The organism is Pannonibacter sp., from assembly GCF_051860505.1.
Classification (GTDB): Bacteria; Pseudomonadota; Alphaproteobacteria; order Rhizobiales; family Stappiaceae; genus Pannonibacter.
The window spans coordinates 171,668-227,372 of record NZ_JBHYDX010000003.1 but is presented as its reverse complement, the minus strand read 5'-3'; the positions used below and the strand labels follow the sequence as shown (position 1 = coordinate 227,372).

The window sequence follows — 55,705 nt, the reverse complement described above, 5'->3', positions numbered from 1 at the left end:
ACCACGAAAGAGATCAACAGCCAGAACAGCTGCGAGACAAAATGGGTCGGATCGAACGGCGGAAAACCGGCCCCATGCTCTGCGGCGGGAATATCCACGACATGGGTTCCCGCGGTATTTTGGGCTTGTCCTGCCATTATCGCCTCCAATTATCGAATCGGCGGCGCGATTGCGCCGCCGTCGATCGTTCTGTTTCCAAATCGCCAGCGGGCGAAGGATCAGACTGCGAACAGGAGCAGCAGGGCGATCAGCAAGCAGAAGATGCCCAGAGCTTCGGTAACGGCGAAGCCGAACACCAGGCGGCCAAACTGGCCATCAGCTGCCGACGGGTTGCGCAGTGCGCCCGACAGGTAGTTCGAGAAGATGTTGCCGAGAGCGAGGGCCACGAGGCCCATGCCCAGAGCTGCGATACCAGCTGCAATGAACTTTGCGGCTTCTGCTTCCATGACAAATACTCCTAGTTGACTGTTGTCAGCTTGCTCATGCGGCCTGCGGCCACGTGATCGGGTGAGCTTAGTGGGACGGGTGGAGCGCGTCGTTGAGATACATGCAGGTGAGCAGCGTGAACACGTAGGCCTGCAGGAAAGCGACGAGGAATTCCAACGCCGTCAACGCCACCGTCATTCCGAGAGGAAGGACGGCACCGAAGATTCCGGCCGTACCCGCAGCACTGAGCGTGACTACGAACCCGGCAAACACCTTCAGGGTGATGTGACCAGCCAGCATGTTCGCAAACAGACGAACGGAAAGGCTGATCGGGCGAGACAGGAAAGAGATGATTTCGATCGGCGCAACGATCGGCACAAGCGCGGAAGGCACGCCAGCCGGCACGAAGAGATGCAGGAAATGCAGCCCGTGCTTCGCAAAGCCGTAGATCGTTACCGTCAGAATGACCAGCATCGCAAGCGCGAAGGTCACGATGATCTGACTGGTGATCGTGTAGAAGTAGGGGAACATGCCGAGCAGGTTCGCGATCAGAACGAACATGAACAGCGAGAACACCATCGGGAAGAAGCGCATGCCCTCGTTACCGGCACCGGTCCGGAGCATGCCCGCCACGAACTCATAGCTGAGTTCCGACATCGACTGCCAGCGGCTCGGGATCAGGCCGCGGCTGGAAGATGAGAAAATCAGGAATACCGAGGCCGTAACGACCGTCAGCACCATGAACAAGGACGCATTGGTGAAAGACAGGTCTACACCACCGACTTCGATTGGCACGAGAGTCTTGATGTGGAACTGATGGATCGGATCGTTCGCCACCGGTCTACCTTCGCCGTTAATCGTTCATGAGCACTGTCTGCGCGCGCTCATAATCATCGCGCTGTGAACGCGTCAAGTCACTTGTCGCCCGAATCCGGACCAAACCCACGGCTTTCGCCTTTTTTCTGCACGTCGACACGCTGGCCAGGCCGTCTCTGCTCCGCGACCACTCCGGCCGAGCGCAGCACATTCAGCACACCAGCAACGAATCCCAGGAGAAGAAAGACGATCAACCCGAATGGTGACGTCCCGACCCAGTGATCCAGCAGCCAGCCCATCATCGCACCGACCGCGATACCCGCTATGAACTCCGATGAGAGTTTCATAGCCTGGGCAATCCCGGCCCCCGTGCTGCTCGACTGCCTGGCCTCAGCGCGTTGTTCGCTGCGGCGATGCTCATCGAGCTTCTGGGTCAGCTTGTCCCGTCGCGCAGACAGGTCGGCCTCAGAAGGATCCCGTCCGGAGCCATTGTCTCCACCCGGCTGTGACGACTGGTTCATACGTGCCCCATATCCAGCCCTGGTTTCGACGGCTCCCGAGCCCCCTCAAGCCGCGCGCACAATAGTCGGCACCCGGCAGCCTGTCAAGAACACCGAGATTTTATCTAAACATCTGAAATTCTGAAAGATTTGGCAATTGTGACCGGCATGGACATGCGCTGGCACAGGGAGATTGCCGACGGATTTCCCGCCGTGAGCACGTGTTATACCGCATCGCGGAATCGTTCCGCGGTTTCCAGGTCCACGGAGACCAGCTGCGACACGCCGCGCTCGGCCATCGTGACGCCGAACAGCCGGTTCATCCGGGCCATGGTGATCGGGTTATGGGTGATGACGACAAAGCGCGTTTCGGTACGCCGGGCCATCTCGTCCAGAAGGTCGCAGTAGCGCTCCACGTTGGCGTCATCCAGCGGCGCATCGACTTCATCCAGCACGCAGATCGGGGCCGGGTTGGTCAGGAACACGGCAAAGATCAGCGCCATCGCGGTCAGGGCCTGCTCGCCGCCGGACAGCAGCGTCATCGTCTGCGGCTTTTTGCCCGGGGGGCGCGCGACGATTTCCAGCCCGGCGTCCAGCGGATCGTCACTGTCGACAAGCTGCAGTTCAGCCGTGCCGCCGCCAAACAAGTGGGTGAACAGGCGCTGGAAGTGGCCGTTGACCACCTCGAAGGACGCCAGCAGCCGCTCGCGTGCCTCGCGGTTGATGTTGGAAATGCCGGTGCGCAAGCGCCGGATCGCCTCGACCAGATCATCCCGTTCGCCGGCAAGGGTGGAGCGCTGACCATCGATCTCGGTCAGTTCATCCTCAGCGCGCAGGTTGACGCCGCCAAGGCGCTCGCGTTCGGCTTTCAGCCGGTCCAGTTTGCGCTCAAGGGCCTCGAGATCAGGCAGCGGCGCGCCGTCCGCCATTCCGGCCAGGCCGGGCAACTGGTCGAGCGGCACCCCGAGCGCTTCGTCAATGCGGGCAACAATTTCCTGGACCCGCTGGCGCGCCGCCTCGAGGCGCTCTTCGGCCCGGATATGCGCCTCACGCGCCCTGGCCAGCGCGTCCTGCGCCTCGCGCGCCAGCCGGTCAACACCGGCCTGAGCCGATTCGGCACGCAGCAACTCGTCATCGGCGGCGCGGCGCACCTCCTCGGCCTTGGACAAGGCGGTCAGGACCTCGCGGCGGCGCAGTTCGATGTCTTCCGGGGCCTCGATCAGTTCCTGCCGTTCCTCCTCGGCCTCCTCGCGGCGCTGGCGCAGGGTCTCGATCTGGCTGGCGGCATTGCGGGCGCGGGACTTCCAGCTTTCCGTTTCGCGGGCGATGGCCTCCAGACGGCGGTCACGCAGCTGCTTTTCGCGTGCCAGACCGTCGGCCAGAACACGGGCCTCGGAAAGCGCTGCACGGGCTGAGGCAATCTCCCCCTGAAGCGACTGGATCGTCTCGATGTGCTCGTCGGCATCGGGCAGCAGTTCCAGCCGCTCGACCGCCTCGGCATGGCGCTCGCGTGCCTCCTCGGCCTCTTCGGCAAGACGGCGGGCCAGATCCTCAGCCCCCTGCAGGCGCAGGGCAAGCTGCGAGACGGCACGCTCTGCGGCCAGCAGCGTTTCACGGGCTTCGGCGGCGGCGCGCTGCCGGTCCCGCAAGCGCTGGCGCGCCTCCTGCTCGGCGTCACCCGCCTGGCGGACAAGGCGCCCGGCATTTTCCAGCGTGCTGCGGGCAGCAGCGGTCTTGTCGCGGGCGACACGGATGTCTTCACCGAGCGCTGCAAGGCGGTTCTTCTGGGCGAGGCGCTGTGCGGCCGGTGTCGGCGCATCGGCAGCCACCTGCAGCCCGTCCCAGCGCCACAAATGCCCTTCACGGGTCACCAGCCGCTGACCGGGTTTCAGGCCGTGAGCCAGATCGGCACCGCTGGCCGCATCCACGAGGCCGATCTGGGCCAGCCGGCGCGCCAGCGCTGCAGGGGCCTCCACGTGGCGGGACAAGGCCACCGTTCCATCCGGCAGGGCTGGATCACCCGCTGCGATGGCCGCTCCGGTCCAGCGCACGGGGGCGGAAGCATCCAGCGAGGCTTCAAGGTCATCGCCGAGCGCGGCGCCCAGCGCGGTTTCGAGACCGGGCTCCACCGTCAGCGCATCGACAACTGGGGTAAAGGCCCCGGCGAAGGTTGACAGCACGCTTTCGAGTGTGCGGGCTTCGGTCTCAAGCCGCGACTGCAACCGTTCGGCCTCGGCAAGCGGAACGCGGGCATTCTGTTCGGCCTCACGCGCAGAGGCCGTCCGCAATTCGGCAATTTCGGCCGCCTCCTCGGCGGCCATGACAGCGGCCTCGGCCTCCTCCAGTTTCTCGGAGCACTCCGCCACCCCATCGGCGGCATCCATTTCGGCGCGCAGGGCCTCGCGGACACGTGCGGCATCGGCGGCTTGCGAGCCAAGGCGCTCCGCACGCTGGCGGGTTTCTTCGGCGCTGCGCTGGAACTGCTGCCGCTGGGCGGCCAGTTCCGCTGCGGCGCGGGTGGCCACGGTCAGCTTGTCTTCCAGCACTACGACCGCTTCGCTCGCACTCGCGACCCGTTCCGCGGCAAGCTCCGCCCGTTCCATCGCGGTTTCGTTTTCCTCGACCAGTTCGGCCCGTTCCTCGGCAAGGCGCTCCAGCACCTCGTCATTCTCGGCAACAAGCTGCTCTTCGCGGGCGATGTCGCCAACGAGCTGTCCGAGACGGCGATCGAGATCGACGAGCCTCTCGCGCACGCGGCGGTCCTCGGCGTCGAGTTCATTGCGGGCAATGACCAGCCGCTGCAGCGCCGCGCCGGCCCTGGCCGCCGTATCGCGGATCTCGGGCAGGCGATGCGCGGCGATGGCTTGCGTCTTGGCCGCCTCCGTCTGGGCTTCAGCCGCCTTCACCACTTCGGCCCGGCCGGCGGAATAAAGCCGTTCGGCCTCCTCGAGACCGGCGCGGGCTTCAGTCACGCGCAGGAACAGGATCCCCGCTTCGGCCGCACGGATTTCGGACGACAGATTCCGGTAACGGGCAGCCTGGCGTGACTGACGGCGCAGGTTGTCGATCTGTGCATCGATCTGGACCAGCACATCCTCGAGGCGTTCCAGGTTCTGCTCGGCCGCGCGCAGCCGGATCTCGGCCTCGTTGCGGCGGCTGTGCAGACCGGAAATGCCGGCGGCCTCTTCCAGGATCTGGCGCCGCGAGGTCGGCTTGGCGGAGATCAACTCACCGATCTGGCCCTGGCGCACCATGGCCGGAGAGCGGGCACCCGTCGAGGCATCAGCAAAGAGCAGCTGGACGTCGCGGGCACGCACATCCTTGGCATTGATGCGATAGACCGAGCCGGCCTCGCGCTCGATGCGGCGGCTGACTTCCAGAAGATCGGCATCATTGAACCCGGCAGGAGCACGTCGTTCGCTGTTTTCCAGGAAGAGCGTGACTTCCGCCGTATTGCGGGCGGGGCGGTTGAGCGAGCCGGAGAAGATGACGTCGTCCATGCCGGACGCACGCATGTTCTTGTAGGAGTTCTCTCCCATGACCCAGCGCAGGGCCTCGACGAGATTGGACTTGCCGCAGCCGTTGGGCCCGACGACACCGGTGAGCCCGTCACCGATGACGAATTCCATCGGCTCGACAAAGGACTTGAAGCCGACGACGCGCAACTTGGTGAATTTCACAGCTGCCCCTCCCGCTGAAGCCAGGCGGGGACGATCCGGCGGGCACAGGCCCGCCGGTCAAGGCACTCAGAGGTATTTGTCGATGATCTTCGACATTTCCTCAAAACTGAGAGCTCCGGTTGCTTTTTCACCGTTGATGAAGAACGTCGGCGTGGAGTCCACCTTGAACTCGTTGCCAGCCTTGTCGCGCACTGCGTTGACTCCGTCCAGCAGGGACTGGTTTGTCAAGCAGGCTTCGAAGGACTCCTGTGTGAATCCGAGCTGCTTGGAGAAGTTCAGCATCGCGTTGTAGGGATCATTGGTGAAGGCCCAGGCGCGCTGGTCGGCGAAGAGGGCGTCCATCACGTCGAAATATTTGTCTTCCGGGGCGCAGCGGGCGAGCATGAACCCTGCGGCGGCAACCGGATCAAGCGGGAACTCGCGGAAGATCATGCGGGCCTTCCCGGTGTCAATGTACTGTTTCTTGATTTCCGGAAGGACACCCTTGTGGAAATTAGCGCAGTGGCCACAGGTCAGCGAAGCGTATTCGATGATGGTCACCGGCGCATCTTCGTTGCCGATGAACTTCTCGCCCAGCGGCGAGGCCTCCATCAGCTTGGCGACGTCAACAGTCTCGGCCAGGGCGACAAGCGGGAAGGCGGTCGTCAGCGCGGAGCCAAGTCCGAGGGCCATGGTGCTGGCCAGAAGCTTTCTGCGGGTCAAATTCACGGGCGTGGTCCTGCCTTGCCAAGATGAAGATCTGCTGTGCTGTGTGCCCGCTTGTCGCGAACCCGTCAACCGAACAGGGCAATTGTGGCGGCAGTAGGAAGGTGAATGTCGTGCGCGGTGAAAGCCAGCCGCTCCGGCGAGCGCAGAGCGCTATCGCCTCAGTTGCTTGACGTCCGGTTGCGGGCGATCACCTGCGATCCGAGTTTTTCCAAGGCTTTGCGCAGGCCCTCATGTTCGACGCCCTCAAGACGGGCATCAAGCTCGCGCTGCTCGGCCTCGGTCAGGTCGCGCACCTGAGGCCGGCGTTTGCGCACTGGAACGCTCACGGGTTTTTGAACGATGCGGATCCGGCCGACGGCTGCCCAGCCGAAGTAGCCGTTGATGCGGGCGAGGATTTGCGGCATCTCGTGGGTCAGAAGCAGGGCCGTTGCGCCATCGGTGTTGACCACCAGCGTCGCCGAATCCGTCACGGTCTCGCCGTCCCGATCGACAGGACGCGGCCAGAGAAGTCGCTCGGGCCTGACCCGCTCGCCATAGCGTTCCCCGACAATGTCCGGCCAGGACGCAACCAGATCCGCCGTGGCAAAGCCACGCTTGCGGAAGGCCGGTTGCATCGCCTTGCCGATCAGGTCCGCGAGCGGTCTGGAACCACCGCGTGCGGGCCCCTTGCTGTCCCAACTCATCGTCACCATCCGCTGCCGCACTCACCCGCGGCGCCGGCCCCGGCATCCTGTCATGCCTGACCCAAGGGTCACGGGCCTTTAGGACAAAATCAAGACGGCATTGAGCGGCGCGCTGCATCCACAGGCTGAAGCGGGTTTATCCCCAGCCTGTCCCGAGGACAACATGCGGATTGCTTGATTTCGCGAGGCACAGCGCCACCCTTGCCGGCATGACGCGAACCACCCCTGCCCGCCCGCCCGCCGTCGACCTGACGGATGCCCTGCTTGCCTGGTATGACCGCCACGCCCGCGACCTGCCCTGGCGTATCCCGCCGCATGAGCGCAAGGTCGGCGTGGTGCCTGACCCTTACCGGGTCTGGCTGTCGGAGATCATGTTGCAGCAGACCACTGTTGCCGCAGTGAAAGACTATTTCATTGCCTTCACCGCGAAGTGGCCAAAGGTCGAGAACCTCGCCGCCGCCGAGACCGACGACGTGATGCGGGCGTGGGCCGGGCTTGGCTACTATTCCCGAGCCCGTAACCTGAAGGCCTGCGCCGAGACAGTGGCGCGAAACTACGGCGGCCGGTTTCCCGAGACGGAAGAAGGGCTGAAGGCCCTTCCCGGCATCGGGCCCTACACGGCGGCAGCGATTGCCGCCATCGCCTTCGACCAGCCCGCTGCCGTGGTGGACGGCAATGTCGAGCGGGTGATGAGCCGGCTGCGGCTGATCGAGACGCCGCTGCCTGCTGCCAAGCCCGAGATCAAGGCGGCGATGGGCGAACTGACGCCGCAGAGCCGGCCTGGCGATTTTGCCCAGGCGGTGATGGATCTTGGCGCGACGATCTGCACGCCGAAACGGCCAGCCTGTGCGCTGTGTCCCTGGATTGAGCCGTGTACCGCTCGGATCGCTGGCGTGGCCGAAACCCTGCCGCGCAAGGCGGCAAAGGCGGCCAAGCCGACACGGTTGGGGGCAGCCTTTGTTCTGCGCCGCCCAGGCGATGGCGCGGTGGCCCTGCGCAAGCGCCCGCCCAAGGGTTTGCTGGGCGGCATGGCGGAAGTGCCGGGCAGCGAATGGGCCGTTGATTTCGACGTTGCCTCCGCCCTGACGCAAGCGCCCGTCACAGCGAACTGGCGCAAGCGCAGCGGCAGCGTCGGCCACACATTCACGCATTTCCACCTGGAAGTGACGGTGTTCACGGCGGAACTCGGCGCTGGCGACCTTCCCGAGGGCTGGTGGTGGTCGACGCCAGAGACGCTTGACGGCGAAGCCTTGCCGACCGTCATGCGCAAGGTCATCGCACACGGGCTGGGCTGACCGCCATGCCGATGATCAGAATGCCGGTGGACGGCGGTGGATGACCTTGGATTTGACCAGGGAGGTGCTGGTGGCGGCCCTGTCCGAAATGCGGTCGAGAATCGCGTCGATGTCGCCGATGGAGCGCACGAACAGGCGGGCGACGAAGCAGTCATCGCCAGTGATCTTGTCGCATTCAATCACTTCCGGCGTCTCCTGGATCATCTGCTGAACCAGATGCAGCTGCCCCGGCAGGGGCCGGATGCGCACTACGGCCTCCAGCGTGTAACCGAGCGCGGCAGGGTCGATGTCGACCGTATAGCCCCGCAGCACGCCGCGCTGCTCGAGCCGGCGCAGACGGTCAGCGGTGGCCGGTCCGCTGAGCCCGGCGACCTCCGCCAGCTGTTTCAGCGGCAAGCGCGCATCGCCAGCCAAGGCCTCCAGAATGTTCCGGTCGATTTCGTCCATGTGCCACCTCCATTGCCAATCAGAGTGATGACCTTCAAATCGAAGGTCAAGAGGCGATTCTGCCTTCCATGGCAATGGGACAGGACAGAGCCGATTGCATAGACTGCCGGCAGCATCGATGATGGAGCAAGGACATGCAGGACCAGACACGCGGCACGATCCAGATGGTGGCAGCGATGGTGATTTCAGGAACCATCGGCTGGTTCGTCGTCATGGCCGGAGAGCCTGTGCTGACGGTGGTGTTCTGGCGCTGTGTTTTTGGCGCCGGCGCGCTTTTCCTTCTGTGCGCCCTGCTTGGATTGCTGCGTATTCGCCTGACGAGGAAGCAACTGTTGATGGCCGGGCTGAGCGGCGTCGCGCTGGTGCTCAACTGGCTGCTGCTGTTCGGCAGCTACAGCCGCGCCTCGGTTTCGGTGGCAACGGTCGTCTACAACACGCAGCCCTTCATGCTGCTGGGCTTCGGCGCGCTGTTCTTCGGCGAGCGGATCACGGCGGCAAAGCTCGGCTGGCTCGGCCTCGCCTTTGCCGGCGTTGTGGCCATCGTGCTGAACAAGCCGGACGCGAGCTACGTCTCCGATGACTATCTGCCGGGGATTGCCATGGCACTGCTGGCCGCTCTCGGCTGGGCCACCGCCGCGATCACCACCAAGGCGCTGAAGGGTGTGCCGCCACAGCTGATCGCGCTGATCCATGTGAGCGTCGGCAGCGTCATGCTGGCTCCCTTCGTCCTGGCCAATGGCCTGCCGGCAACGCCCGAGACCTGGACCGTGCTGGCCAGCATGGGGCTGATCCACACCGGGCTGATGTATGCCTTGCTCTATTCGGCGATCCAGAGCCTGCCAACGGCGCAGCAAGGTGCACTCGCCTTTGTCTATCCGGTCGTGACCATTCTGGTGGATGTCTTTGCGATGGGCACCCGCCTGCAGCCGGTGCAGGGGCTGGGCATGGCCGTGATCCTGCTTTCCGCCGCCGGCATGACACTTGGCTGGGGACAACGCCGGGCACTTGGCAAGGGCGTAACCGGTTGAGCTCGAAGAGCGATTGTATTTGGCCCGTCAGGGGCAAGATGGGCAGGCAACCAGTCGAGGTTCCTGCCCCGAAGCACCCACATGCTGCAGGCTCTGCCTTCACCCTCTGAGGGGGCGCGGATCATCGCGCTGACCGGGAGCGAAAGCCTGCACGCGGGCGGCGCTGGCGATCGACTTCGGCAGCGCGAAATGGTCTGCACCGCGCCTCATTGGCATGGCGACACTGGTTACGGGTTTCATGTTGCGCCGGGTAACGCAGATCCCCTTCGGCTATCGCTCCTCATTGACCTGCTGGTGCCAAGGTCCGTCCTTCGGCTGAAGGACGGACCTGGTGTTGCTCTCATGACCAGTCCCTCCGCCGAAGGAGGCACACCTGGCATTCGGGCCGTTACTCGGCCGGAGCGAGCGTCGGCGTGCCGCTTGGGAGAGCAAGATGGCGGCTGTTCAGGCGAACGACCAGCCAGATTGACAGGGCCTGGAAGGCCAGGGCCACTGCAGTGAACATCCAGTAGGCCGCCGAAAACTTCGAAATCAGATCCACCTCGACCAGCCCCTTGTTGATGTAGAACTGCAGGAGCACCGACAGGGCAACCGCCGGGCAGACGAGGGCATAGGACCCAACCGACTTCGCCTGGCCGGTGATGAAGCGGCCGATGTAGCCCTGACGCCGCAGCACGGTGAGCCCCAGAAGACCGAACAGCACCTGCACCGCGAGCAGCCAGGTTAGCAGGGTGAAACTGTCGGCGGCCCCGGCATGGACTTCGAACTGGCCATGCAGACCATGCGCCTGCCGCATCAGGGCTATCCCGGCGACTGTGGCGAAGGGAATGACCACCAGCAGGCTCGGAGCGGCTTCGTCGTTTGCGCCGTTTTCCAGCATCGACCGGAAGCCAAGCACGATACCCACAGCGCCCACGAGGATGGCCGCAGCGAGGAAGAAGGTTGAGGCCGTGTAGCTGACGGCAACCGTCAGCGGTGTCGCGCTCATCGATGCGGGTGCCGCCAGACCAACGGCAACCATGGCAAAGGTGAAGGCTGCCATCACCTGCGAGAAGCTGTTGTTGCGGGCGCAGTCGAAGCCGCCGGACGTCAGCACGCGGCCAAGGAAGGCACCGATCAGCGACAGGGCGTAAACCCCGATCCCGGCAAAGGCGACGAGCGCCAGCGGGAACAGGTATTCCACTACGGACCACAAGCCCGGCACGAACAGCAGACCGGCGATAAAGCCAACATTGACGGACATGGCGAGCGCCAGCGGAACGGTCATCAGCAAGGTCTCGCCGTTGCCTGACTTCAACTGGGCAAAGGCCGGCGTCCGACGCCAGGCGATGAATTGACGGATATTCCAGACCATCAGCCGGATGTGCAGCAGCGTGAAGAAGGCAACGCCAGCATAAGCAAGCGCGATCATGCCGCGCAGGAGCCATGACCCATCGGCATAAGCGCGGGCGACATCCTCGAAGACGGGCACGGTCTGGCCCGGATGCGGGATCCAGAACATCAGATAGAGGAAAAAGCTGACAGCAATGCCCCCCGCCCCGAGAGCTGCGAGAAAGTACTGCGGCGTGTAGCTGTTTCCAAGATCGGGCAAACGGATCGGCATGGAACCCTCCTAATTTCATTTTTATGAATATATCAGATCCTGGAGGGGCTGGGGCTCCGGAAAACTACGTGGATCATCCTGCTAAAAAGTGTGCTGCAGCAGCCCGCCAACGCTGGACTTGCAATTAGAATGGTTCTAAGATTCGGGCCAATGACATTGCCAGACAGGGAGTTTGCTGCATCATGAAGGGTAGTCCGAAGGTTATCGAGCGTCTCAACGAGGCGCTGTTTCTCGAGCTTGGCGCCATCAACCAGTACTGGCTGCACTACCGCCTGCTGGACGACTGGGGCTTCACGCGCCTGGCCAAAAAGGAGCGTGCCGAATCGATCGAAGAGATGCAGCACGCGGACAAAATCACCACGCGCATCATCTTCCTTGAAGGCCATCCGAACATGCAGAAGCTGGCGCCCCTGCGCATCGGCCAGAGCGTGAAGGAAGTGCTGGAGTGCGATCTGGCCGGCGAATACGACGCTCGCGCCTCCTACGCCGCGTCGCGCGAGATCTGCCGTGAGGAAGGTGACTTCGTCTCGATGCAGATCTTCGAGGAACTGCTGCGCGACGAGGAAGGTCACATCGACTTCCTCGAAACCCAGCTGGAACTGCTGTCGAAGATCGGCGAGGAGCGCTACGGCCTCCTGCAGGCCGAGCCGGCCAACGAAGTCGGCGACTGATCCTTTCGCACAAGCCCCATCAGACCGACGCGCGGCCCCTCCGGGCCGCGCGTTTTTTTGTCCTTTGGCGTCATCCCGTGCGCAGCGCAGCGGAGACCCGGGACCGGATGGATCCCCGCACGAGGCGGGGATGACCGCAGAGGGCGGGATTTCGGGTATCCGACAGGCAGGTGCGGAGCGGCACAACGGGCTGACCGGGCCTCATTCCGAGACCCGGTCAGGACCATCTCGTATCAAAGCGCTGAGATGCTGACGCATCACGCCTTGAAAATGCTCAGTCGCCGCACAGGCTTGACCTACTCTCGGTGAGTCAAGCTCACAGCGAGTTGGTCTTACTGGAACGCGGTTTCCGCGAAGCTGCGCAGCTTGCGGGAGTGCAGGCGCTCATGCGGCATGGCCCGGAGCTTCTCCATGGCGCGGATGCCGATCTCCAGATGTTGGGCGACCTGGCGCTTGTAGAAGTCCGTCGCCATGCCCGGCAGCTTCAGCTCCCCGTGCAGCGGCTTGTCGGACACGCAGAGCAGCGTGCCGTAGGGAACGCGGAAGCGGAAGCCGTTGGCAGCGATGGTCGCGCTTTCCATGTCGAGGGCAATGGCGCGGGACTGCGAGAAGCGCTGCACCAGGCCGCGCTGGTCCCAGAGTTCCCAGTTGCGGTTGTCGATGGAGGCAACGGTGCCGGTGCGCATGACCTTCTTCAGTTCATAACCGGTGTAGCCGGTGACTTCCGCCACCGCGTCTTCCAGCGCCACCTGCACCTCGGCCAGAGGCGGGATCGGCACCCAGACCGGAAGATCCTGGTTCAGCACGTTGTCATCACGGACATAGCCATGGGCGAGGACGTAGTCGCCGAGGGTCTGGCTGTTGCGCAGTCCGGCGCAGTGGCCAAGCATCAGCCAGGCATGCGGGCGCAGCACGGCGATATGGTCGGTGATGGTCTTGGCGTTGGACGGCCCGACGCCGATGTTGACCATGGTGATGCCGGAGTTGTCGGCGCGCTTGAGGTGATAGGCCGGCATCTGCGGCAGCTTGGCAGGGGCCACGCCAGAACTCGGCTCGGTAGCGCCGTGCTGGATCACCAGGTTGCCCGGCGAGACGAAGGCCTCATAGCCGCTGTCCGGATCGGCCATTGCGGCTTCGGCCATGCGGCAGAACTCGTCGATGTAGAACTGGTAGTTGGTGAAAAGCACGTAGTTCTGGAAATGCTCGGCCGCCGTTGCCGTGTAATGCTGCAGCCGGTGCAACGAATAGTCGACGCGCGGCGCCGTGAAGGGGGCCAGCGGCATGACGCCGTCGAGCGGCTCGTAGGTGCCATTGGCGATGGAATCATCCATCAGCGTCAGGTCGGGCAGGTCGAAGGTGTCCGCCAGCGGCCGGTCGAGCTTTGCGGAGGCCGCGCCTTCCACGTGGGTCCCATCATAGAAAGCGAAATGCAGCGGGATCGGCGTCTCGCTGTCGCCGACAAGGATCGGAACATCGTGGTTGCGGATCAACTGCGTGATCTGATGCGTCAGATACTGACGGAACAGGTCCGGCCGGGTGATCGTGGTGCCATGCAGGCCAGGACCAGAAACGAAGCCATAGGCGAGGCGGCTGTCGAGGCGGGAATGGCTGTCGGTGACCAGGCGGATCTGCGGATAGAAGGCCCGAACGCGGCCATCCGGCACGTTTCCTTGCAGCAAGTCATTGAAAGCATTTCGGATAAACGCCGTATTGCGTTCAAAAAGCTCGATCAGGCGGGCAACGGCCTCTTCCGCCTTCACATAGGGCTGGAGCGGGGCTTCCGGTGCGAGGACCAGGTTGCGCGGCTGCAACAGCGGGTTCCGGTAGGAACGGTGCGTCAATTCAATTCTCCTTCTTGTTCTTATCCCGGCAGGATCCGCCTCGGAATTCGCGCCGTCAAGCTGTGCAGCACAGGTTTTTGAAAATTTTTTCGCCGGCCGGAGAAATCTTCATCAGCGCTTATTTTTGCACGATCCAGTGTCAAAGCGTTAACGCGCCGATACGGCTGGGTCGGGGGCCCGGCCCGCAAAACCTTGCATTCCCCGGTGTCTTGCGCGCAAGCTTTCGCAAAATGCCAGCAGGTGCCTTTACCTCTGTAAACAAACTCTTGAAATCAAAAAGAAAATGACCCGCGGCGCTTAACTTCGGATTTACCAAGACCGGTAACCATGAACCTCGAAATTGCGTGAGGTTTTGCGTCGCAATGACTGTTCTGCGTACTGGGGTGTCCTCGCGGACACCCCTTAAAACCCGATCGACCGCCGCGACAGCCCCTGCGAGCTTTTCCCGCTCGCTGGACGCACTGGACCCGGCTGCCCAGCCCTCGTGGCTGAACACCATCCTCAAGGGCGACTGTGTCGCTGCCCTGGAGAAGCTGCCGCCGAAGTCGGTGGACCTGGTCTTTGCCGATCCGCCCTACAACCTGCAGCTTGGCGGCGATCTGCACCGGCCGGACCAGTCGAAGGTGGACGCCTGCGACGACCACTGGGACCAGTTCGCCAGCTTTGACGCCTATGATGCCTTCACCCGCGCCTGGCTGATGGCGGTCAAGCGTGTCCTGAAGAAGGATGGCTCGATCTGGGTGATCGGCTCCTACCACAACATCTTCCGCGTCGGTTCAATCCTGCAGGATCTGGGCTTCTGGATCCTCAACGACATCGTCTGGCTGAAGTCGAACCCGATGCCGAACTTCCGCGGCAAGCGCTTCACCAATGCGCATGAGACGATGATCTGGGCTGCGCCGTCACGCGAGGCCAAGTACACCTTCAATTACGATGCGCTGAAGACCTTCAACGACGACCTGCAGATGCGCTCCGACTGGCAGCTGCCGTTGTGCACCGGATCCGAACGCCTGAAGGGCGAGGATGGTCAGAAAGTGCATCCGACGCAGAAGCCGGAATCGCTGCTCTACCGGGTGCTGACAGCCTCGTCCAAGCCGGGCGACGTGGTGCTCGATCCGTTCTTCGGCACGGGCACCACCGGCGCTGTTGCCAAACGGCTGGGCCGGCGCTTCGTCGGCGTCGAGCGGGAGGACGCCTATATCGAGGCCGCCCGCAAGCGCATCGACGCCATCGAGGCCGGGAGCGGCGCGAGCCTGGACATGCAGAAGGGCAAGCGCGCCGAACCGCGCATCCCCTTCGGCTCGCTGCTGGAGGCCGGCTTGCTGGCCCCAGGCACCGAACTGACCTGCCCGAAAGGCAAGCATCAGGCCGTGGTGCGGGCGGATGGCTCGCTGCTCAGCGGGTCGCATTCCGGTTCGATCCACAAGGTCGGAGCGCTGGTCCAGGGGGCCGAGGCCTGCAACGGCTGGACCTTCTGGCACATCAACGACAATGGCGCGCGCAATCCGGTCGATGACTTGCGCAAGCTTCTGAGATCCCGTCTGGCGGAATGACATCAGGCCGATGCGGCGCCTGATGTGACGGGGAAGGATTGGCCACAGTCCTCGCCTGTCCGTCACTCCTCCGGACGCGGACATTCGCGTCCCCGCGAATTGCCAAGGACACCCCCGGCTTCGAGAGAGCCGGGGGTGTTTTGTCTTGATACGGCACACTGCCAGAAGACGGCTCACGGATCGTCCGACTGCGCGTCCTCCTGATCAACCCGCCCCGTGCGGCCGATCAAGGAGTGAACCATGCCGACCCAGACCCCCGTTTCGCTGATCAAGCCCCTCAACCGCCTGTTCGGCAGCATCGACATCACGATTGCACCGAACAATGCGAGCATGTCGTTTGGCGCGCAGCAGTTGCCCAGCACTTACTACATGGACGATGCCAATGCGTTCCTGCGGCTGCGTCCGCTGCACCGCTCCGGCTTTGGCATGTTCGAGCGACCCACACGCGTGGTCGGGCTCTATGTCGGCAACTGGGATGGAAACGCCAGCTACCAGACCAACTCACAGAGCGCGCAGGTCATCTTCCGCAATCTCGGAAGTACGGCGACGGATATCCGGACAGCGATCCAGAACCTGGTTGCGGGTCAGACCCTGACAACGGCCCAGCTCATCACCCAGAACACCACCAATCCGGCGCAGCAGATCGTCAATCAGGTGGTCTACATCAGTGACGGTGCGATGCAGGGCACGATCTGGGGGGGCAATGCGGCGGTGACGGCGAACCGCTATCAGCCGATGTGTGTCGTCGACGCGACAACGATCAACGACCGCGCCCACACCGGACATGCCTTCGCGACCCGTCCGCTGGTGGAGCAGTTCTACGCCATGTACTACCCCGGCCTGCTCGACCAGATGATGCGGCTCGGCTACTCGGCGCAGTCGCTTGCAATCGCCATCGGCGCAAACGGCCTGCCGGTCACCGAGCCGGTCACCACCGACCGTGAATATTTTCCGCGCTCCGCCTTCAGCGACAACCGCCAGCGCCAGCTCGAGTTCATGTGCCGTTTCTTCGGCAGTTTTGTTTGAGTTTGAGGGCCTGAGGCCTTGTTGCCGTGAGGACGGGCGTCACGAGAAGCCCGGACCGTTGTTGCAACCTTGCAGCCCCTATGCCTTTCGTGAGCAGGGCTATCACTTATGCAGCCAGACGGTTTTCGAGGCATCTCAGCCCCCCTCCCCCTCGTGGGGAGGGGTTTGGGGGTGGGGGGAAGCGGACTTCAATCCAGGCTACAAACATTCTTTACTCGGTTTGCTTGAGACGCTTGGTGAGCTGTTGGCCGCCCGAGCCCCCCCACCCCTTACCCCTCCCCACGAGGGGGAGGGGGGCTTCGACGCCTCGACAACCGGCTGGCCAACTACGCGATCGCCCTGCCTCGTGGAGAGGACAGCTGGGAGATAGCCCGTTCGGGCCCCCTTCCCTCACCCGAAGGCGACAAGGGCCTTGCGGCGGCGGCCGATGGCAAGGGTCAGGCGGTCGTTGGCGGCCAGATCCCCCGGCGAGATGCGGCGGCGCGGGTCATCAACGGTTGATCCGTTGAGGCGGACACCACCGGCCTCGACCAGACGCCGGGCCTCGCCATTTGACTGAGCAAAGCCGGCCGCGACGACCAGTTCCAGCAGGCCGAGACCATCGGCAAGGCTTGCCAATGGCAGCGTGTGGGTCGGCTCAGCGGCTTCCTCATCGTCAGAGAACAGCGCCTCACCCTGTTCGAGCGCGCCGCGAGCGGCAGCTGCGCCATGCACCAGGGCCGTGACCTGCGTCGCGAGGATCTTCTTCGCCTCGTTCAACTCTGCCCCCTTGAGGGCCGACAACCGCGCGACCTCGTTCAGCGGCAGCTCGGTGAAAAGGCGCAGGTACTGCGCCACATCCGCATCGGCGGTGTTGCGCCAGAACTGCCAGAAACCGGCCGGCGACAGCTTGTCCGGATGCAGCCAGACGGCGCCGGCGGCGGTCTTGCCCATCTTCTGGCCATTGGCGGCGGTAACCAGCGGCACGGTGAGGCCGAAAAGCTGGCGGCCATCGCGGCGGCCAAGATCCACGCCATTGACGATGTTGCCCCACTGGTCGGAACCGCCGATCTGGAGCGTGCAGCCGTGCCGGCGGGCAAGCTCCAGGAAATCGACCGCCTGCAGCATCATGTAGCAGAACTCCAGCACGGTCAGCGGCTGTTGCGCTTCCAGGCGCGTGCGGACGCTGTCGAAGCTCATCATGCGATTGACGGTGAACTGGGTGCCGTAGTCGCGCAGGAATTCGAGGAAGCGGAATTCGGTCAGCCACTCGGCATTGTTGACGAGCAGCGCCCCGTCGGTCCCCTCCAGATCGAGGATGCCCTCGATGGACCGGCGAATGCCGGCCATGTTGTCCTCAATCTGCGCCTCGGTCAGCAGCGGCCGACTGTCGTTGCGGAAGCTCGGATCGCCGACCAGCGTGGTGCCGCCGCCAAGCACAGCGATGGGCTGATGGCCGAGCTTCTGCAGCCAGCGCATGGTGACAAGCGGAACCAGATGGCCGACATGCAGGCTCGCAGCCGTGGCATCAAAGCCGGCGTAAAAGGTCACCGGTCCGGCGTCAAAGGCAGCATCAAGCCCCTCAAGATCCGTGGTCTGGTTGACGAGGCCGCGGTCGAATAGGACGCGCAGGGCTTCGGACTTCAGACGCGTGGCGCGACCGGTGGTTTCATCGACATGCTGGGTCATTCTGGTCTCCTGGCCACGCCAGGGACCTTGAACCATGCAAGCCGCCTGACGCGGCGGCTATGTGGTTCATCTCATGCTGTTTGATAGTCGAGCAGGATCGAACACGGCCGCCTAGAAGGGCGCCGTAAAATAATAGACCGATACAAACGTGGTCAGGTTCCTGCTCATGAGGCTGTGATGCCCGCTCGTTGCCCCGCTGTCAAGCCACGGGTGCCGCTGAAATCCGGATGCCCTCCGCGATGAGCTTTGGTTGCAACGCCTGCCAATCTGCCGGTACGGATGCGAGAACCGCCTCGTCGAGAATTTCGACCTTATAGCCCCGTGCCGCCGCCCCCCGCGCTGTCAGCTGCACGCAGTGGCAGGCATCGAGGCCGGCAAGCCGCACGGAACCGACCTTGAGACGCTCGAGATGGGCGGACAGGTCCGGAGCTGAAAAGCCGTCGCCGAGATGCTTGACGATGTCGACCACCTCGCCTGACTGAATGTCCGGGTCCAGCGCCAGTCCCGTGCGACCGGGATTTCCCGCGCCGCCAAGCGCGAGGCGAGCCGCAAGACGCGCCGGCCAGCCCCGCCAGATATGGCGTAGCACGATCACCGGTTCCCCCAGCTGTCGGGCTTCCGCTGCAAGCGCATTGACATGCGCAATTGTCCGGGCCCGGTCCGCTTGGGAATAGGCCCCCTTGCCAGTGCGGCGGGTGAAATCCGGCTGCAGGTCAATCAGCAGCAAGGCACGGGCCGGGCGCGTTGACGGATCGATGGCCGGCCCGGATGTTGGCTGGCTGATGGCCGACAACGAGCGGGCGGCATACCAGATCATTCCGGCGGCGCCTGCTCCGAAGCCAGCTGCGGCAATAATCCAGGGTTCCATGCGCATCTCCCTCTGCTTGTGCGGTCGAGGCGATCCGGCGTGATCGCTTCGCTGATTTTCAGGCCAGCGGCCTTGGCGCGTCAGGATCGTCCTCATAGGCGCCGAAGCCCTCGACAAGGGCTGTCATCACCCGCAAGGCAGCCGAAAGGTCTGCGCCCTCCAGCCGGTCCGCGATATCGGCGAGACGCGCCAGCTCGCGGGTGTGAAGCTCTGCGAAGGCCCTCCGGCCCTGGTCCGTCAGCGCGAACAGCGGCGAGCGGCGATGTGCCGGGTTGGGGCGTTTCTCCACGTATCCCTGCTGTTCGAGCGAATCCATGACCAGCTGCACCTGTTGCCGGGCCAGGAACAGAAGCCGCGCGGCACCGGCGACGCTGAGTGGCCCGGTCTCGGCCAGAAGCTCGAGTACAGCCCGCCCGCCGAGGGAGAGGCCCGTGCCATCCAGATGCGCGGCAACCGATCGCGCCAGTCGGCGATGGGCCGGGCGGATCAGACGAATGAAGTCATAGAGGCGGGCAGCCGCCTGATCGGGGGTCGTCTCAGTCATGGCCTTAATAGACATTAAAATTGTCATTTTGACAATATAATTGTCATTCTATCTAAGACAGCTTGTTACCAGCTGCGACAAGTTGCGACGAAACGGCGCAGCCGGCGCTGATAGAGTGCCTGTGGGCAGACGGACATGGCTGGGGGCGGCCATGCGAGGGAGTTGAACCGCATGAAACGGATCTGTCTGGCCGCAGCTGGCCTGTCGCTCGTCCTCTCGGGCGCAATCTTCGGTTTCTTCTATGCCTGGGTCTGTTCGACCATGTGGGGGCTGGATGCAGCAGACCCGCGCATCGCAATCGCCGCGATGCAGGCCATGAACGGCTCTGTCCGCAATGCCGTCTTCGCGCCGGCGTTCTTTGCCACGCCGGTGGTACTGGCCCTGACCGGGCTGCTGGCCATGCGGCTGAAGGCGCGCGGTGCCGGAGCTGCCTTCCTGGGAGGGGGGCTCTTGTACTTTCTGGGTGGCCTGGTTCTGACGATGCGCTTCAACGTGCCGATGAACGAGGCCCTGGCGCTGGTCCGCGTACCGGACAGCATCGAGGAGGCCCACGTGATCTGGCAGGCTTACTCCCCCACCTGGCAGGCCTTTAACCAGACCCGCACCGTTGTCAGCGGCTTGACCCTCATCGCCACCGGCTACGGCATCTGGCGCCTCGGGCGTGACCTGCCGCGCGACTGAGGCTGAATGGATCTGCCGAGATTCCGTTCAGGTTGACAAATTAGGTCATTTGTCCTAATTGAACTTAGGACAAATGACCTAATGAGGCATGACGTGGCGGGCAAGCAGACGCGGGACGAGATTGTCGCGGCAGCCGACCGGCTGTTCTATGAACGCGGCTTCGAGGCGACGTCCTTTGCCGACATTGCGGCGGCAGTGCAGATCTCGCGCGGGAATTTCTATTACCACTTCCGCACCAAGGATGAGATCCTGACGGCGGTGATCGCGCGCCGGGTCGCCGACCGCGAGGCGCTGCTCCGCCACTGGGCAGAGGAGCTGCCGCCGCTAGACCGCATCGAACGCTTCATCGGCATCCTCATTGCCAACCAGAGCAAGATCATGGCCTACGGCTGCCCGGTCGGCACGCTGGCGACCGAGCTTGCCAAGCTTGGTCATGCGGCCCGCGATGACGCGGCGCATCTGTTCACGGTCTTCCGCGACTGGTTGCGGTGTCAGGTCGAGGCGTTGGGTGTTGCCGAGCGCGCCGATGACATCGCCCTGCACCTGCTCATGCGCAGCCAGGGCGTGGCGACGCTGGCCACCGCCTACAAGGACCCCGAATTCATCCGGCGCGAAGTCGAGGACATGCGCGCCTGGTTGCAGCAACACCTGCCGGGGCCATCCGATTGACGATGGCTTTTCCCCCTGCCCTCAGACACAGGAGCCTTGCGATGTACGCTGTCTTTCTCACCTTCGGACCGAACCGCAGTTCCGCCTCGAGCCATATGGCCGGGCACAATGCCTGGATCAACGACGGCTTTCGTGACGGTGTCTTCCTCATGACAGGCAGTCTGGTTCCCGGCCGGGGTGGTATGGTGCTGGCGGATGGCCTGTCCCGCGCTGCACTGGAAGCGCGGGTTGCCGATGATCCCTTTGTGCGGGAAGGCGTGGTGACCGCCGAGATCCACGAAATCCAGCCGTCACGGCTGGACGACCGCCTCGCATTCCTGGCGGGATGAGGCGCGTGCCTTATCCCTCGCATTTACGCGCCGGTAATCGTAGTTCGTGCAATCCGGCGCTTCAGATCACACTTCCGCTTGTCACGCGTTCCAATCAGTGCAGCCCAAGCTGCAAGCGATGGTCATCATGACCGCACAAGGAGCCGGGCAATGACGGACACCACCCCGCGCAACATCATCTATGCGCTGCGCCAGAGCACGCCGATCACCGGGATCGTCGGCAGCGACTTCACCCATGTCATTCTCAGCTTCCTGCTGCCGCAGGTAAACGGAACCGTGGTGCCCAGCAGCGAGCTGCAGCATTTCATCGCCGATCCGAACACGATCAGCCAGCTCAAGGAAGGCGGCAAGCGCAAGGTGATGGTTGCCATCGGCGGCGGAATCGTGCCGGACGGCGGCTGGAAGGGGATGGCACAGAACCTCCAGGTGGCCGTTGCCTCGATCATCAACTTCCTCAACGCGAACAAGTTCGATGGCATCGACATCGACTATGAAGACACCGATGCCATCACTTCCCCGTCGACGGCAGGCTATGATCCGGCGGCGTTTCTGGCGGGCCTGTCCAACCTGCTGAAGGCAGAGCCCGGCTTTGCCGGCCGGCTGATTAGCCACGCGCCGCAGCCGCCCTATCTCTACCCCGGCGCTTACGCGTCCTATCCTCAAGGCCCCTATCAGGCGGTGATGGCCGAGGGCGGCGCCTCGATCGACTGGCTCAACATCCAGTACTACAACAATCCCTGGTATGTCGGGACGTCCACGACCGATCAGGCGCAGAAGGTCGCCGGAATCAGCGGCGGCGGCTTCCCCTCCAGCATCATGAACCTGTCCAAGACGATTGCACCGGGCAAGCTGGTGCTGGGCCGGATCACGTCGACGTCGAATGGCGGGTCGGGCTATCTGGATGCCGAGGATACGGCCAGCGCGCTGGTCACGCCGCTGACGCAGTCGCTGGGAGCGAAATTTGGCGGGGTAATGGGCTGGCAGTTCTCGCTGTCGTCACAGACCAGTGCCAATGCCAACGCCTGGGGCAGCACGATGGCCGCCGCAATGAAGCGCTGAGGCAGGGAGGGAATACGACCGGACTTGCGGAAGCCCCTCAGTGCCCCTCCCCCTCGTGGGGAGGGGTTGGGGGTGGGGGGACGGACTTGAAGCCCGCGATGATCGACTTTTCTGGCAGAGCGTTGCCGCGAGCCAGACTGTTTTAAACGGAAGGTTTCCCGTGGTCTCCCCCTACCCCTTACCCCTCCCCACCAGGGGGAGGGGCGCTGAGAGGCCGCGGGTTTGATTGCTGAAACGCCGAAACAAAAAAGCCCCGAAGCGGTGATGCTTCGGGGCTTTCTTGTCTTGGGCCTTGCCTGAACTTACTCGGCGGCGGCCGGGGTGACCATGGCCGGGACCGGGTCCTGATAGGTCAGGATCGGCGCGCGGGCGGCGCGGGTCTCGTCGAGGCGGCGGCGCGGGGCGAGGTAAGGCGCGCCGGTGAAGCGCTCCGTCTCGCCGCGCTTGGCCGACAGGACGAGGTCCCGCAGCGTGGCAACGAACAGGTCGAGGGCTGCCCGGCTTTCGGACTCGGTCGGCTCGATCAGCATCGCGCCATGCACCACCAGCGGGAAGTACATGGTCATCGGGTGATAGCCCTCGTCGATCATCGCCTTGGCGAAGTCGAGCGTGGTGACGTCGGTGTCCTTCAGGAAGCTGTCGTCGAACAGCACTTCGTGCATGCAGGGGCGCACGCCGAACGGCAGGGTCATCAGGTCCTGCAGGCCGACGCGGACATAGTTCGCGTTCAGCACCGCATCTTCCGACGCCTGGCGCAGGCCGTCCGAGCCATGGCTCAGCATGTAGGCCAGCGCGCGCACGAACATGCCCATCTGGCCATGGAAGGCGGTCATGCGGCCGAAGGGCTTCTCACCGTCCTTGAGACCGGCTTCCGTCTCGACCATTTCCAGACCCGAGGCCGACTTGCGCACGAAGGGCAGCGGAGCGAACGGGGCAAGACGATCCGACAGGACCACCGGACCGGAGCCCGGGCCACCGCCGCCATGCGGGGTGGAGAAGGTCTTGTGCAGGTTGATGTGCATCGCGTCGATGCCGAGATCACCCGGACGGGCCTTGCCGACGATGGCGTTGAAGTTGGCGCCGTCGCAGTAGAAATAGGCGTTGGCCTCGTGGATCGCGGCGGCGATTTCCATGATGTCGCGCTCGAACAGCCCGCAGGTGTTCGGGTTGGTCAGCATGATCGCGGCGATGTTGCCGGCGTTGTCGGCAATGGCCTTCTTCACCGACGCAAGGTCCACGGTGCCGTCTTCCTTGGCGTCGATGGTGACGACCTTGAAGCCGAGCAGCGCGGCGGTAGCCGGGTTGGTGCCATGGGCGCTTTCGGGAACCAGCACGATCTTCGGATCACGGCCGGCGGCGATATGCGCGGCCTTGATCGCCATCATGCCGCACTGTTCGCCATGCGCGCCGGCCTTCGGGCTCATGGCGACGGCGGAGGTGCCGGTCAGTTCCATCAGCCAGTCGCCCAGCTCCGAGATCAGCTCGACGGCGCCCTTGACGGTCGACAGCGGCTGCAGCGGGTGGATGTCACCGAAGCCCGGCACGCGCGCCATCTTCTCGTTGAGGCGCGGGTTGTGCTTCATGGTGCAGGAGCCGAGCGGATAGAGGCCGCTGTCGATGGCGTAGTTGTTGCGCGACAGGCGCACGTAATGACGCATCGTCTCCGGCTCGGACAGGCCCGGCAGGCCGATGCCCGACTTGCGCGCATGGGCGCCAAGCTCGGCCTCGAAGGCTTCCGGCTCGTCCAGATCGACGCCGGTCACATCCAGACGGCCGATCTCGAACAGCAGCGGCTCTTCCATGTCGAGCGCGCGGTTGCCGGTGAAGGTCTTGGGACGGAATGCAGAACCGGCATCGCCGGCGGCCGTCGGACGGCCCTGGGTGTTCATGCTCATGCCAGCACCTCCTTGAGGGCGGCTGCAAAGGCAGCACGATCTTCGTCGGTGTTGATTTCGGTCGAGGCGACCACGAGAAGGTTGGCAAGGTCCGCCTTGCCCGGCTCCAGGCGCGACACCGGCAGGCCGGCGATGATGCCACGGGCCGCAAGCGCCTCAACGACGTCATGCGCCGGCTTCGGCAGCTTGACGGTGAACTCGTTGAAATAGGCCTTGTTGAGGACTTCGACGCCGGCAATGGCTGACAGCTGCTTCTTCAGCTTCACCGCATTGGCGTGGTTGATCCGGGCCAGACGCGTCAGGCCGGCTTCGCCGAGCAGCGTCATGTGGATCGTGAAGGCCAGCGCGCAGAGGCCGGAGTTGGTGCAGATGTTCGACGTCGCCTTCTCGCGGCGGATGTGCTGCTCGCGGGTAGAGAGGGTGAGCACGAAGCCGCGCTTGCCTTCCGCATCCACGGTCTCGCCGCACAGACGCCCCGGCATCTGCCGCATGTACTTCTGCTTCGTGGCGAAGAGGCCGACGTAGGGGCCGCCGAAGTTGAGGCCGTTGCCGATGGACTGGCCTTCGCCGACGACGATGTCCGCGCCTTTCGCACCCGGCGACTCGATCAGGCCGAGCGACACGACTTCGGTGAAGACGGCGATGAGCAGCGCACCATGGGCCTGCGCCTTTTCGGCAATCGGCTTCAGGTCGATGATCTGGCCGTAGAAGGACGGCGACTGCACGACGACGCAGGAGGTCTCGCCATCGATGGCGGCGAGGATGTCCTCGGTGCCCATCGGGTCGGCCGGCAGGGACACGACTTTGTCACCGGAGAGGTTCGACAGGCCTTCGACCACGGCGCGGTACTGCGGATGCAGGCCACCGGAGATCACCGCCTTGTTGCGGCGGGTGACGCGGTGGGCCATCAGCACGGCCTCGCCGGTGCCCGTCGAGCCGTCGTACATGGAGGCGTTTGCGACTTCCATGCCGGTGAGGCGGGCGACCTGGGTCTGGAACTCGAACAGGTACTGCAGCGTGCCTTGGGTGATTTCCGGCTGATACGGCGTGTAGGAGGTCAGGAACTCCGAACGCTGGATCAGGTGGTCGACGGTTGCCGGAACGTGGTGGCGATAGGCGCCCGCACCGACGAAGAACGGCACCGAGCCGGCAGCGATATTCTTGCCCGCCATGCGATTGAGGTGACGCTCCACCTCGATCTCGGACTTGCGGGTCGGCAGGTTGACGAGACCCTTGAGGCGTGCGGCCTCGGGGATGTCGGCAAACAGATCATCGATGGATGACACGCCGACGCGCGCGAGCATATCGGCGCGGTCGGTGTCGGAAAGCGGCAGATAACGCATCGTCGGGTGCGTCCTTCTTCAGCGGAACAGGGCGTTTTGTTGGCTCGGTATTGGCTCAGGGAGCCACGAGGCGCACGGGTTCGGGCGCCACGCTGATTTCGCACTTCACCGAATTGGCGATGAAGCAGACCTCATGCGCCTTGTCGTGCAGGTCGGTCAGCCAGGTGGGATCCGGCAGCTCGGACGCGCGAAGGGTGAGCAACGGGCGCAGGGTCACCTTGGTGATGGCCATGCGGCCGGGAGCGATCCGCTCCATCAGCCCTTCGGCCTGATCCTCGTAGGCATCGATCATGAGGCCACCGCGACGGGCAAGGTCGAGGAAGGTCAGCATGTGACATGAGGACAGGGCCGCGACAAGCGCCTCCTCCGGGTCGACCGCCGCTGTCACCGAATAGGGCAGCGGCACGACATGGGGTGAGGACGAGGCCGGCACATCCACGCCGCCGTCGAAGCGCCAGAGGTGACCGCGCGAGTACTTGCCCGGTTTGAAGTCCCCTTCCACGCGCCAGAAGACGCCAGCCTTGTAGATGTGTCCAGTCATGGGATTACAGCGTCTCCACGTAGGCCTTGTAGGACGCCTCGTCCATCAGATCCGCCAACTGGCCCTTGTCGGCGATCTTCAGCTTCACGAACCAGGCTCCGCCTTCCGGATCCTCGTTCACATTGGCCGGGCTGTCCACCAGCGCTGCGTTGGTGGCCACGACTTCACCGTCGATCGGGGCATAGACTTCGCTGGCGGCCTTGACGGATTCCACCACGGCGGCCTCGTCGCCCTTCGTCAGGGCCTTGCCGGTGTCCGGCAGCTCGACATAGACGACATCGCCAAGCTGGCTCTGGGCGTAGTCGGTGATGCCGATGGTGGCGGTGTCGCCGTCAACGGCGATCCACTCGTGATCCTTGGAGTAGTAGGTGGTCATTTCGTCAGTCTCCGGAAGTGTCCTGTTCGGATCAGTTGCATCACGCCTTCGGGGCGCGGAAATAGCGGTGCGGGACGATGGGCATCTCGACGACGGTCGCCTCGAGTTCCTTGCCACGCACTAGGAGGGCGAGCTTGGTGCCGGGGGCCGCATGGGCGGCCGCGACATAGCCCATGGCAACAGGCACGCCAGCCGTCGGGCCGAAGCCGCCGGAGGTGACGATGCCAACGGTGTCGCCGCCCGGAACCTTGATCTCGGCGCCTTCACGGGCCGGGGCGCGGCCATCGAGCTTCAGGCCGACGCGCTTGCGGGCCGGGCCCTCGGCGAGTTCGCGCTGGATGCGGGCAGCTCCCGGGAAACCACCTTCCTCGCGGCGGCGCTTCTGCAGGATGAAGGTGATGTCGCCTTCGACCGGCGAGGTGGTCTCGTCGAGGTCATGGCCGTAAAGGCACAGACCGGCCTCAAGGCGCAGGCTGTCGCGGGCACCAAGGCCAATCGGCTTGACGCGCTCATCAGCCAGAAGCGCCCGGGTAATCGCCTCGGCCTTATCGGCGGGAACGGACATTTCCACGCCGTCCTCGCCGGTGTAGCCGGAGCGGGAGACGTGGCAGGTGATGCCGTCGAATTCCATCCAGTCGGCGCTCATGAAGGCAAGCTCGGCGGCCTTCGGCGCATGGGCTGCGACGGCTGCGACCGCCTGCGGACCCTGCACCGCGATCAGCGCACGGTCCTCGATCAGCTCAAGACGGACATTGGCCGGCAGAGCGGCACGGATCAGCGGGTAGTCCACGTCCTTGCGCGAGGCATTGACGACGAGGAACAGGCGGCCGTCCTGCGCGTCGGCAACCGGGCGCGTGACCATCAGGTCATCGACAATGCCGCCTTCGGCGTTGAGGAGGACCGTGTAGCGCTGCTTGCCGCGGCCGAGTTCGACCATATTCGACGGCACCAGGGCTTCCAGCGCGCGGGCGGTTGTCTCGTGATCGGGACCGATGAGCCAGGCCTGGCCCATGTGCGACACGTCAAACAGACCGGCCGCCGCACGGGTGTGCTGGTGCTCGGTCATGATGCCGGTGGGGTATTGCACAGGCATGTCGTAGCCGGCGAAGGGCACCATGCGGGCGCCAAGCTCGACGTGCAAGTCGTAAAGGGGAGTGCGCTTGAGATCCGCCGCGTCGGCGGCGTGAGAATCGGTCGTGCCCATCAAAGGTCCTCGTCGCAAGGGTGCCGGAACGGACCGCAAGCGACCCATCCACCACCCCCTCTGTCCGAGTACCTGAGAGATTTCCCGGCAATCGCGCAGGTCTAGTTCCTGCGCAGCACCGGTTACTCCTTCGGTGAGCACGCGGGCATGGGCCTGCGCACTGCTTTCCAGAGCGTCGAAGCGAAGCGGTCCTTTTGCCTGAGAGTTTCCGGGGCGGTTGCTCCTTCGGCGCTGGCGCCCGCGAGCTCTGCCATGCCTGGCAATGCCCCCTCGTCCAGCCTCTCCCGCTGTCGCTTTTTCAAGGGCAAAAGATGCCCCTCACCGACTCGTCACGACCCGAGCCGGCGCGCGGATTGTCTGATTCCGCCCTGCGATTGTCAATACGCGCCGCCGTGCAAGGATTCTTTGCCGGAAAACGGCGGCGTCGTGCGGGTTCAGCGGCGCTTGGCCGGCTTCTGGGGACCTTCGTCAAAGCCGAAGATCAGCCGCTGGCTGCCCTCTGAGCCGGCAGTGAAGGACTCATCGACCAGCGTCCATATTTCGGCCGGAGCGCCAGAACCGACGGTGACGGGGATGGAGAACACCTGCGACTTCAGCGGTGCTTCTTCCGCGCTCCCCGCAATCAGTGACACCCGCACCGGCAGCACGATCTCGCCACCCGGCCAGACCGGCCCCGGAGTGACGCGGCCCGACAAGCCGATCTTGACCTGCACCTGATCGCCGACGCGGATGCATTCGCGGGCCCAGTTCTCGATGCTGGCCTGGTAGAGAAGATGGCGCGGATCGTCCTGCTTGCCCCTCTCGTATTTCATGATCAGGAACGTTTCGGAGCGCAGTTCGAGGCGCGGGCAGTTCGGCTGCTTCTCGAAAGTGCGCGGATCGACCTGGATCGGCCCCTGGCCGGAGGTGACGATGCTGGGCACCATGCCCCCCGTTCCTGAGCTGGGCGTTGCCGAACTCGTGTCATCGCCGGTCAGGCCGCAGCCGGCAACAAGACCGGCCAGACCAAGGGCAAACGCCGCGCGGGACAGGGACAGACGGACGGCGGGGCACCTGGCGTTTAACATGCGATTGTCCACTCGTTCACGATCAAATCGGCCTGTGTCTATATCAGGTCGTCCGGAGCTTGGCGAGCGTTGGCCGGGACGACCGGCAACGGAGTTTACCTTGCAGGCCATTTCACTTGACAGGCACGGGGTGCATCCCTCTATTGCCGCCATGAGCCATGCTCAAGGATCCGACATGACCGAGCCAGCGGGAGCCCATCCGGCTCTGGCAATCAAATTGTGTGCGCCGCGCGGCTTTTGCGCAGGCGTTGATCGCGCCATCCAGATTGTCGAACTGGCCCTCGCCAGGTTTGGCCGTCCGGTCTATGTGCGCCACGAGATCGTGCACAATCGTTTTGTCGTCGATGGTCTCAAGGCCAAGGGCGCCGTGTTTGTCGAGGAACTGGACGAGATCCCGGTAGAGGATCGCGAGCGCCCGGTGATCTTCTCCGCCCATGGCGTGCCGAAGTCCGTGCCCGAAGACGCGCGCGGGCGCAACATGTTCTACCTTGATGCCACCTGCCCGCTCGTGTCCAAGGTGCACAAGGAAGCCGAGATCCATTTCCGCCGCGACCGCGAGATCCTGCTGATCGGCCACGCCGGCCATCCAGAAGTGATCGGTACCATGGGCCAGCTTCCGGCCGGCACCGTGTCACTGATCGAGACCGAGGCTGATGCCCACGCCTATCAGCCGCGCACCGGAATGCCGCTCGCCTTCATCACCCAGACCACCCTGTCGGTCGACGACACCAAGGGCATTGTCGAGGTGCTGAAAGAGCGCTTCCCCGATATCGTTGCCCCGCACAAGGAAGATATCTGCTACGCCACCACCAATCGCCAGGATGCGGTGAAAGTGGTCGCGCCGCAGGTGGACGCGATGATCGTCGTTGGTGCGCCCAATTCATCCAACTCGCAGCGGCTGCGGGAAGTGGCCGAACGCGCTGGTTGCCGCACCTCGGTGCTAGTGCAGCGCGCCTCTGAGCTGAACTGGGACGACTTTGCCGGCATCACCAGCCTGGGACTGACGGCTGGCGCATCCGCGCCGGAAACCCTGGTCGAAGAAATCATCGCCGCCTTTGCCGAACGCTTCACCGTTTCGGTGGAAGAAGTCCGGACTGCGGAAGAAACCATCGCCTTCAACCTGCCGCGCGAGCTTCGCCCCCTGGCGGACGCCGCAAGCGCCAGCGCCGCCGAGTAGCCCGACATGGCCGTCTATACCGAAGTTGCCGACGAAGACCTTGCCGCCTTTGTCGCCCGATACGGCATTGGCCGTCTCCTGTCGTTCAAGGGCATTGCCGAGGGCGTGGAGAACTCCAATTTCCTCGTTCACACCGAGGCCGGGCACTTCATCCTGACGCTCTATGAAAAGCGGGTAAATCCGGACGACCTGCCGTTCTTCATCGGTCTCATGCAGCATCTGGCGATGAAGGGCATCAACTGCCCGCAGCCGCTGGAAACCGAGGACGGCGCCATGCTCGGCTCGCTGGCCGGGCGCCCGGCCGCCATGGTCACCTTCCTGGATGGCATGTGGGTGCGCCGGCCACGGCTGGAACATTGCGCCGCGCTCGGCGAGGCGCTGGCGCAGCTGCATCTTGCCGGCAGCGACTTTGCCATGACGCGCCGCAACGCGCTCGACGTGACCGGCTGGCGGCCGCTCTATGAAGGCTGCGAAGCCGAGGCTGACACGGTGTCGCCCGGCCTTGCACAGGAGCTTGCCGACGAGCTGGCGTTCCTGGAAGGCAACTGGCCGAAGGGACTGCCCTCAGGGGTCATCCATGCCGACCTGTTCCCCGACAATGTGTTCTTCCTCGGCAACGAGCTGTCGGGTCTGATCGACTTCTATTTTGCCTGCACCGATGCCTTCGCCTATGACGTGGTGATCTGCATCAATGCCTGGTGCTTCGAGGCCGATGGCTCGTTCAACGTCACCAAGGCCCGGGCGCTTCTCAACGCCTATCGCAAGATCCGGCCGTTTACGGCGGACGAGTTCGCTGCCTTGCCGCTGCTCGCGCGCGGCGCGGCCCTGCGCTTCCTCTTGACCCGGCTGTATGACTGGCTGCGCGTGCCCCCCGGTGCGCTGGTGACGCCCAAGGATCCAATGGAATATCTCAAGAAGCTCCGCTTCCACCGCAGCGCCCGGTCTGGCCGCGACTATGGTCTGAGCGCATGAGCGAGACCGATGGCGAGCGCGTGGTGATCTACACGGATGGTGCCTGCTCGGGAAATCCCGGCCCCGGTGGCTGGGGTGCGATCCTGCGCTTCGGGCCGCATGAGCGCGAACTGAATGGCGGCGCCGCCGACACCACCAACAACCGCATGGAACTGATGGCCGCCATCGAAGCGCTGAATGCGCTGAAACGGCCCTGCACGGTGGATCTCTACACCGACAGCGTCTATGTGCGCGATGGCATCACCAAGTGGCTGTTCAACTGGAAGCGCAACAACTGGCGCACGGCAGACAAGAAGCCGGTGAAGAACGCCGAACTGTGGCAGGCACTGGACGAGGCGCAGCGTCGGCATGAAATCGCCTGGCACTGGGTGAAAGGGCATGCCGGCCACCCGGAGAACGAACGCGCTGACGAGCTTGCCCGGCTTGGCATGAAACCCTTTCAGCGGGGCCGTGGAGGCGCGGCGGAGACCGGCGCATGATGGCCCTGCGCAAAGAGCCTGCGGCAGCCGGCCCTTCCCCGGGGCACACCCTCTCGCTTGTGCCCGAGGCAGCCCGCTCCGTCCTGATCCTCGCCAATCCGACCTCCGGCAGCTATCGCCCGGCACGGCTGGAGGCCATCTGCAAGGGCCTGACCGACAGCGGCCATGCTGTTTCGCTGCACCTGACAAAGCGCGCCGGCGAGATCGGTGAGATCGCCGCCAACCCCGGCCTTGCCATTGGCGTGCTTGCGGTTGCCGGCGGCGACGGCTCGGTCAATGAGGCCATCACCGGCTTCCAGCAGAATTCCAATCCCCCTGCCCTCGCCGTGATCCCCTCCGGCACGGCCAATGTGCTTGCGGCCGAACTAGGCCTGCCGCGCAAGGCAAAGGCTATCGCGGACATGATCGCCCGGCGGCGATGCGTGCCTCTGCACTACGGTCTCGCCAATGGGCGACCGTTTGTGCTGATGGCATCGGCCGGCTTTGATGCGGAAGTGGTGCATGCTGTACCGCTGTCTCTCAAGCGGCGCCTCGGCAAGCTGGCCTATGGACTGATCGGGGTGGAAGTCGCCTTGTCGCGACAAGGCCAGGACCTCACCGTCGAGGCCGACGGGGCGATCCTGACCTGCCGGCTGGCCATTGCCACCAAGAGCCGCTGCTATGGCGGCCCGTTTGTAGTCTGCCGCGAAGCCTCCGTGACCGAGCCCGGATTGCATCTGGTGACGCTTGCCGAAGACAACGCGCTTTCGGCGCTCCGTTACGGGCTGGCGCTGATGATGGGGCGGCTCGACAAGGCTCAGGGCGTCAAGATTATGCGCGCCGAACGCATCAGCATTTCCGCCGCCCGCCGCGTGCCGGCGCAAGTGGATGGCGATCCGTTCGGCGTCACGCCGCTGACCATCGAGCCAGCCCCGCTGCCAGTCTCCATCATCGTTCCCTGAGCCGGCGCGAAGCCAGGTTGCATGGCATCGCACTGGCGGTGCAGATCGCGGGAAACCTCAACCATGGAGGTCATCCCCGCCTTGTGCGGGGATCCAAAAAGCCGATGCCCCTAAGGTAGCGCGCCTGCAGAGCAAGGCGCCAAATGGATCCCCGCACAAGGCGGGGATGACCGAGGAGGATTTGGCGGCGGCCGCATGTCATGGCTGACTGGCTGGGTGAGCTGGCCCGCCGCGCTCGCGGGGGCCTGCAGTCTCACGCCGGCTGGGCGTCATAGGCCTTGCGGATATAGGCGGTCGCTTCCTCGGCCGACATCGCCTCGCCGAAGAAATAGCCTTGCGCGTATTCACAGCCCAGCTGCAGCAGTTCCAGCGCGTCGGACTCGCCCTCGGCACCTTCGGCCACCACGGCCATGCCGAGGTCGTGGCCAAGAGCAACGATGGACCGCAGGATCACCGGCCGTGCCGCCCTGCCATTCGGACGCACGAAGGACTGGTCGATCTTGATCGTGTCGAAGGGGAAGCGCTGCAGATAACTCAGCGAGGAATAGCCGGTGCCGAAATCGTCCAGCGACAGACCGGCTCCAAGTGCCCGCAGACGCTCCAGAACCTTGGCCGAATATTCCGGATTGGCCATGACGATGGACTCGGTCAGTTCCAGCTTCAAGGTTCCCGGTGCAATATGGCTGCGTGACAGGATCGCCTTGACCTCGTTGATGAGGTCGTGCCGCAACAACTGGCGCGAGGAGATGTTGACCGAGACGAACAGCGGCACCGGCGTGCGGATCTTGTCCTGCCACTCGGCCAGCTGGCGCGCGCTCTTGGTCAGGACATAAAGGCCCAGTTCGTTGATCAGGCCCGACTGCTCGGCAATCGGAATGAATTCGCTCGGCGAAATCTGTCCGCGCTTGGGGTGTTTCCAGCGCGAAAGCACCTCGAAGCCGGCAACGGATTGGTCCGACAGGCGCACGATCGGCTGGTAGAAGACGCCCAGTTCCCCGTCCTTGATCGCCTTGCGCAGATCGCCTTCCAGGTCGATGACATTGCGGCCAAGCGGGCGCAGGATCGGGCGGAACACTTCCTGCCGGTCACCGCCAAGCCGCTTTGCATGGTTCAGCGCGATCTCGGCATCCGTGACCAGCTCTTCTGAAGTTTGCTTGCCGCCATCATGCAGGGCAAACCCGATCGAACAGGTGAGGAAAACCTCGCGGTCGCCATAGGTGATCGGCGCGCGCACAGCCTTGCGCAGTGCGTCGGCCACCTGGGCAATGCGGTCGGCTTCCTGTTCCGACAGAAGGATCAGGCCGTACTGGTCGCCGGTGAGGCGGGCGAGCGCATCCTGCGGCTGGATCAGGCGATCAAGCCGCCGGGCGACGGTCAAGAGAATCGAGTCCCCGGCCGACAGGCCGATGCCATCATTGATCTGCTTGAAGCGGTCGAGATTGAGGATGAGCACCGAAGGTTTGATCGCGCCATCGGCCCGGGCACGGGCCAGGGCAGCGTTCAGGCGGTCCATGAACAGTTCGCGGTTGGCGAGCCCGGTCAGGTTGTCATGCACGGCGTCATGCAGCAGGCGCTCTTCGGCGGTCTTCTGCTCCGTGATGTCGAGCAGCGTGCCAACGCAGCGGATGACTTCGGCATCAGAGCCCAGGATCGGCCGGGCGCGCAGGCGGAACCAGCGGAAATGGCCATCCTCGGAGCGCAGGCGGAAGTCCTGCTGCACCTTGCCGCGGCGCTGGTCGATCACCGCATCCAGCGTGGCACGGAAGCGGTCGCGGTCTTGCGGATGCAGCACATCGAGCCAGTCACGTGCAGGGCCGTCCAGCGTGCCATGACGCAGGCCAAGAAGATCTTCAACCTCATGTCCGGTGTAGATCCGGTCACGGTCAATGTCCCAGTCCCAGATGATATCGCCCGCCCCGGTCAGCGCCAGCGCCCGCCGCTCCACGTCGGAAATCAACCCTTGCACGATGGCGCCTCCGGCAAAGGCATGCTGCATCACCGTGAAGCCGATCAAGAGCACCACCAGCACCAGGCCACCGCCAAGCGCCGGCTGGACGATGTCATTGGCGATGACACCGGTTACGGTCATGGCAGAGCCGACCAGCCAGACGATCAGCAGGAACCAGGTCGGGATCAGCATGATCGCGCGGTCATAGCCCTGCAACGCCAGCACCAGCACGGTGGCAAAACCGATAATGCCGATCATCCCGAGCGCCAGGCGGGCGATGCCGGCAGCAATCGAGGGATCCCAGACCGCGACGCCCAGGAGACCCAGCAACAGGGTCAGCGTCCCAAGCGCCATGTGCGAATAGCGGATGTGCCAGCGGTTCAGGTTGAGATAGGCATAGAGGAAGATGATCAGGCTGGCGGCAAGCATCACTTCGGCCGAAGCGCGATAAAGCTGGTCATCCCCTTGCGTGAGATTGAACACCCGGCTCCAGAAGCCGAAATCGATGCAAAGATAGGCAAGCACCGCCCAGGCAAGCGCCGCAGTCGCCGGGAACATCACGGTGCCCTTGACCACGAAAAGAATGGTCAGGAACAGCGCCAGCAGGCCGGAGATGCCGAGAATGATGCCGCGATAAAGCGTATAGGCGTTGACCGTTTCCTTGTAGGCATCCGGCTCCCACAGGCGGATCTGCGGCAACTCAGGGGTCCGCATCTCGACAACGAAAGTCACGATAGCCCCGGGGTCGAGCGTCACCAGGAAGACGTCAGCCTCAAGGCTCTTCTGCCGCTCCGGGGCAATGCCCTGGCTGGGGGTGATCGAGGCGACCCGGGACTTGCCAAGATCCGGCCAGAACATGCGCGAGCCAACCAGCTGGTAGAACGGCGCCACGATCAGCCGGTCAATCTGCTCGTCGGAGGTGTTGGTGAGCGCGAAAACAGCCCAGTCGCTGTTGATGCCGTCGCGGGAGACCACTTCGATCCGCCGAACGATGCCGTCTGGCCCAGGGGCGGTCGATACCTGCAGGCGCGGGCCAGAGCCACGATAAAGGTCAATGGCGCCAGTCAGTTCCAGCGCCTCGACATCGAGCGGCACCGGGATCGGCTCGAGCGCATGGGCACGCCCGGCAACAAGGAGCGCAAGCACAAGCACCAGGAACACGGCGGCGCGGCGAAGCACATGACTTGCCGGCCCGGAAACAATACCAAGCATGGGCGGAAGAAGTACCGGGTTGCCACCCATGTCACAAGGGGTCTTTCATGACGCTGCCGGTCCATTGTGGGGAGAACGCACCGGTAACCAGCGGGTCATCGGCAAGCCGGGCGAACAGCAGGTGGTCCTGCCACTGTCCATTGATGTGAAGATAGCGGCGTGCATAGCCTTCCTGGACGAACCCGTTCCGGCGCAGGATGCGGATGGACGGCTCGTTCGAGGGAAGGCAGGCGGCCTCGATCCGGTGAAGCTGCAACACGTCAAAACAGAATGGCATGATCAAGGCAACACCCTGGGTCATGTTGCCTTTTCCAGCGAAGGGCGCTCCCATCCAGTAGCCCAGCGAGCAGGCCTGCGACACACCGCGACGGATGTTGGACAGGGTCGCCCCGCCAAGCAACTGGTCATCGCCAACGGAAAACAGGAAAAACGGGTAACTGCGCCCTTCCCGCCGCTCCCCGGCATAGCGCCGCAACCGGCGGCGGAAGGCCGAGCGGGTCAGGTCATCGACCGGCCAGACCGGCTCCCAGGGCGTCAGGAACCCCCGGCTCTCCTCGCGCAGTTCCGCCCATTGCCGATAGTCGGCCATCACCGGTGGACGCAGGTACACCCTCTCGCCCTGCAGCAGCGGCTCGGCTTCCGAAACCCCGAAGGAGCGAAGCAGGGCCATGGCTCGGGCTCCGCCGCGGTCAGGCCGAGGCGAGGTGGCGAACCGGCTTGCCCAGCCGCTCCGTCACCTGATCGAGGGTCAGCATCGAGCCAACCGGACCCAGCGAGGTCAGTGTCGGCGCGGTGTTGATGAAGGTCTTCAGCGCCACCTCGCGAACACTTTCCGCCGTCACCGCCTCGATGCGGGCGGTGATTTCTTCCAGGCTCAGGGTGCGGCCGTGGATCAGCATCTGGCGCGCGATCTGGCCGGCGCGGGCAGCGGGGCTTTCCAGCGCCATCATCAGGCCGGCACGGATCTGGGCCCGGGCACGGGCAACTTCCGCCTCCGAAATGTCCGCGCAAGCCCGTTCCAGCTCGCCGATCAGGACCGGCATCAGTTCGGCAATGTCATCCTCGCCGGTCGCGGCATGCACGCCAAACAGGCCAGTGTCATGGAATGCCCAGTGAAAAGCGTAGATGGCATAGCACAGGCCACGGCTTTCCCGCACTTCCTGGAACAGGCGCGACGACATGCCCCCACCCAGCACGGAAGCCAGGATCTGCGCGGCGTAATAGTCCTTCGACTTGTAGGGCTGGCCCTGGAAGCCGATGAGAATCTGGGCTTCCATCAGGTCCTTGACCACCCGGCCCTCACCGCCGTGATAGACTGCAGGCTCGACCTCGCGCGCCGGTGCGGAGCCGAGGGCCCCGAACTGGTCATTGGCGCGGCGCACCAGGTCCTCGTGATCCACGGCACCGGCTGCGGCCAGCACCATGTCCGGACCCCGGTAGCGTTCTGCCAGATAAGCCTCGAGCGCATCGCGGGAGAAGCTGGTGACGCTTTCCGGGGTGCCGAGAATAGCCCGGCCCATCGGCTGCGCCGGCCAGGCTGTGGACTGGAACAGATCAAAGGCCTGATCGTCGGGACTGTCCTGCGCCGCGCCGATCTCCTGCAGGATGACGTGCTGTTCGCGGGTCAGTTCCTCCGGATCGAAGGCGGAGTTCTGCAGGATGTCGGCGAGAAGGTCGACGGCAAGCGGGACGTCCTCGGCCAGCACGCGGGCGTAGTAATTGGTGTGCTCGACGCTGGTCGCCGCATTCAGTTCCCCGCCAACGGCCTCGATCTCCTCGGCAATGGAGCGCGCGGTGCGGGTCTTGGTGCCCTTGAAGGCCATGTGTTCCAGAAGATGGGTGATGCCATTCTGCTCGGCGGTCTCGGCGCGTGATCCGGTGCGCACCCAGACGCCGAGTGCGGCCGTGCGCAGGTGCGGCATCCGGTCGGTGATGACGGTCAGGCCATTGTCCAGCCGGGTAATCTGTACATCCATGCGCGTCCTCCCGGCGAGGCAACGGAGGTATCAGACCGATCCACACGGCACCGGTCCGCCTCCGCCCTCGTCTTCTCGTTCTCATTTGCCCGCCCCTTGCAAGACAGATGCGGGTCTCGTTCCCTACCGGCTCAGGGGGCCAGATGGTCCGATCGTGAGTGACACCGTTGCCAGGTCACCCCGTGGCTGTCACGCCAGGCTCTTCACAGCCCGGGCATTGGCCTCGATATGCCGTTCCAGTTCCCCCAGATCCGCAGCCAGAACGGTCTGCCGCTCCGGCGCGCTCATCATCGGCTGCAGCATATCCGGCAGGGCCGGATGAATGCCCGTTGCCGCTTTCACTGCAACCGGGAACTTGGCCGGATGTGCCGTGCCCAGCACCACCATCGGCATGCCCGGCTCGTCGAACGCCTTGGCGACATGCGCGCCGATGGCGGTGTGCGGATCGAGCAGATATCCGGTGTCTTTCAGCGTTCCAGCAATGGTCGCGGCGGTCTCAGCCTCGTTGCAGCGTCCACCAGCGAAGGTCTGCAGCATCTCGGCGAGCGGACCGGGCGCGATGGAGAAGCTGCCGGACTGGCCAAGCGAGGCCATCATGGCGCGCACGGCAGCACCATCACGGCCATGCACTTCGGCCAACAGCCGCTCGAAGTTGGACGAGACCTGAATATCCATGGATGGCGAGATGGTGGCATTGACGCCGCGGGTTTCATAGCGCCCGGTTTCCAGGGTGCGGACCAGGATGTCATTAACGTTGGTGGCGATCACAAGCTTGCCAACCGGAAGCCCCATGCGCATGGCGGCATAGGCGGCGAAGATATCACCGAAGTTGCCGGTCGGCACCGTGAAGGACACCGGCCGGGCCGGGCCGCCAAGCGCGGTCGCTGCGACGAAGTAATAGACGATCTGGGCGAGGATGCGGGCCCAATTGATCGAGTTGACGCCCGACAGGCCAACCCGGTCGCGGAACGCGAAATGGTTGAACATGCTTTTCACCAGCGCCTGGCAATCATCAAAATTGCCCTTGATGGCCAGCGCATGCACATTCGCTTCCGTCGGCGTCGTCATCTGGCGGCGCTGCACGTCAGAGACGCGGCCCTCCGGAAATAGAATGAACACATCGGTCCGCTCGCGGCCCCGGAAGGCCTCGATTGCTGCGCCGCCGGTGTCGCCGGAAGTGGCGCCGACGATGGTGGCGCGCTGACCGCGCTCGGCGAGCACATGGTCCATCAGCCGCCCGAGCAGCTGCATCGCCACGTCCTTGAATGCCAGCGTCGGGCCGTGGAACAGTTCAAGCACAAAGCGGTTCGGCGCGATCTGGATCAGCGGTGTCACGGCGCTGTGACGGAAGCTGGCGTATGCTTCGTCGATCATCCGCTTCAGGTCGGCCTCCTTGATGGAGGTTCCGACGAAGGGACGGATCACGGCAAGGGCGACATCGGCATAGGGCCTGCCGGCGAAACCGGCGATGGTGGCAGCGTCAAAGGTCGGCCATGTCTGTGGCAGATACAGCCCGCCATCCCGGGCCAGGCCCTGCAGGAGCACATCCTGGAAATCGAGAACGGGTGCTTCGCCACGCGTACTGATGTATTTCACCGGGTCGGATTCCTTGTCATCTGCCTTTCGAGGCGTCTGCCGTTCAAGGCATATGCCTGTCGACCTCCTCCTCCAGCCAGGTTTGCCTTGCCGGAGACGAGACTATTCCATGGAAGCGACCCTTAAAATAGATCGCAAGTCGGCGCAAACGGCATTTGTTGCGAATGCCGCTGGCATGGCCCGTCAGGCGTGGCCGGCGTCGGTCGAGAGCATCGCCGGATCGACACCGATCCGCCACAGCGCCCGTTCCCACTTGGCTGTCTGGTCGGGGTCGAAAATCAGTTCTGCATCTGCTGGACCGGTCAGCCAGCCATTGGCCTGGATTTCATGCTCCAACTGGCCGGGTGCCCAGCCGGCATAGCCGAGGGCCAGCATTGCCCGCGACGGACCTCGATCCTCGGCAATTGCGCGCAGAATCTCCAGCGTCGCCGTCAGGCAGATGCCGTCGTGAATGGGCAACGTCGCGCTTTCGATCAGGAAATCATCCGAATGCAACACAAAGCCACGCTCCGTCTCGACGGGTCCGCCGCGATGGACATTCATGCGCCGCAGCCGGGGCGACAGGTTGATCGCCTCCGCCTCCCGCACAATGCTGAGTTGCAGCAGCAGATCCGCGATCGACAGATGCGGCGAGGGCTGGTTGAGCACAAGCCCCATTGCCCCTTCCGACGAATGCGCGCAGACATAAATCACCGAGTGGGCAAAGCGACCATCGGCCATGTTGGGCATGGCGATGAGGAATTTGCCGTCCAGCCACTCCTCTTGTAGCCTTTGAGCCATCATCTCCTCATGAGGCCGTTATACGGAATCAGAGCTTAGACGCAGAATTTCACTTTGTTAACGGATTGTTCGCAGGTGCGGCAGGCTTTGTGCGGGGCTCACGTGTTTATGACCCGTTCGTGACAACCGGAAACACGACTTGGCGGCGAAAATCAGCTATTGCATCCCCATGCAGACATCGCACCGCTTCCACCTCCCTCCGTTCCCGACCTTACCGGTGCTGGCCCTTGCGCTGGCGCAGCTCATCCTGTTTGCACCCACTGCAATCAGCGGTACATCCGGCTGGTCGCGGTTTGAGGGCGGCGCAGTCCGTCTGATCTCCAGCGGTCCCCTCACGGATGGCCGCTATGACGCCGGCATCGAATTCGTGCTCGATCCGGGCTGGCACACCTATTGGGAAAATGCCGGGGAAGCCGGCATTCCGCCGCAGGTCGACTTGGCGCCCTCCGGCAATCTCGCTGACGCCCGGCTGCAGTTCCCCTATCCGGAGAGGTATGACGACGGCTTCAGCGTTTCCAATGTCTACAAAAACGGCATCGTCCTGCCGCTAGCGCTGCGTCCGGAACGACCGGAAGACCCTGTGCAACTCGAGATCGATCTGGCTTTTGGCAACTGCAAGGACGTCTGTGTACCGGCCTCAGCGCGGCTGTCGTTGACGCTGGATCCCACGGAAGCCGAGGACCGGACCAGTCACCGGGCCATCGCCCGGGCAAGGGCCGACGTTCCAATGCCGGCGCAGGCCACGGATGCGGTCGTCTCGCGCCTGTTCCTGCGCAAGGATGGCAAGCAGGAAAAGCTGGACCTCAGCCTCTCCGTGCCGGCGGGCATGGATGTTGACGACGTCGAGATCTTCGCATCCGCCCCGCAGGACCTGTCTCTCGGCGTGCCCCGGCGGACCAAGCCGGAATGGAAGCAGGCGACCGGCGACTGGGTGCTGTCCCTCGGGGGCCTGCCCGAAGACCTTGCCGTGCTGCCCTTGCGGCTTGTTCTTGTTGCTGGACGCCATGCCGTCGAGCAGAGGTTCGACATCAACCGCGCGACAGGGGCAATCACCGAAATCCATCCCGCAAGGCCGCGCTGACCCGGCTGCCGTCCGGGCTCCTGCATCCGTATAAAACCTTAAGCAAGGGCTCGACGCGGCGGCTCCGGCACTCTATCTCGAAGAGGGCGGCGGGCTGACGATGGTCCTGCGGCTGCACAGGTTTTCCGACGCGGAGATTTCACGATGAGCATCACTATTGGCGACCGTTTGCCGGACGGCGTATTCAAGGTCATCGGCGCTGACGGCCCGGTTGAAATGAAGTCGGCCGAGCTTCTCGCAGGCAAGACCGTCGTGCTGTTCGGCGTTCCGGGCGCTTTCACCCCGACCTGCCACATGAACCACCTGCCGGGCTTCGTCGAGCATCACGACGCCTTCAAGGCCAAGGGTGTCGACACCATCGCCGTCCTCTCCGTAAATGACATGTTCGTCATGGATGCCTGGAAGAAGGCAACAGGGGCTGGCGACAAGATCGTGTTCCTGGCCGATGGCAGTGCCGACTTCGTCAAGGCCCTCGGGCTGGAACTCGATGCAACCGGCTTCGGCATGGGCATCCGCTCGAAGCGCTTTGCCCTCATCGCCAAGGACGGCGTCGTGACCCAGCTGAACGTCGAGGACGCTCCGGGTCAGGCCACCGTCTCGGGCGCTGCCGCTCTGCTCGAGACCCTTTGATCCGACGTCAACCACTTCTAGAATTCACGATCAGCCGGGGGCTCACGCCTCCGGCTTTTTGCTTTGGCAGCGACCACACCCGCGTCATCCCGGGCGCAGCGAAGCGAAGACCCGGGACCGGAGAGCCCAGCATTCTCAGATGTAACTCTTTGGAATATCAAGACCTCGACTCTCCGATCCCGGCTCAGCGCTTCGCTTGGCCGGGATGACGTGGAGAGTTTGTCGGCCATCGGGGCCGGGGCTTCACGCCTCCGGCTTTTTGCTCCCTCCGCTTCGCAAGACGGATACGGCATAGGCGAGATAAACGCCGGCCAGCGTCGCGGCGAGGCCGAACCAGGTCAGGGCGTAGCCGAGGTGATCGTTCTTGAAACGGACTACGGTTTCGCCAGCCTGCGGCAGGCCCGATGGCGGCGTCATTGCAGCATCCGCATCGATGACATAAGGGGCGACGGCCGCTGATACCTCGAGCCCCTTGGCCATGGCTTGCGGATCACGGGCAAACCAGATCCGTTTGGACAGATCAGGCGCGGGCGTCAGCGCGTTCGGCGCCTCGCCCTGGCGCAGAATGCCGGAGACTGTCATCTCCCCTTCTGGGGCGGCACTGCCAGGGCGTTTTGCCGGGTCAAGATACAGGTCCGGAACGAAGCCGCGATTGACCATCACCACCCAGCCCTCCGCTGTTTGCAGCGGCGCATGGACAAAGTAGCCGGGGCCGCCATAGGGGCCTTTCGGGCTGGTCAGGGCGTTGTAGTAGTAAACCTCTCCGGGCAGGAAGCGCCCCCGGATCTCCACCTTGCGATAATCCGCGCCCGGCGCTGTGGTCGCCGCCCAGTCAGACGGTGCGGGTGCCGGCGAGGCCGGCAGCGTCAGGCTCTGTTCAACCTGGCGGATCAAGTCTTCTTTCCAGGCGAGCCGGTCAACCTGCCAGAAGCCCAGCCGCAACAGGATGGCGAGGCCAACGACAGCTAAAACCCCAGGCACAAGCAAACGCCGCCAGACCGGGCGGTTGTTGTCGCCGTCGCGCACATCCTGCGGATCAGTCATCGCTCTCAAGTCGTCCTTCTGCGGCGCGGTTGCGATACTGCAGGGCAATCATCAGACCCTTCAGGGGGCGCAGGATCGACAGGGCCAGGATCACTGTCAGTGGCAGCCAGAGAACGAGATGCAGCCAGATCGGCGGCGTGAAGGCCAGTTCAACCCACAGCACCAGGCCGACGATAACAAAGCCGACCAGCATGATGACGAAAACCGCCGGGCCATCGCCACTGTCGGCAAACTCGAAATCAAGGCCGCAATTGCTACAGGCTGGTCGTGTCGCCAGAAAGCCCTTGAACAGGCGCCCCTGGCCACAGCGCGGGCAGCATCCGGCAAGACCGGTGCGAAACGGATCCTGCGTCGGGAAATGCGCCTGGTCCTGCATCTCTTCCTCCCGTGGCAGCCTTGCTGCCAAGACAAAGCCCGGTCCAGATGTCCGGACCGGGCTTATCAGTGTAACAGGTGGTGGCGCCTCACTTAGTGAGGCACAACGCCCCAGCTGCCCCAGATATAGATGGTGGCAAACAGGAACAGCCACACCACGTCGACGAAGTGCCAGTACCAGGCAGCTGCCTCGAAGCCGAAGTGCTTCTCCGGGGTCATCTGACCTGCCAGAGCGCGGATCAGGCAGACGAGAAGGAACACGGTGCCGACGAAGACGTGGAAGCCGTGGAAACCGGTCGCCATGTAGAAGGTGGCGCCATAGATGTTGCCCGAGAAGTCAAAGGCTGCATGATCGTATTCATAGATCTGGCAGATCGTGAAGATCACACCCAGCGCGACAGTCAGGATCAGACCCCACTTCAGGCCCTCGCGGTCATTGTGCAGCAGGGCGTGATGCGCCCAGGTGACAGTCGTGCCCGAGGTCAGAAGGATCAGGGTATTGAGCAGCGGCAAGTGCCAGGGATCGAAAACTTCGATGCCCTGCGGCGGCCAGACGCCGCCGGTTGCTTCGACGCGCTGGAACTGGATCGCTTCGCTGGTGAACAGCGACGCATCGAAGAATGCCCAGAACCAGGCGACGAAGAACATCACTTCCGAGGCAATGAACAGGATCATGCCGTAGCGCAGGTGCAGGCTGACCACGCGGGTGTGATGGCCCTGCTGCGATTCCTTGATAGTGTCCCGCCACCAGCCGAACATCACGTAAAGCACGATCACGAGGCCGACGGCAAAGATGCCCCAGCCGGCAAGGTTGGCTCCGAACAGCTCAAAGTCCTTGCCTGCGGCATAGCGCATGAAGCCGATGCCACCGATCGCCATCAGGAAGGCACCGATCGATGCCAGGAAGGGCCACGGACTGGGATCAACCAGGTGGTAATCGTGGTTCTTGCTATGTGCCTCAGCCATGGGCGTGCTCCCCAAAGTTCCAATATCAGTCATCATATGCGGGCATCAGAGGCCGGCGGTGATCCGCCCTGCGCTCAGAGCCTGTTTGCCGTAGCGCTGTCTTCCGACTTTGCCGCGATCGGTTTGACCGGCTTGTCCACCGGGTAGAAAGTGTAGGACAGGGTGATCTCGCGGACGTGCCGCAGTTCGGGGTCCTTGTCCATCGCCGGGTCCACGAAGAACACAACCGGCATGTTCACGCTTTCGCCGACGGCCAGGGGCTGTTCGGTAAAGCAGAAGCATTCGAGCTTGTTGAAATACACCCCGGCCTCGAAGGGCGTCACGTTGAACACGGACGTCCCGACGGAGGGCGCTGCGCCCGTGTTGGTCGCAACATAGGCGATCTGTCCGGTCTCACCCATTTTCAGCGTGACCGACCGGTGCTCGGGGTTGAAGTCCCAGCCAAGGCCGGGGGTCACGTTGCCGTCGAAGCGGACAGTAATTTTGCGTCCGATGATCTCTTCGGAGGCTTGTTCGGCACGCTGCGTGGTGCCGCCGAACCCTGTGACCTGGCAAAAAAGGTTGTACAGCGGCACAGCCGCGTAGGACATGCCGACCATGCCAAAGAAAACGCCGCCGCAGATCAGTGCGACGCGGCGATTGCTGCGCGACATGTCCTTGTCTGAAGTTGCCTTGCTTTCGTCGGTCATGGACGTCTCCTAGAGCGGACGATTGAGAACATTGGCGCCGAGGCGAACGATTGTAACCCAGTAGATCAGGGCAACCATGCCTGCCAGGGCCAGCGCAATCGCAATCGACCGCGCCTTGCGCAGGCGCCTCTGCTCGGGTGTCAGTCGGATGCCATCCTCATTCATCATCAGATCATCCGGGCTACGAGGCTTTCGCCCAGCAGAAGGGCGAAGAGCAGGAAAAGATACAGGATCGAGTAACTGAACAGGCGCACGGATGCCTTGCGCGCCGCCTCGCCGTCCCGCACGCGGTAGACCTGCCACGCAAGGCCGAGGAACCCGGCACCCAGGAGGGCCGAGACCACGCCATAGGTAACACCGGCAAAGCCGAAGAACCACGGGCTGACGGCGATGGGAACCAGCACCAGCGAATAGGCCAGAATCTGGGTCCGGGTCGCATCTTCACCGGCGACGATCGGCATCATGGGCACGCCGGCGGCGCGGTAGTCGCTGCTCTTGAACAGGGCCAGGGCCCAGAAATGCGGCGGCGTCCACATGAAGATGATCAGGAACAGGATGAAGCTCTCGAGGCTCACCCCACCCGTGACCGCAGCCCAGCCGATCATCGGCGGAAACGCCCCGGCCGCGCCGCCGATGACGATGTTCTGCGGCGTCGAGCGCTTCAGCCACATCGTGTAGACGACGGCATAAAAGAAAATCGTGAAGGCGAGGAATGCACCTGCGAACCAGTTGACCAGCAGGCCAAGAAGCACAACGGAGCCAACGGACAGGGTCATGCCGAAGGCGAGCGCTTCGCTCGGCGTGATCTTGCCAGCCGGGATCGGCCGCTTGGCAGTGCGCGACATCAAGCGGTCGATGTCGGCGTCATACCACATGTTGAGGGCACCCGACGCTCCCGCGCCGATGGCGATGCACAGAAGCGCGACACCGGCCAGCACCGGGTGGATGCTTCCAGGTGCCAGCATCATGCCGACAAAGGCAGTGAAGATGACGAGCGACATCACCCGCGGCTTGAGCAGCGCGAGATAATCGCCGACCGACCCCATGCCACCATCCCAGGTGACGGGGTCGCTCATCATGGTGTCCGGGCGCTCGGCGAGCGACATCAGGCCCTACCCTTCATGCTGTGTTCCCGGCTTTGTCCGGGTCCCTGGGGCGGAGACAGCCTGACCCTTTCGGGTGGCGTCTCTCTTGTTGTGAACCACCGCGCGGTCAGCGCGGTGGTCAGGTCTTGTGAAACGCCGGCCGCTTACTTGATGCGCGGCAGGGTCTCGAACTGGTGGAACGGCGGCGGCGAGGTCAGCGTCCATTCCAGCGTCGTCGCACCGGCACCCCAGGGGTTGTTGCCGGCAACGCGCTTCTTGGCGAAGGCTTCGACGATGCCATAGAGGAACACCAGGACCGCGAAGGCCGAGATGTAGGACCCGATCGAGGAGACATAGTTCCAGCCGGCCAGCGCATCCGGGTAATCGGCATAACGACGCGGCATGCCGTTGAGACCTAGGAAGTGCTGCGGGAAGAACACCAGGTTCACGCCGATGAAGGTGATCCAGAAGTGCAGCTTGCCGATGGTCTCGTTGTACATGTAGCCGAACATCTTCGGGAACCAGTAGTACCAGCCCGCAAAGATGCCGAACACGGCACCGAGCGACAGCACGTAGTGGAAGTGCGCCACCACGTAGTAGGTGTCATGCAGCGCGCGGTCGAGGCCAGCGTTGGCCAGCTGCACGCCCGTCACACCACCGACGGTGAACAGGAAGATGAAGCCGATTGCCCAGACCATCGGCGTGCGGAACTCGATCGAGCCGCCCCACATGGTGGCGATCCACGAGAAGATCTTCACGCCCGTCGGAACCGCGATCACCATAGTGGCGGCGACGAAATAGGCCTGCGTCTCGACCGACATGCCGACTGTGTACATGTGGTGTGCCCACACGATGAAGCCGACGACGCCGATGGCGACCATGGCATAGGCCATGCCGAGGTAGCCGAAGATCGGCTTGCGCGAGAACGTGGAAATGATGTGGCTGATGATGCCGAAGGCCGGCAGGATCAGGATGTACACTTCCGGGTGACCGAAGAACCAGAACAGGTGCTGGTACAGGATCGGGTCACCGCCGCCGGCCGGATCGAAGAAAGTGGTGCCAAAGTTGCGGTCGGTCAGCAGCATGGTGATGGCGCCAGCCAGAACCGGCAGGGACAGCAGCAGCAGGAAGGCGGTGATCAGCACCGACCAGGCAAACAGCGGCATCTTGTGCATGGTCATGCCAGGCGCGCGCATGTTGAAGATGGTGGTGATGAAGTTGATCGCGCCAAGGATCGAAGACGCGCCTGAAACGTGCAGCGCCAGGATCGCAAGGTCAACGGCCGGGCCGGGCTGGCCCGAGGTCGACAGCGGCGGATAGATCGTCCAGCCACCACCGACGCCAGTTGCGCCCGAGGGACCTTCGACGAACAGCGACAGCAGCAGCAGCGCGAAGGACGGCGGCAGCAGCCAGAAGGAGATGTTGTTCATGCGCGGGAACGCCATGTCCGGCGCCCCGATCATGATCGGAACAAAGTAGTTGGCGAAACCGCCGATCAGGGCCGGCATCACCATGAAGAAGATCATGATCAGGCCGTGCGCCGTCGTGAAGACGTTGAAATAGTGCGGATCGGCAAAGTACTGCATGCCTGGCTCTTGCAGTTCCATGCGGATCCCGACGCTGAGCGCGCCGCCGATGATGCCTGCAATGATCGCGAAGATCAGGTACAGGATGCCAATGTCCTTGTGGTTGGTCGAATAGACCCACCGGCGCCATCCGGTCGGATGGTCATGCGCGGCGTGTGCAGCGGTCGCAGCCATGGTCGTGCTCCCTCGAGTAATGTAAAACCGGCGGGCGCCCTACTGGCGCGCATCGCCCCCAATTCCCAGTCCTGTGGCCGGCGCACCGGCCACAGCAAGCGTCACAAGCTCAGCGCGCGGTCACCTGCGCCGGCAGGGCGGCATCAGCCACCTTGCGCTCGGCGGCGAGCGAGGCCATCAGCGCCTTGTTGGCATCATCCAGATCCGACTTGGCCGCTTCGCTCCAGGCATCGAACTGCTCCTGGGTCACAACGCGAACGGTGATCGGCATGAAGGCGTGGTCCTTGCCGCAAAGTTCCGAACACTGGCCGTAGTAGACGCCGGTCTTCTCGGCCTTGAACCAGGTTTCGTTCAGGCGGCCCGGGACGGCGTCGATCTTGACGCCGAACGCCGGCATGGCGAAGGCATGCAGCACGTCGGCGGCGGTCACCTGGACGCGAACCGTCTTGCCGACCGGCACGACGACATCATAGTCGGTTGCCAGCAGGCGCGGCACGTCGGCGAGCGGAACGCCGCGCGCCTCGGCCACGGCAGCCCGCTCGTCATCCTTCAGCATCAGGCTGTCGAAGGAAATGCCAGCCAGGGCTTCGTCGGTGTACTCATATCCCCAGTACCACTGGTAACCGGTGGCCTTGATGGTCATGTCATAGGCCGGGATCTCAAGCTGCTTGTAGAGCAGGCGGAAGGACGGCACGGCGATGACGACCAGGATCAGGATCGGCGCGACGGTCCACACCACCTCGATCATCGTGTTGTGCGAAGTGCGCGACGGCGTCGGGTTGGCGCGGGCGTTGAAACGCACCATGACAATGATCAGCAGCGCCAGCACAAACAGCGTGATGACGGTGATGATGCCTAGCGTCATGTTGTTGAACCAGTGGATGTCATCCATCACCTCGGAGGCCGAGGCCTGGAACCCCAGCTGCCAGGGCGACATGGCCCCGGCTGCATCCTGGGCCATGACCGTTCCGGCCGTTCCGGCCAGAACCGCGGCGCCTGCAGCGGCCGCCATGAGACGCTTGAAGATTGCCTTCACGTCTGCGCTCCCTTCCCTAGTCCGCCTGCGGCGGCTCTCTCACCACGTCCACGCGCTGGCGGCCAACTCTGCCTCCACCGCGAAACTCCCGAACCGGCCATAGGCTGCCGGTTCATTTCCGTTCCCGGCCACCTGCAACCGGGGAAAACTGCAAATGGACGCTCGAAGCAGCTCTTCGACCCCCGGCTGCATCTGCCGATGCGCCACAGGGGAGCTGGTCTGTCGCGTCCTGTTGCGTGCATTTTACGCACAAACCCGAATATACCGCGACGAGGCCCATCGTACAGCGACGTTCTGCCGCAGTGGGCACCGCAGCAGCGGGCAGCGCACAGAAACCACAAGAATCCTTGTCCTGCAACGGGTTTATGCCCTGCATCCCGACCCGCCCCCATCCTTCGAATTGATCCTCGTCAAATTCGTCGCTTGATCCTGATCAACGACCGCAGGCCGGATCGGCGTCTTGCCGAAACTTTTCGGCGAAGGTCACATTCCTGCCGGGAAAGACAGGGAGAAAGCGGATTGTGGACTGGAACGGGCGGGCTGCCTGCGGCTATTCTTTGCGTCAGTTCTGATCCTGATTCGAGCTCGGGCTGCGGCCCTGACCCTTATGTCCGGAGGACACTCCTTGCCTAGCTCTCCTGCGCGCCCCCTTTCCCGGATCGTTTTCGGCGTGGCCTCCGGCATCGCGAGCCTGGTCATTGCCGGCCTCACCATCACCGGGGCCGCCTTGGCCCAGGGCGAGGTCAAGGCCGTGCACGGCGACTGGCAGATGCGCTGCGACACGCCTCCAGGCGCCGCTAGTGAACAGTGTGCCCTCATTCAGAACGTGACTGCTGAAGACCGCGAGAATGTCGGTCTGTCGGTGATCGTGCTGAAGACCGCTGACAAACAGGCGCGAATCCTGCGCGTTCTGGCACCGCTCGGCGTGCTGCTGCCGTCCGGCCTTGGCCTGCGTGTCGATGACGCTGATATCGGCCGGGCCGGCTTTGTCCGCTGCCTGCCCAACGGCTGCATCGCCGAGGTCATCCTTCAGGATGACCTGGTCGGCAAGCTCAAGGGCGGCAAGCAGGCCACCTTCATCATCTTCCAGACGCCGGAAGAAGGCATCGGCATTCCGATTTCGCTGAACGGCTTCTCGGCCGGCTTCGACGCCCTGCCGTAAGTCTCGACCTCAAGCCCCGCTCCGGCGGGGATTCGTTTTTGTAGTCAAACTGACGTCACCCCGGGCGTAGCGAAGCGGAGACCCGGGGCCTACTCGTTTGCAGAGCGGTTATTTGTTCGCCCGCGCCCGTCTGGACTGCTCACTCCTACCATCTCTGCGCAGGTCATAGAAGCGGAGGCTCTGCAAGCGAGTAGGCCCCGGCTCTCGCTTTGCTCGGCCGGGGTGACACGGAGCCAGATCTGAACGGAATATTGCCTTCACCCAGATGCCCCGCTCCGGCGGGGCCTTTCGTTTCAGGGCTCCTGATCGGAACCAGCCTGTCTTGCCGGGCTGCGTGGCGTGACCGCATGCAGCCGGTCGTTCCCCGCCGCCTCGCCCTGTTCCAATTGCAGGGTCATGCGCTCGGCATCGCGCCGGCGGACATCTTCCTCGATCTGCGCCAGCCGCTCCGGCGCCAGACCAAGCCCGCTGAGCGCGGCGCGTCCGAACGCCAGACCCGATTCGAAGGTCTCGCGGATCTGATAATCGACCTCCAGCCGGGTCAGCGCCAGGGCATGGCTGCGGTTGGTCGCGCGGCAGTAGAGCCGGGCTGATGGGTTGAGGCTGCGGACGGCGGCGATGGCTTTCTCCATCACTGCCTCGTTCTCCACGCAAAGCGCAACGAGAGCGGCGTCCGCGGCACCGGCAGCGCCAAGCACATCCGCACGGGTGGCATCGCCATAATAAACCCGGTAGCCGAGCTGGCGCGCATAGGCGAGCCGGTCCGGATGGTTGTCAATGGCTGTGATCTCCAGTCCTTCCGACGTCAGCACCTGCGCCACCGTGCGGCCGAAGCGGCCAAAGCCGACGATCAGCACCACCGGTGTCGCCGCCTCGAAACTCTCGACAGCCGGATGGGCAGCGCCACTGGCTTTCAACCGTGCGGCCAACCAGTCGAGCGCGAGGCAGGCAAGCGGCGTGAACAACATCGACAGGATCACCGTCGCGGTCAGAAGATTCGCCGTCTCGGCAGGCAGAACGCCTTGCGACACGGCGGCGGCAAACAGCACGAAAGCAAACTCGCCGCCCTGCGGCAGCGTCACGGCAATGCGCAGGGCATCGGCATTGGACGAGCCGAACCCACGGGCGAGGCTCCACAGCAGGCCGCCCTTGACCAGCATCAGCACCGGGACCGCAAGGGCAACCAGATACCACAGGCGCGCAATCAACCCCAGGTCCAGCGACATGCCGACCGCGACAAAGAACAGTCCCATGAGAAGCGAGCGAAACGGCTCGATATCCGCCTCGAGCGTGTGGCGGAAACTGGATTCCGCAAGCAGAACCCCGGCCAGGAATGCGCCCAGCGCCATGGACAGCCCGACCATATGCATCACCCCGGCACTGCCCAGCGCCACCAGAAGGGCGGCAGCCAGCATCACCTCGCGCGCCTTGGTCCGGGCCAGGAACAGGAACACCGGCGACACCAGATACCGGCCGATGACGATCACTGCGACAACGGCGAGAAGCGTTACGGCAATCTCGGTCAGCGCCGACCCACCGCCCGAGCCATCCGTGACAGGCGACAGGATCGCAACCAGTGCCAGCAACGGCACGATGGCAATGTCCTGGAACAGCAGGATCGCAAAGGCGCGCTGGCCATAAGGCGCTGCAAGCTGCCCACGCTCCTGCAGGATCTGTAGGGCAAAGGCCGTCGATGACAGCGCAAGACCAAGCCCGGCAACGAGGGCAGCCGGCATGGCCGCTCCGGCGAGCCACAACAGGCCGAAGAGACAGGCACCGGTCAAAAGCACCTGTGCCGCGCCGAGCCCTAGAATATCGCGCCGCATGCGCCAGAGCCGGGCCGCATCCAGTTCAAGGCCGATGACGAACAGCAGCAGCACGACCCCGAGTTCGGCCACCGGCAGGATGTTGCCCGCCGAACCGAAGGCGTTCAGCCCATAAGGACCGATCGCCAGCCCTGCCGCCAGATAGCCGACCACCGACCCGAGCCCGAAGCGCTTGGCCAGCGGCACGGCGATGACTGTCGCGCCCAGAAAGATGATCGCCTCGGTGAAGAGCGGCGGGACGGATGCAGTTGCCATGCGGGCAAGTTCCTCTGGTAAGGGTCAGTTTCGGCAACCGAAGGGCGGGAAGGTGCTTGCGGTTCCCGCATTCATCGCCCGGATGATCAGCCGGTCGGCGAAAGCCAGTTCCTGCGGACTGCGCGGGCACACGTCACGCGGATCAGCACAATCACGATCCAGAAACGCCCGGTGCCGGGACAGGAACTCGTCCGACAGGCCAATGCTGCCAAATCGCTGCAAGGCCTCCTGCGCAGCATCGCGGTAGCGTCGGCATTTCTCAAGCGTCCAGTCGGCAGCACCTGTATCAGTTGCCCCCGCGCTCCCGACCGCCGCAATGGCCAGCGCGACAGAGAGAACAGTGACGACGATCTCCCTCCGCCTTGGCCCTGCCGCAATCACACGGCGCTTTGCCCCTGTCTGTCCTTCAAAAACGGAACTCATCCTGCCATGCTCCGTCCGGTCCTTCTTGTTGTTCTCACGGCCATTCTGCCCGCCCTGACACCATTTCACGCCCAGGCTGCACCCATTTGCACCGTCATCGCCGACGTGTCGAGCGCACAGATCCTGCTGCGTCAAGGCGACTGCGGCGGCCGCGTGACGCCTGCCTCGACTTTCAAGATCCCGCTCGCTGTCATGGGGTTTGATTCCGGCTTGCTTCAGTCTGCCATTCTGCCCGAACTGTCGTGGCGAAAAGGTGAACCGGACTGGGGTGGCAAACTGTGGAAGCAGCCGACGACGCCGACCAGCTGGATGAAACATTCCGTTGTCTGGTACTCGCAGCGGATTGCGGCCAGCCTCGGAACCCGGCAACTCACGGACTATGGCCAGCGCTTTCACTATGGCAATGCCGATTTCTCAGGTGATCCGGGTAAGGACAACGGGCTTGAACGTGCCTGGATCGCCTCATCGCTGAAAATATCTCCGGACGAACAGATTGCCTTCCTCAGCGCCCTGCAAAGCGGCACTCTGCCCGTAGCACCGGAGGCCATGATCGCCGCAATCGGCCTTCTGGAGCGCTTTGCCGCTGGCGGTTGGACGATCTCAGGCAAGACCGGCAGCGCCTTTCCCCGCAAGGCCGATGGCAGCTTTGACCGCAACCGGGGCTGGGGCTGGTTTGTCGGCTTTGCCGAGAAGGACGGGCGCAGGCTTGCCTTCGCCCGCCTGACGCAGGACGACGGGCCGGTCAAAGGACCCACGGGCCTGCGGACGCGCGATGCGCTTCTAGCCGATTGGCCAGCGCTCGTGGCAGGCCGCTAGCTCGGGCAGCGCCGGACTCACACCTCGAAATCGAGCGCGCGCATGGCCTTGCGCAGGCCGTCCGGGGTCTCGTAGAGGTGGGCGATGAGGCCAGCGGCCTCGGCGCCTTCGATGTTCTCCGGCATGTCGTCGACGAAGAAAGTCTGGCGCGGGTCGTGGCCGTACCGCTCGCAGAGGCGCAGGAAGACAGCCGGATCCGGCTTGCGGGCACCGAACTCCGCCGAGACATGCGCCTTCTCGCCAAAGATATCGAGCATCTCCGGGGCGCAGACCGGCAGCGCCTGCTTCAGCATCATGCCGTTGTTGGAGAGCAAGGCCGCGTCCGCCTGCTCTGCAGCGACATTTGCCAAGGCCAGCACGGCAGGCCGCGGCCGCATCATTGCGGCACGGATTGCGATCCAGGTTTCGGCGTCGATCGGATATCCAAGTTGCTCGGCAAAGCCGGCGAGATAAGCTTCCGGCGTTGCCAGTTCACCAGTTTGGGCAGATGCCTCCCAGCCCGAATACCAGATGGCGTGCTCGAACGTCTCCCGCCCCCGGCCCGTCAGCCGCTCCAATGCGGCAATGCGGATCTCGTGGTCATAATCGTAGAGCACGTCATCCATGTCGAAGACGACGAAGGTGACGGCCTTGGCATCGCGGATCTGCGGCATGATCAGACCGCCGTTCCGCCAACCGTCAGGGCGTTGATGCGCATCGACGGCTGGCCGACGCCGACCGGCACGCCCTGCCCCTGCTTGCCGCAGGTGCCGAGACCGGGATCGAGCTTCATGTCGTTGCCGATCATGCTGACGCGGGTCAGGGCGTCCGGCCCATTGCCGATCAGCATCGCGCCTTTCACCGGCGCACCGATCTTGCCGTCCTCGATACGGTAGGCTTCGGTGCAGGAGAAGACGAATTTGCCGGAGGTGATGTCGACCTGCCCGCCGCCGAAGGAAACGGCGAAGATGCCGTTCTTGACCGAGCCGAGGATTTCTGCCGGATCCTTGTCGCCGCCCAGCATCACCGTATTGGTCATGCGCGGCATGGGGATATGGGCATAGGACTGGCGGCGGCCGTTGCCGGTGGGCGCCATGCCCATCAGGCGGGCGTTCTGCCGGTCCTGCATGTAGCCGACGAGGATGCCATCCTCGATCAGGGTGGTGCGATTGGTCGGCGTGCCTTCATCGTCGACCGTCAGCGAGCCGCGCCGGTCAGCGATGGTGCCATCATCAACGATGGTGACGCCCGGCGCGGCAACGCGCTGGCCCATCAGCCCCGCGAAGGCCGAGGTCTTCTTGCGGTTGAAGTCGCCTTCAAGGCCATGGCCGACAGCCTCATGCAGCAGGATGCCGGGCCAGCCCGGTCCCATCACCACATCAAAGGTGCCAGCCGGAGCGGGAACTGCCTCAAGGTTCACCAGAGCTTGACGCAGCGCCTCGTCCACGCCGGCCTGCCAGGTTTCCGGGGTGATGAAGCGGGCAAAGCCCTCGCGGCCACCGCAGCCGAAGGACCCGGCTTCCATCCGGTCGCCGGAGGCGGCAACGACGGAAATCGACAGCCGCACCATCGGGCGGATATCCCGCACCCGGTGGCCATCGGCGCGCAGGATGTCGACCACCTGCCAGGAGCCGGCGACCGACGCCGTGACCTGCCGCACGCGCGGGTCACGCGCCCGGGCATAGGCGTCGATTTCCTGCAGCAGCTTCACCTTGTCCTCGAAGCTCGGGCTGGCGAGCGGATTGAGATCGGCATAGAGCCGCGTGTTGGTGCGCGCAGGGGCCGCGGCATAGCTGCCCGCATGGCCGGACTTCACGGCTGCCACCGCATCGGCAGCCCGCTTGAGCGCTGCCTCGGAGATATCGCCCGAGTGGGCGTATCCGGCTGCCTCGCCCACAACCGCCCGCAAGCCGAAGCCCTGCGCCGTGTCGTAGCTGGCGGACTTCAGGCGGCCGTTATCAAACACCAGCCCTTCCGACTGGCGGTACTCGACGAAAAGTTCCCCGTCATCGGCGCCGGACAGGGCCTCGGCGGTGAGGCGGCGGGCGGTTTCAAGGCCAAGGCCGGAGGCGTCCAGAAGGTCGGGCACAGGGGACAGGGTCTCGCTCATCGGTGGCCTTTCGAGAGGGCAGTCAATCAGGTTGGCGCGGCGACTCCCGCGCATCGTGGCCCTAACATAACCACTTCGCCGGCGATTTCACCCCCGGCGGCGGACGCAGCCCATTTGCGTTCTTCGCCAATCAGCAGGGTCTGCCGATTGACCATCAGCCGCGCCTCGCCCATAACCGGCGAAGAAAATGCTGTCAGACTGCGAGAGACGCCGATGAACCGCTATGAAACGCCGCGCGTGCCGGGCGAGGCCCGCATCCGTTACCTTGACGGCGACTACCAGGTCGAAGCACCGGGCACCTTCGTGCGCTGCGCCGTCACCGGTCAGGCGATCCCGCTCGATGAACTGAAATACTGGAGCGTCGAACGCCAGGAAGCCTATGTCGACGCGGAAGCGGCCTACAACCGCTTCATGCAGTTCGAAGGCAAGGCCGGCTGATCCGTCTCAGGCCCGGAATGCCCGCCGGCGCAAGGCGTCGGTGATGAGGGTCATCAGCCGATCCTCCGGCTCGATCTCCATGGACACATCCAGCACATCGCTTTCCCGCGCCAGCCAGTGAAAGATCTCGCCCTCGCTGGCGGCAATGCGGGCCATGTCCTTCGAGGTGGTGACCAGTTGCAGATCCGCCGCCTCCGCCCGGGTGATTAGATCCTGAGCCTCAGCCGGCGTGAAACTGTGATGATCGGCAAAGGCCATCATTTCACGGACGTCCGCGCCTATATCCCGCAGGCTGTCAAAGAACTTCTGCGGGCGGCCAATGCCGGCATAGGCGAACACCCGCAGCCCCGCAAACCGTTCCGTCCGATGCGGCTCGATCCGTGCCTGCAACACCGGCAAGGCCCGCCGCGCGGCGAGGTGAATGACCG

55 protein-coding genes and 2 riboswitches (2 of these 57 cut by a window edge) are annotated in these 55,705 nt (G+C 64.0%); of the genes, 18 read left to right on the top strand and 37 right to left on the bottom strand.

Annotation, left to right across the window (positions count from 1 at the left end; genetic code table 11):
• The 7 genes from ACTIFE_RS03665 to ACTIFE_RS03635 form a co-directional block, all read right to left on the bottom strand.
• Positions 1–137: the start of a F0F1 ATP synthase subunit B gene (locus ACTIFE_RS03665; protein ID WP_439527806.1), read on the bottom strand. Its footprint begins 418 nt before the window's first position; the window shows 137 of its 555 coding nt (coding positions 1–137); its start codon is at positions 135–137; the stop codon falls past the left edge of the window.
• A gap of 81 nt (positions 138–218) precedes the next feature.
• Positions 219–446 carry a F0F1 ATP synthase subunit C gene (locus ACTIFE_RS03660; protein ID WP_439527805.1) on the bottom strand — a complete coding sequence of 76 codons (228 nt, stop codon included), beginning with the start codon at positions 444–446 and terminating at the stop codon, positions 219–221.
• 67 nt (positions 447–513) lie between these two features.
• Positions 514–1,263 carry a F0F1 ATP synthase subunit A gene (locus tag ACTIFE_RS03655; protein WP_439527804.1) on the bottom strand — a complete coding sequence of 250 codons (750 nt, stop codon included), beginning with the start codon at positions 1,261–1,263 and terminating at the stop codon, positions 514–516.
• A gap of 77 nt (positions 1,264–1,340) precedes the next feature.
• Positions 1,341–1,763 (bottom strand): AtpZ/AtpI family protein, encoded by a 423-nt coding sequence (locus ACTIFE_RS03650; protein ID WP_439527803.1) that lies wholly within the window; start codon positions 1,761–1,763, stop codon positions 1,341–1,343.
• 203 nt (positions 1,764–1,966) lie between these two features.
• Entirely contained in the window at positions 1,967–5,422 is a 3,456-nt protein-coding gene (gene smc / locus ACTIFE_RS03645; protein ID WP_439527802.1) for a chromosome segregation protein SMC, read from the bottom strand.
• 66 nt (positions 5,423–5,488) lie between these two features.
• Entirely contained in the window at positions 5,489–6,130 is a 642-nt protein-coding gene (locus ACTIFE_RS03640) for a DsbA family protein (RefSeq protein ID WP_439527801.1), read from the bottom strand.
• A gap of 158 nt (positions 6,131–6,288) precedes the next feature.
• Positions 6,289–6,813, bottom strand: coding sequence for a DUF721 domain-containing protein (locus ACTIFE_RS03635; RefSeq protein WP_439527800.1), 525 nt, complete (start codon positions 6,811–6,813; stop codon positions 6,289–6,291).
• A gap of 209 nt (positions 6,814–7,022) precedes the next feature.
• On the opposite strand from ACTIFE_RS03635, the gene mutY reads away from it, so the two are divergent.
• Positions 7,023–8,108, top strand: a complete 1,086-nt coding sequence (gene mutY, locus ACTIFE_RS03630) for an A/G-specific adenine glycosylase (protein WP_439527821.1) — start codon at positions 7,023–7,025, stop codon at positions 8,106–8,108.
• 15 nt (positions 8,109–8,123) lie between these two features.
• Here mutY and ACTIFE_RS03625 read toward each other — a convergent pair whose 3' ends face one another.
• Positions 8,124–8,555 (bottom strand): Lrp/AsnC family transcriptional regulator, encoded by a 432-nt coding sequence (locus tag ACTIFE_RS03625; RefSeq protein ID WP_439527799.1) that lies wholly within the window; start codon positions 8,553–8,555, stop codon positions 8,124–8,126.
• 134 nt (positions 8,556–8,689) lie between these two features.
• On the opposite strand from ACTIFE_RS03625, the gene ACTIFE_RS03620 reads away from it, so the two are divergent.
• Positions 8,690–9,583, top strand: a complete 894-nt coding sequence (locus ACTIFE_RS03620) for a DMT family transporter (RefSeq protein ID WP_439527798.1) — start codon at positions 8,690–8,692, stop codon at positions 9,581–9,583.
• A gap of 388 nt (positions 9,584–9,971) precedes the next feature.
• Here ACTIFE_RS03620 and ACTIFE_RS03615 read toward each other — a convergent pair whose 3' ends face one another.
• A complete protein-coding gene (locus ACTIFE_RS03615; protein WP_439527797.1) occupies positions 9,972–11,186 on the bottom strand; it encodes a TsoY family (seleno)protein in 1,215 nt (404 codons plus the stop codon).
• A gap of 182 nt (positions 11,187–11,368) precedes the next feature.
• Between ACTIFE_RS03615 and bfr the strand changes: the two genes are divergently transcribed.
• Positions 11,369–11,857, top strand: a complete 489-nt coding sequence (gene bfr / locus ACTIFE_RS03610; RefSeq protein WP_439527796.1) for a bacterioferritin — start codon at positions 11,369–11,371, stop codon at positions 11,855–11,857.
• A gap of 332 nt (positions 11,858–12,189) precedes the next feature.
• On the opposite strand, the gene ACTIFE_RS03605 is transcribed toward bfr, so the two are convergent.
• Positions 12,190–13,698: an AMP nucleosidase gene (locus ACTIFE_RS03605; RefSeq protein ID WP_439527795.1), complete on the bottom strand. Its 1,509-nt coding sequence runs from the start codon at positions 13,696–13,698 to the stop codon at positions 12,190–12,192.
• 362 nt (positions 13,699–14,060) lie between these two features.
• On the opposite strand from ACTIFE_RS03605, the gene ACTIFE_RS03600 reads away from it, so the two are divergent.
• Both ACTIFE_RS03600 and ACTIFE_RS03595 read left to right on the top strand, forming a co-directional pair.
• Positions 14,061–15,251: a site-specific DNA-methyltransferase gene (locus tag ACTIFE_RS03600; RefSeq protein ID WP_439527794.1), complete on the top strand. Its 1,191-nt coding sequence runs from the start codon at positions 14,061–14,063 to the stop codon at positions 15,249–15,251.
• A gap of 240 nt (positions 15,252–15,491) precedes the next feature.
• Entirely contained in the window at positions 15,492–16,277 is a 786-nt protein-coding gene (locus tag ACTIFE_RS03595; protein ID WP_439527793.1) for a hypothetical protein, read from the top strand.
• Positions 16,278–16,667: 390 nt separating this feature from the next.
• Here the strand turns inward: ACTIFE_RS03595 and tyrS are convergent, their stop codons facing one another.
• From tyrS to ACTIFE_RS03580, 3 genes are all read right to left on the bottom strand, one after another.
• Entirely contained in the window at positions 16,668–17,945 is a 1,278-nt protein-coding gene (gene tyrS, locus ACTIFE_RS03590; protein ID WP_439527792.1) for a tyrosine--tRNA ligase, read from the bottom strand.
• Between the two features lie 199 nt (positions 17,946–18,144).
• Positions 18,145–18,813 (bottom strand): cysteine hydrolase family protein, encoded by a 669-nt coding sequence (locus tag ACTIFE_RS03585; RefSeq protein ID WP_439527791.1) that lies wholly within the window; start codon positions 18,811–18,813, stop codon positions 18,145–18,147.
• A gap of 58 nt (positions 18,814–18,871) precedes the next feature.
• A complete protein-coding gene (locus tag ACTIFE_RS03580) occupies positions 18,872–19,357 on the bottom strand; it encodes a MarR family winged helix-turn-helix transcriptional regulator (protein WP_439527790.1) in 486 nt (161 codons plus the stop codon).
• A 171-nt stretch (positions 19,358–19,528) separates the two neighbouring features.
• Between ACTIFE_RS03580 and ACTIFE_RS03575 the strand changes: the two genes are divergently transcribed.
• The 4 genes from ACTIFE_RS03575 (at position 19,529) to ACTIFE_RS03560 (ending at position 22,095) form a co-directional block, all read left to right on the top strand.
• Entirely contained in the window at positions 19,529–20,038 is a 510-nt protein-coding gene (locus ACTIFE_RS03575; RefSeq protein ID WP_439527789.1) for an anthrone oxygenase family protein, read from the top strand.
• Between the two features lie 93 nt (positions 20,039–20,131).
• Positions 20,132–20,707 (top strand): TetR/AcrR family transcriptional regulator, encoded by a 576-nt coding sequence (locus tag ACTIFE_RS03570; protein WP_439527820.1) that lies wholly within the window; start codon positions 20,132–20,134, stop codon positions 20,705–20,707.
• 41 nt (positions 20,708–20,748) lie between these two features.
• On the top strand, positions 20,749–21,036 hold the full coding sequence (locus tag ACTIFE_RS03565) for a YciI family protein (RefSeq protein WP_439527788.1): 288 nt from the start codon (positions 20,749–20,751) through the stop codon (positions 21,034–21,036).
• Positions 21,037–21,186: 150 nt separating this feature from the next.
• On the top strand, positions 21,187–22,095 hold the full coding sequence (locus tag ACTIFE_RS03560; protein ID WP_439527787.1) for a glycoside hydrolase family 18 protein: 909 nt from the start codon (positions 21,187–21,189) through the stop codon (positions 22,093–22,095).
• A gap of 302 nt (positions 22,096–22,397) precedes the next feature.
• Here ACTIFE_RS03560 and gcvPB read toward each other — a convergent pair whose 3' ends face one another.
• From gcvPB to ACTIFE_RS03530, 6 genes are all read right to left on the bottom strand, one after another.
• A complete protein-coding gene (gcvPB, locus tag ACTIFE_RS03555; protein WP_439527786.1) occupies positions 22,398–23,990 on the bottom strand; it encodes an aminomethyl-transferring glycine dehydrogenase subunit GcvPB in 1,593 nt (530 codons plus the stop codon).
• A complete protein-coding gene (gcvPA, locus tag ACTIFE_RS03550) occupies positions 23,987–25,333 on the bottom strand; it encodes an aminomethyl-transferring glycine dehydrogenase subunit GcvPA (RefSeq protein ID WP_439527785.1) in 1,347 nt (448 codons plus the stop codon). The genes gcvPB and gcvPA overlap by 4 nt, the downstream gene beginning before the upstream one ends.
• 55 nt (positions 25,334–25,388) lie before the next feature.
• The gene (locus ACTIFE_RS03545; protein WP_439527784.1) at positions 25,389–25,874 is read right to left on the bottom strand and encodes an OsmC family protein; all 486 of its coding nucleotides are present in this window, start codon (positions 25,872–25,874) and stop codon (positions 25,389–25,391) included.
• A gap of 4 nt (positions 25,875–25,878) precedes the next feature.
• Positions 25,879–26,250 carry a glycine cleavage system protein GcvH gene (gcvH, locus tag ACTIFE_RS03540; protein WP_439527783.1) on the bottom strand — a complete coding sequence of 124 codons (372 nt, stop codon included), beginning with the start codon at positions 26,248–26,250 and terminating at the stop codon, positions 25,879–25,881.
• A 40-nt stretch (positions 26,251–26,290) separates the two neighbouring features.
• Complete coding sequence (gene gcvT, locus ACTIFE_RS03535; protein ID WP_439527782.1) at positions 26,291–27,454, bottom strand: glycine cleavage system aminomethyltransferase GcvT; 1,164 nt, start codon at positions 27,452–27,454, stop codon at positions 26,291–26,293.
• 58 nt (positions 27,455–27,512) lie between these two features.
• Positions 27,513–27,627, bottom strand: a riboswitch (glycine riboswitch).
• Positions 27,628–27,630: 3 nt separating this feature from the next.
• A riboswitch (glycine riboswitch) is annotated at positions 27,631–27,752 on the bottom strand.
• A 136-nt stretch (positions 27,753–27,888) separates the two neighbouring features.
• Positions 27,889–28,521 (bottom strand): hypothetical protein, encoded by a 633-nt coding sequence (locus ACTIFE_RS03530; protein ID WP_439527781.1) that lies wholly within the window; start codon positions 28,519–28,521, stop codon positions 27,889–27,891.
• A 175-nt stretch (positions 28,522–28,696) separates the two neighbouring features.
• On the opposite strand from ACTIFE_RS03530, the gene ispH reads away from it, so the two are divergent.
• The 4 genes from ispH to ACTIFE_RS03510 are packed head-to-tail and all read left to right on the top strand — an operon-like array spanning position 28,697 to position 32,090.
• Positions 28,697–29,698, top strand: coding sequence for a 4-hydroxy-3-methylbut-2-enyl diphosphate reductase (gene ispH, locus ACTIFE_RS03525; RefSeq protein WP_439527780.1), 1,002 nt, complete (start codon positions 28,697–28,699; stop codon positions 29,696–29,698).
• A 6-nt stretch (positions 29,699–29,704) separates the two neighbouring features.
• The gene (locus tag ACTIFE_RS03520) at positions 29,705–30,670 is read left to right on the top strand and encodes a homoserine kinase (RefSeq protein ID WP_439527779.1); all 966 of its coding nucleotides are present in this window, start codon (positions 29,705–29,707) and stop codon (positions 30,668–30,670) included.
• A complete protein-coding gene (gene rnhA / locus ACTIFE_RS03515) occupies positions 30,667–31,149 on the top strand; it encodes a ribonuclease HI (RefSeq protein WP_439527778.1) in 483 nt (160 codons plus the stop codon). The genes ACTIFE_RS03520 and rnhA overlap by 4 nt, the downstream gene beginning before the upstream one ends.
• Entirely contained in the window at positions 31,146–32,090 is a 945-nt protein-coding gene (locus tag ACTIFE_RS03510) for a diacylglycerol/lipid kinase family protein (protein ID WP_439527777.1), read from the top strand. Before rnhA ends, ACTIFE_RS03510 begins: the two co-directional genes overlap by 4 nt.
• Positions 32,091–32,343: 253 nt before the next feature.
• Here the strand turns inward: ACTIFE_RS03510 and ACTIFE_RS03505 are convergent, their stop codons facing one another.
• From ACTIFE_RS03505 to ACTIFE_RS03485, 5 genes are all read right to left on the bottom strand, one after another.
• Positions 32,344–35,250 (bottom strand): EAL domain-containing protein, encoded by a 2,907-nt coding sequence (locus ACTIFE_RS03505; protein ID WP_439527776.1) that lies wholly within the window; start codon positions 35,248–35,250, stop codon positions 32,344–32,346.
• A 31-nt stretch (positions 35,251–35,281) separates the two neighbouring features.
• Positions 35,282–35,920: a GNAT family N-acetyltransferase gene (locus ACTIFE_RS03500; protein WP_439527775.1), complete on the bottom strand. Its 639-nt coding sequence runs from the start codon at positions 35,918–35,920 to the stop codon at positions 35,282–35,284.
• Positions 35,921–35,939: 19 nt separating this feature from the next.
• Positions 35,940–37,226, bottom strand: a complete 1,287-nt coding sequence (locus ACTIFE_RS03495; RefSeq protein WP_439527774.1) for a M16 family metallopeptidase — start codon at positions 37,224–37,226, stop codon at positions 35,940–35,942.
• A gap of 189 nt (positions 37,227–37,415) precedes the next feature.
• Positions 37,416–38,822, bottom strand: a complete 1,407-nt coding sequence (gene thrC / locus ACTIFE_RS03490; RefSeq protein ID WP_439527773.1) for a threonine synthase — start codon at positions 38,820–38,822, stop codon at positions 37,416–37,418.
• 183 nt (positions 38,823–39,005) lie between these two features.
• Positions 39,006–39,602: a YqgE/AlgH family protein gene (locus ACTIFE_RS03485; protein WP_439527772.1), complete on the bottom strand. Its 597-nt coding sequence runs from the start codon at positions 39,600–39,602 to the stop codon at positions 39,006–39,008.
• A 139-nt stretch (positions 39,603–39,741) separates the two neighbouring features.
• Here ACTIFE_RS03485 and ACTIFE_RS03480 point away from each other — a divergent pair, with 139 nt between their 5' ends.
• Positions 39,742–40,683, top strand: a complete 942-nt coding sequence (locus tag ACTIFE_RS03480; RefSeq protein WP_439527771.1) for a protein-disulfide reductase DsbD domain-containing protein — start codon at positions 39,742–39,744, stop codon at positions 40,681–40,683.
• Positions 40,684–40,827: 144 nt separating this feature from the next.
• Positions 40,828–41,313: a peroxiredoxin gene (locus ACTIFE_RS03475; protein WP_439527770.1), complete on the top strand. Its 486-nt coding sequence runs from the start codon at positions 40,828–40,830 to the stop codon at positions 41,311–41,313.
• A gap of 243 nt (positions 41,314–41,556) precedes the next feature.
• On the opposite strand, the gene ACTIFE_RS03470 is transcribed toward ACTIFE_RS03475, so the two are convergent.
• The 8 genes from ACTIFE_RS03470 to coxB form a co-directional block, all read right to left on the bottom strand.
• Positions 41,557–42,357, bottom strand: a complete 801-nt coding sequence (locus ACTIFE_RS03470; protein ID WP_439527769.1) for an SURF1 family protein — start codon at positions 42,355–42,357, stop codon at positions 41,557–41,559.
• On the bottom strand, positions 42,350–42,733 hold the full coding sequence (locus ACTIFE_RS03465) for a DUF983 domain-containing protein (protein ID WP_439527768.1): 384 nt from the start codon (positions 42,731–42,733) through the stop codon (positions 42,350–42,352). Before ACTIFE_RS03465 ends, ACTIFE_RS03470 begins: the two co-directional genes overlap by 8 nt.
• 92 nt (positions 42,734–42,825) lie before the next feature.
• Entirely contained in the window at positions 42,826–43,698 is an 873-nt protein-coding gene (locus ACTIFE_RS03460; RefSeq protein ID WP_439527767.1) for a cytochrome c oxidase subunit 3, read from the bottom strand.
• 74 nt (positions 43,699–43,772) lie between these two features.
• Positions 43,773–44,387 (bottom strand): cytochrome c oxidase assembly protein, encoded by a 615-nt coding sequence (locus ACTIFE_RS03455; RefSeq protein WP_439527766.1) that lies wholly within the window; start codon positions 44,385–44,387, stop codon positions 43,773–43,775.
• A gap of 9 nt (positions 44,388–44,396) precedes the next feature.
• Positions 44,397–44,555 carry a hypothetical protein gene (locus ACTIFE_RS03450; protein ID WP_439527765.1) on the bottom strand — a complete coding sequence of 53 codons (159 nt, stop codon included), beginning with the start codon at positions 44,553–44,555 and terminating at the stop codon, positions 44,397–44,399.
• Positions 44,555–45,493 (bottom strand): heme o synthase, encoded by a 939-nt coding sequence (locus tag ACTIFE_RS03445; protein ID WP_439527764.1) that lies wholly within the window; start codon positions 45,491–45,493, stop codon positions 44,555–44,557. The genes ACTIFE_RS03450 and ACTIFE_RS03445 overlap by 1 nt, the downstream gene beginning before the upstream one ends.
• A 143-nt stretch (positions 45,494–45,636) precedes the next feature.
• Positions 45,637–47,232: a cytochrome c oxidase subunit I gene (ctaD, locus tag ACTIFE_RS03440; protein WP_439527763.1), complete on the bottom strand. Its 1,596-nt coding sequence runs from the start codon at positions 47,230–47,232 to the stop codon at positions 45,637–45,639.
• Between the two features lie 109 nt (positions 47,233–47,341).
• Positions 47,342–48,244, bottom strand: a complete 903-nt coding sequence (gene coxB / locus ACTIFE_RS03435; RefSeq protein WP_439527819.1) for a cytochrome c oxidase subunit II — start codon at positions 48,242–48,244, stop codon at positions 47,342–47,344.
• 694 nt (positions 48,245–48,938) lie between these two features.
• On the opposite strand from coxB, the gene ACTIFE_RS03430 reads away from it, so the two are divergent.
• The gene (locus ACTIFE_RS03430) at positions 48,939–49,430 is read left to right on the top strand and encodes an invasion associated locus B family protein (RefSeq protein WP_439527762.1); all 492 of its coding nucleotides are present in this window, start codon (positions 48,939–48,941) and stop codon (positions 49,428–49,430) included.
• A 293-nt stretch (positions 49,431–49,723) separates the two neighbouring features.
• Here ACTIFE_RS03430 and ACTIFE_RS03425 read toward each other — a convergent pair whose 3' ends face one another.
• Together ACTIFE_RS03425 and ACTIFE_RS03420 are read right to left on the bottom strand one after the other, a co-directional pair.
• Positions 49,724–51,511, bottom strand: a complete 1,788-nt coding sequence (locus tag ACTIFE_RS03425) for a monovalent cation:proton antiporter-2 (CPA2) family protein (RefSeq protein WP_439527761.1) — start codon at positions 51,509–51,511, stop codon at positions 49,724–49,726.
• A 24-nt stretch (positions 51,512–51,535) separates the two neighbouring features.
• Positions 51,536–51,934 (bottom strand): hypothetical protein, encoded by a 399-nt coding sequence (locus ACTIFE_RS03420; protein ID WP_439527760.1) that lies wholly within the window; start codon positions 51,932–51,934, stop codon positions 51,536–51,538.
• Positions 51,935–51,940: 6 nt separating this feature from the next.
• Between ACTIFE_RS03420 and blaOXA the strand changes: the two genes are divergently transcribed.
• A complete protein-coding gene (gene blaOXA / locus ACTIFE_RS03415; protein WP_439527759.1) occupies positions 51,941–52,750 on the top strand; it encodes a class D beta-lactamase in 810 nt (269 codons plus the stop codon).
• Between the two features lie 17 nt (positions 52,751–52,767).
• On the opposite strand, the gene ACTIFE_RS03410 is transcribed toward blaOXA, so the two are convergent.
• Positions 52,768–53,403: an HAD family hydrolase gene (locus tag ACTIFE_RS03410; RefSeq protein ID WP_439527758.1), complete on the bottom strand. Its 636-nt coding sequence runs from the start codon at positions 53,401–53,403 to the stop codon at positions 52,768–52,770.
• Positions 53,404–53,405: 2 nt separating this feature from the next.
• Complete coding sequence (gene tldD / locus ACTIFE_RS03405; RefSeq protein ID WP_439527757.1) at positions 53,406–54,839, bottom strand: metalloprotease TldD; 1,434 nt, start codon at positions 54,837–54,839, stop codon at positions 53,406–53,408.
• Between the two features lie 213 nt (positions 54,840–55,052).
• Between tldD and ACTIFE_RS03400 the strand changes: the two genes are divergently transcribed.
• Positions 55,053–55,277 (top strand): DUF2093 domain-containing protein, encoded by a 225-nt coding sequence (locus ACTIFE_RS03400; protein ID WP_106754899.1) that lies wholly within the window; start codon positions 55,053–55,055, stop codon positions 55,275–55,277.
• A 6-nt stretch (positions 55,278–55,283) separates the two neighbouring features.
• Here ACTIFE_RS03400 and lpxK read toward each other — a convergent pair whose 3' ends face one another.
• Positions 55,284–55,705: the final stretch of a tetraacyldisaccharide 4'-kinase gene (gene lpxK / locus ACTIFE_RS03395; RefSeq protein WP_439527756.1), read on the bottom strand. The gene runs 601 nt beyond the window's last position; only the last 422 of its 1,023 coding nucleotides appear in the window; its start codon lies off the right edge, out of view — the gene reads right to left on this strand; it ends in the stop codon at positions 55,284–55,286.

Coding starts and splice junctions, on each gene's coding strand:
- ACTIFE_RS03660 (WP_439527805.1), bottom strand. CDS start 446: ATGGAAGCAGAAGCCGCAAAGTTCATTGCAGCTGGTATCGCAGCTCTG.
- ACTIFE_RS03420 (WP_439527760.1), bottom strand. CDS start 51,934: ATGAGTTCCGTTTTTGAAGGACAGACAGGGGCAAAGCGCCGTGTGATT.
- ACTIFE_RS03455 (WP_439527766.1), bottom strand. CDS start 44,387: ATGACCGACGAAAGCAAGGCAACTTCAGACAAGGACATGTCGCGCAGC.
- ACTIFE_RS03400 (WP_106754899.1), top strand. CDS start 55,053: ATGAACCGCTATGAAACGCCGCGCGTGCCGGGCGAGGCCCGCATCCGT.
- ACTIFE_RS03460 (WP_439527767.1), bottom strand. CDS start 43,698: ATGGCTGAGGCACATAGCAAGAACCACGATTACCACCTGGTTGATCCC.
- ACTIFE_RS03510 (WP_439527777.1), top strand. CDS start 31,146: ATGATGGCCCTGCGCAAAGAGCCTGCGGCAGCCGGCCCTTCCCCGGGG.
- ACTIFE_RS03470 (WP_439527769.1), bottom strand. CDS start 42,357: ATGACTGATCCGCAGGATGTGCGCGACGGCGACAACAACCGCCCGGTC.
- ACTIFE_RS03445 (WP_439527764.1), bottom strand. CDS start 45,493: ATGTCGCTCGCCGAGCGCCCGGACACCATGATGAGCGACCCCGTCACC.
- ACTIFE_RS03465 (WP_439527768.1), bottom strand. CDS start 42,733: ATGCAGGACCAGGCGCATTTCCCGACGCAGGATCCGTTTCGCACCGGT.
- ispH (WP_439527780.1), top strand. CDS start 28,697: ATGACCGAGCCAGCGGGAGCCCATCCGGCTCTGGCAATCAAATTGTGT.
- ACTIFE_RS03635 (WP_439527800.1), bottom strand. CDS start 6,813: ATGAGTTGGGACAGCAAGGGGCCCGCACGCGGTGGTTCCAGACCGCTC.
- ACTIFE_RS03450 (WP_439527765.1), bottom strand. CDS start 44,555: ATGATGAATGAGGATGGCATCCGACTGACACCCGAGCAGAGGCGCCTG.
- ACTIFE_RS03615 (WP_439527797.1), bottom strand. CDS start 11,186: ATGCCGATCCGTTTGCCCGATCTTGGAAACAGCTACACGCCGCAGTAC.
- ACTIFE_RS03545 (WP_439527784.1), bottom strand. CDS start 25,874: ATGACTGGACACATCTACAAGGCTGGCGTCTTCTGGCGCGTGGAAGGG.
- bfr (WP_439527796.1), top strand. CDS start 11,369: ATGAAGGGTAGTCCGAAGGTTATCGAGCGTCTCAACGAGGCGCTGTTT.
- rnhA (WP_439527778.1), top strand. CDS start 30,667: ATGAGCGAGACCGATGGCGAGCGCGTGGTGATCTACACGGATGGTGCC.
- coxB (WP_439527819.1), bottom strand. CDS start 48,244: ATGGCGGCCGCTGCAGGCGCCGCGGTTCTGGCCGGAACGGCCGGAACG.
- gcvPB (WP_439527786.1), bottom strand. CDS start 23,990: ATGAGCATGAACACCCAGGGCCGTCCGACGGCCGCCGGCGATGCCGGT.
- ACTIFE_RS03500 (WP_439527775.1), bottom strand. CDS start 35,920: ATGGCCCTGCTTCGCTCCTTCGGGGTTTCGGAAGCCGAGCCGCTGCTG.
- ACTIFE_RS03485 (WP_439527772.1), bottom strand. CDS start 39,602: ATGGCTCAAAGGCTACAAGAGGAGTGGCTGGACGGCAAATTCCTCATC.
- ACTIFE_RS03410 (WP_439527758.1), bottom strand. CDS start 53,403: ATGCCGCAGATCCGCGATGCCAAGGCCGTCACCTTCGTCGTCTTCGAC.
- ACTIFE_RS03595 (WP_439527793.1), top strand. CDS start 15,492: ATGCCGACCCAGACCCCCGTTTCGCTGATCAAGCCCCTCAACCGCCTG.
- ACTIFE_RS03620 (WP_439527798.1), top strand. CDS start 8,690: ATGCAGGACCAGACACGCGGCACGATCCAGATGGTGGCAGCGATGGTG.
- ACTIFE_RS03560 (WP_439527787.1), top strand. CDS start 21,187: ATGACGGACACCACCCCGCGCAACATCATCTATGCGCTGCGCCAGAGC.
- gcvH (WP_439527783.1), bottom strand. CDS start 26,250: ATGACCACCTACTACTCCAAGGATCACGAGTGGATCGCCGTTGACGGC.
- ACTIFE_RS03475 (WP_439527770.1), top strand. CDS start 40,828: ATGAGCATCACTATTGGCGACCGTTTGCCGGACGGCGTATTCAAGGTC.
- ACTIFE_RS03425 (WP_439527761.1), bottom strand. CDS start 51,511: ATGGCAACTGCATCCGTCCCGCCGCTCTTCACCGAGGCGATCATCTTT.
- gcvT (WP_439527782.1), bottom strand. CDS start 27,454: ATGGGCACGACCGATTCTCACGCCGCCGACGCGGCGGATCTCAAGCGC.
- ACTIFE_RS03495 (WP_439527774.1), bottom strand. CDS start 37,226: ATGGATGTACAGATTACCCGGCTGGACAATGGCCTGACCGTCATCACC.
- ACTIFE_RS03650 (WP_439527803.1), bottom strand. CDS start 1,763: ATGAACCAGTCGTCACAGCCGGGTGGAGACAATGGCTCCGGACGGGAT.
- ACTIFE_RS03600 (WP_439527794.1), top strand. CDS start 14,061: ATGACTGTTCTGCGTACTGGGGTGTCCTCGCGGACACCCCTTAAAACC.
- tldD (WP_439527757.1), bottom strand. CDS start 54,839: ATGAGCGAGACCCTGTCCCCTGTGCCCGACCTTCTGGACGCCTCCGGC.
- ACTIFE_RS03505 (WP_439527776.1), bottom strand. CDS start 35,250: ATGCTTGGTATTGTTTCCGGGCCGGCAAGTCATGTGCTTCGCCGCGCC.
- ACTIFE_RS03580 (WP_439527790.1), bottom strand. CDS start 19,357: ATGACTGAGACGACCCCCGATCAGGCGGCTGCCCGCCTCTATGACTTC.
- ACTIFE_RS03625 (WP_439527799.1), bottom strand. CDS start 8,555: ATGGACGAAATCGACCGGAACATTCTGGAGGCCTTGGCTGGCGATGCG.
- ACTIFE_RS03520 (WP_439527779.1), top strand. CDS start 29,705: ATGGCCGTCTATACCGAAGTTGCCGACGAAGACCTTGCCGCCTTTGTC.
- mutY (WP_439527821.1), top strand. CDS start 7,023: ATGACGCGAACCACCCCTGCCCGCCCGCCCGCCGTCGACCTGACGGAT.
- gcvPA (WP_439527785.1), bottom strand. CDS start 25,333: ATGCGTTATCTGCCGCTTTCCGACACCGACCGCGCCGATATGCTCGCG.
- tyrS (WP_439527792.1), bottom strand. CDS start 17,945: ATGACCCAGCATGTCGATGAAACCACCGGTCGCGCCACGCGTCTGAAG.
- ACTIFE_RS03530 (WP_439527781.1), bottom strand. CDS start 28,521: ATGTTAAACGCCAGGTGCCCCGCCGTCCGTCTGTCCCTGTCCCGCGCG.
- ctaD (WP_439527763.1), bottom strand. CDS start 47,232: ATGGCTGCGACCGCTGCACACGCCGCGCATGACCATCCGACCGGATGG.
- ACTIFE_RS03575 (WP_439527789.1), top strand. CDS start 19,529: ATGAAACGGATCTGTCTGGCCGCAGCTGGCCTGTCGCTCGTCCTCTCG.
- blaOXA (WP_439527759.1), top strand. CDS start 51,941: ATGCTCCGTCCGGTCCTTCTTGTTGTTCTCACGGCCATTCTGCCCGCC.
- ACTIFE_RS03565 (WP_439527788.1), top strand. CDS start 20,749: ATGTACGCTGTCTTTCTCACCTTCGGACCGAACCGCAGTTCCGCCTCG.
- ACTIFE_RS03585 (WP_439527791.1), bottom strand. CDS start 18,813: ATGGAACCCTGGATTATTGCCGCAGCTGGCTTCGGAGCAGGCGCCGCC.